42 protein-coding genes and 3 pseudogenes are annotated in these 46,378 nt (G+C 53.8%); 25 read left to right on the top strand and 20 right to left on the bottom strand.

The window, feature by feature from the left end; translation table 11 throughout:
* Positions 1-264: 264 nt before the first annotated feature.
* Positions 265-834, bottom strand: coding sequence for an IS5 family transposase (locus tag JUK32_RS12225; RefSeq protein WP_239112588.1), 570 nt, complete (start codon positions 832-834; stop codon positions 265-267).
* Between the two features lie 166 nt (positions 835-1,000).
* Here JUK32_RS12225 and JUK32_RS12220 point away from each other — a divergent pair.
* The 6 genes and pseudogenes from JUK32_RS12220 (at position 1,001) to JUK32_RS12195 (ending at position 5,868) form a co-directional block, all read left to right on the top strand.
* Positions 1,001-1,344 (top strand): annotated as a pseudogene (locus JUK32_RS12220) (PDDEXK nuclease domain-containing protein).
* Between the two features lie 449 nt (positions 1,345-1,793).
* A complete protein-coding gene (locus JUK32_RS12215; RefSeq protein WP_204139133.1) occupies positions 1,794-3,407 on the top strand; it encodes an amidase family protein in 1,614 nt (537 codons plus the stop codon).
* A 123-nt stretch (positions 3,408-3,530) separates the two neighbouring features.
* A complete protein-coding gene (locus JUK32_RS12210; protein ID WP_239112587.1) occupies positions 3,531-4,709 on the top strand; it encodes an alpha/beta hydrolase in 1,179 nt (392 codons plus the stop codon).
* A gap of 78 nt (positions 4,710-4,787) precedes the next feature.
* Entirely contained in the window at positions 4,788-5,099 is a 312-nt protein-coding gene (locus JUK32_RS12205) for a glutathione S-transferase N-terminal domain-containing protein (RefSeq protein ID WP_204139132.1), read from the top strand.
* Between the two features lie 23 nt (positions 5,100-5,122).
* Positions 5,123-5,422 (top strand): hypothetical protein, encoded by a 300-nt coding sequence (locus tag JUK32_RS12200; protein WP_204139131.1) that lies wholly within the window; start codon positions 5,123-5,125, stop codon positions 5,420-5,422.
* Positions 5,423-5,505: 83 nt separating this feature from the next.
* Positions 5,506-5,868 carry a transposase family protein gene (locus JUK32_RS12195; protein WP_204139130.1) on the top strand — a complete coding sequence of 121 codons (363 nt, stop codon included), beginning with the start codon at positions 5,506-5,508 and terminating at the stop codon, positions 5,866-5,868.
* Positions 5,869-6,063: 195 nt separating this feature from the next.
* Here the strand turns inward: JUK32_RS12195 and JUK32_RS12190 are convergent, their stop codons facing one another.
* Positions 6,064-6,312, bottom strand: coding sequence for a hypothetical protein (locus JUK32_RS12190; RefSeq protein WP_204139129.1), 249 nt, complete (start codon positions 6,310-6,312; stop codon positions 6,064-6,066).
* A gap of 359 nt (positions 6,313-6,671) precedes the next feature.
* Between JUK32_RS12190 and JUK32_RS12185 the strand changes: the two genes are divergently transcribed.
* Both JUK32_RS12185 and JUK32_RS12180 read left to right on the top strand, forming a co-directional pair.
* Entirely contained in the window at positions 6,672-9,146 is a 2,475-nt protein-coding gene (locus tag JUK32_RS12185) for an ATP-dependent Clp protease ATP-binding subunit (RefSeq protein ID WP_204139128.1), read from the top strand.
* Between the two features lie 444 nt (positions 9,147-9,590).
* Positions 9,591-11,075, top strand: coding sequence for a hypothetical protein (locus JUK32_RS12180; protein ID WP_204139127.1), 1,485 nt, complete (start codon positions 9,591-9,593; stop codon positions 11,073-11,075).
* Between the two features lie 192 nt (positions 11,076-11,267).
* Here JUK32_RS12180 and JUK32_RS12175 read toward each other — a convergent pair whose 3' ends face one another.
* Together JUK32_RS12175 and JUK32_RS12170 are read right to left on the bottom strand one after the other, a co-directional pair.
* On the bottom strand, positions 11,268-12,224 hold the full coding sequence (locus JUK32_RS12175; RefSeq protein ID WP_204139126.1) for a DUF3086 domain-containing protein: 957 nt from the start codon (positions 12,222-12,224) through the stop codon (positions 11,268-11,270).
* 70 nt (positions 12,225-12,294) lie between these two features.
* On the bottom strand, positions 12,295-12,708 hold the full coding sequence (locus JUK32_RS12170; RefSeq protein WP_204139125.1) for a DUF3119 family protein: 414 nt from the start codon (positions 12,706-12,708) through the stop codon (positions 12,295-12,297).
* A 220-nt stretch (positions 12,709-12,928) separates the two neighbouring features.
* Between JUK32_RS12170 and JUK32_RS12165 the strand changes: the two genes are divergently transcribed.
* Positions 12,929-14,335 (top strand): DUF2252 domain-containing protein, encoded by a 1,407-nt coding sequence (locus JUK32_RS12165; protein ID WP_204139124.1) that lies wholly within the window; start codon positions 12,929-12,931, stop codon positions 14,333-14,335.
* Between the two features lie 13 nt (positions 14,336-14,348).
* Here JUK32_RS12165 and JUK32_RS12160 read toward each other — a convergent pair whose 3' ends face one another.
* Positions 14,349-16,286, bottom strand: a complete 1,938-nt coding sequence (locus JUK32_RS12160; protein WP_204139136.1) for an AAA family ATPase — start codon at positions 16,284-16,286, stop codon at positions 14,349-14,351.
* Positions 16,287-16,503: 217 nt separating this feature from the next.
* A complete protein-coding gene (locus tag JUK32_RS12155; RefSeq protein ID WP_204139123.1) occupies positions 16,504-17,619 on the bottom strand; it encodes a TPM domain-containing protein in 1,116 nt (371 codons plus the stop codon).
* A 75-nt stretch (positions 17,620-17,694) separates the two neighbouring features.
* Between JUK32_RS12155 and JUK32_RS12150 the strand changes: the two genes are divergently transcribed.
* A complete protein-coding gene (locus tag JUK32_RS12150; RefSeq protein ID WP_204139122.1) occupies positions 17,695-17,871 on the top strand; it encodes a hypothetical protein in 177 nt (58 codons plus the stop codon).
* Here the strand turns inward: JUK32_RS12150 and JUK32_RS12145 are convergent.
* Complete coding sequence (locus JUK32_RS12145; protein ID WP_204139121.1) at positions 17,844-18,908, bottom strand: hypothetical protein; 1,065 nt, start codon at positions 18,906-18,908, stop codon at positions 17,844-17,846. The genes JUK32_RS12150 and JUK32_RS12145 overlap by 28 nt on opposite strands.
* A gap of 143 nt (positions 18,909-19,051) precedes the next feature.
* On the opposite strand from JUK32_RS12145, the gene JUK32_RS12140 reads away from it, so the two are divergent.
* Positions 19,052-19,954, top strand: coding sequence for a D-hexose-6-phosphate mutarotase (locus JUK32_RS12140; protein WP_204139120.1), 903 nt, complete (start codon positions 19,052-19,054; stop codon positions 19,952-19,954).
* Between the two features lie 22 nt (positions 19,955-19,976).
* Here the strand turns inward: JUK32_RS12140 and JUK32_RS12135 are convergent, their stop codons facing one another.
* The 4 genes from JUK32_RS12135 to JUK32_RS12120 all read right to left on the bottom strand — a co-directional run bounded on the left by JUK32_RS12135 (position 19,977) and on the right by JUK32_RS12120 (position 23,611).
* Positions 19,977-20,447, bottom strand: coding sequence for a cupin domain-containing protein (locus JUK32_RS12135; RefSeq protein WP_204139119.1), 471 nt, complete (start codon positions 20,445-20,447; stop codon positions 19,977-19,979).
* A 43-nt stretch (positions 20,448-20,490) separates the two neighbouring features.
* Positions 20,491-21,039, bottom strand: coding sequence for a hypothetical protein (locus JUK32_RS12130; RefSeq protein ID WP_204139118.1), 549 nt, complete (start codon positions 21,037-21,039; stop codon positions 20,491-20,493).
* A 173-nt stretch (positions 21,040-21,212) separates the two neighbouring features.
* Positions 21,213-22,379: a DUF58 domain-containing protein gene (locus JUK32_RS12125; RefSeq protein WP_204139117.1), complete on the bottom strand. Its 1,167-nt coding sequence runs from the start codon at positions 22,377-22,379 to the stop codon at positions 21,213-21,215.
* A gap of 188 nt (positions 22,380-22,567) precedes the next feature.
* Positions 22,568-23,611: a Gfo/Idh/MocA family protein gene (locus JUK32_RS12120; RefSeq protein WP_204139116.1), complete on the bottom strand. Its 1,044-nt coding sequence runs from the start codon at positions 23,609-23,611 to the stop codon at positions 22,568-22,570.
* A gap of 305 nt (positions 23,612-23,916) precedes the next feature.
* On the opposite strand from JUK32_RS12120, the gene glmS reads away from it, so the two are divergent.
* The 8 genes and pseudogenes from glmS (at position 23,917) to JUK32_RS12085 (ending at position 29,250) form a co-directional block, all read left to right on the top strand.
* Positions 23,917-25,815, top strand: coding sequence for a glutamine--fructose-6-phosphate transaminase (isomerizing) (glmS, locus tag JUK32_RS12115; RefSeq protein ID WP_204139115.1), 1,899 nt, complete (start codon positions 23,917-23,919; stop codon positions 25,813-25,815).
* Positions 25,816-25,930: 115 nt separating this feature from the next.
* Entirely contained in the window at positions 25,931-26,224 is a 294-nt protein-coding gene (locus JUK32_RS12110; RefSeq protein ID WP_204139114.1) for a nucleotidyltransferase family protein, read from the top strand.
* Complete coding sequence (locus tag JUK32_RS12105; RefSeq protein ID WP_204139135.1) at positions 26,224-26,565, top strand: DUF86 domain-containing protein; 342 nt, start codon at positions 26,224-26,226, stop codon at positions 26,563-26,565. The genes JUK32_RS12110 and JUK32_RS12105 overlap by 1 nt, the downstream gene beginning before the upstream one ends.
* A 24-nt stretch (positions 26,566-26,589) precedes the next feature.
* Positions 26,590-26,845 (top strand): annotated as a pseudogene (locus JUK32_RS12100) (glutamine--fructose-6-phosphate aminotransferase); the annotation flags it as partial.
* A gap of 30 nt (positions 26,846-26,875) precedes the next feature.
* Positions 26,876-27,445, top strand: a complete 570-nt coding sequence (locus JUK32_RS12095; RefSeq protein WP_204139113.1) for a Uma2 family endonuclease — start codon at positions 26,876-26,878, stop codon at positions 27,443-27,445.
* A 210-nt stretch (positions 27,446-27,655) separates the two neighbouring features.
* Positions 27,656-27,841 (top strand): annotated as a pseudogene (locus tag JUK32_RS28710) (hypothetical protein); the annotation flags it as partial.
* A gap of 62 nt (positions 27,842-27,903) precedes the next feature.
* Positions 27,904-28,437, top strand: a complete 534-nt coding sequence (locus tag JUK32_RS12090; RefSeq protein ID WP_204139112.1) for a toll/interleukin-1 receptor domain-containing protein — start codon at positions 27,904-27,906, stop codon at positions 28,435-28,437.
* Between the two features lie 30 nt (positions 28,438-28,467).
* Complete coding sequence (locus JUK32_RS12085) at positions 28,468-29,250, top strand: formylglycine-generating enzyme family protein (protein ID WP_204139111.1); 783 nt, start codon at positions 28,468-28,470, stop codon at positions 29,248-29,250.
* A gap of 384 nt (positions 29,251-29,634) precedes the next feature.
* On the opposite strand, the gene JUK32_RS12080 is transcribed toward JUK32_RS12085, so the two are convergent.
* Both JUK32_RS12080 and JUK32_RS28455 read right to left on the bottom strand, forming a co-directional pair.
* Positions 29,635-30,213, bottom strand: coding sequence for a Uma2 family endonuclease (locus JUK32_RS12080; protein ID WP_204139110.1), 579 nt, complete (start codon positions 30,211-30,213; stop codon positions 29,635-29,637).
* A 54-nt stretch (positions 30,214-30,267) separates the two neighbouring features.
* Positions 30,268-30,453: a hypothetical protein gene (locus tag JUK32_RS28455; protein ID WP_309224534.1), complete on the bottom strand. Its 186-nt coding sequence runs from the start codon at positions 30,451-30,453 to the stop codon at positions 30,268-30,270.
* Here JUK32_RS28455 and JUK32_RS12075 point away from each other — a divergent pair.
* Positions 30,379-30,765, top strand: coding sequence for a hypothetical protein (locus tag JUK32_RS12075; protein WP_309224535.1), 387 nt, complete (start codon positions 30,379-30,381; stop codon positions 30,763-30,765). The genes JUK32_RS28455 and JUK32_RS12075 overlap by 75 nt on opposite strands.
* Here the strand turns inward: JUK32_RS12075 and JUK32_RS12070 are convergent.
* The 6 genes from JUK32_RS12070 to grpE form a co-directional block, all read right to left on the bottom strand.
* Entirely contained in the window at positions 30,647-31,177 is a 531-nt protein-coding gene (locus JUK32_RS12070) for a hypothetical protein (protein ID WP_204139109.1), read from the bottom strand. The two genes, JUK32_RS12075 and JUK32_RS12070, sit on opposite strands and share 119 nt — an antisense overlap.
* Before the next feature lie 136 nt (positions 31,178-31,313).
* Complete coding sequence (rsgA, locus tag JUK32_RS12065; RefSeq protein WP_204139108.1) at positions 31,314-32,456, bottom strand: small ribosomal subunit biogenesis GTPase RsgA; 1,143 nt, start codon at positions 32,454-32,456, stop codon at positions 31,314-31,316.
* Positions 32,457-32,460: 4 nt separating this feature from the next.
* Positions 32,461-32,721 (bottom strand): sulfurtransferase TusA family protein, encoded by a 261-nt coding sequence (locus JUK32_RS12060; RefSeq protein WP_204139107.1) that lies wholly within the window; start codon positions 32,719-32,721, stop codon positions 32,461-32,463.
* Complete coding sequence (dnaJ, locus tag JUK32_RS12055; protein WP_204139106.1) at positions 32,718-33,848, bottom strand: molecular chaperone DnaJ; 1,131 nt, start codon at positions 33,846-33,848, stop codon at positions 32,718-32,720. Before dnaJ ends, JUK32_RS12060 begins: the two co-directional genes overlap by 4 nt.
* 102 nt (positions 33,849-33,950) lie before the next feature.
* Positions 33,951-35,906, bottom strand: coding sequence for a molecular chaperone DnaK (dnaK, locus tag JUK32_RS12050; RefSeq protein WP_204139105.1), 1,956 nt, complete (start codon positions 35,904-35,906; stop codon positions 33,951-33,953).
* A gap of 319 nt (positions 35,907-36,225) precedes the next feature.
* Complete coding sequence (grpE, locus tag JUK32_RS12045) at positions 36,226-36,963, bottom strand: nucleotide exchange factor GrpE (RefSeq protein WP_204139104.1); 738 nt, start codon at positions 36,961-36,963, stop codon at positions 36,226-36,228.
* Between the two features lie 1,053 nt (positions 36,964-38,016).
* Here grpE and JUK32_RS12040 point away from each other — a divergent pair.
* From JUK32_RS12040 to fusA, 5 genes are all read left to right on the top strand, one after another.
* Positions 38,017-40,020 carry a GspE/PulE family protein gene (locus JUK32_RS12040; RefSeq protein WP_204139103.1) on the top strand — a complete coding sequence of 668 codons (2,004 nt, stop codon included), beginning with the start codon at positions 38,017-38,019 and terminating at the stop codon, positions 40,018-40,020.
* Positions 40,021-40,105: 85 nt separating this feature from the next.
* Complete coding sequence (locus JUK32_RS12035; RefSeq protein ID WP_204139102.1) at positions 40,106-41,221, top strand: type IV pilus twitching motility protein PilT; 1,116 nt, start codon at positions 40,106-40,108, stop codon at positions 41,219-41,221.
* Positions 41,222-41,481: 260 nt separating this feature from the next.
* The gene (locus JUK32_RS12030; RefSeq protein ID WP_204139101.1) at positions 41,482-42,702 is read left to right on the top strand and encodes a type II secretion system F family protein; all 1,221 of its coding nucleotides are present in this window, start codon (positions 41,482-41,484) and stop codon (positions 42,700-42,702) included.
* A gap of 171 nt (positions 42,703-42,873) precedes the next feature.
* The gene (locus JUK32_RS12025; protein ID WP_204139100.1) at positions 42,874-43,362 is read left to right on the top strand and encodes an orange carotenoid protein N-terminal domain-containing protein; all 489 of its coding nucleotides are present in this window, start codon (positions 42,874-42,876) and stop codon (positions 43,360-43,362) included.
* A 515-nt stretch (positions 43,363-43,877) separates the two neighbouring features.
* A complete protein-coding gene (gene fusA, locus JUK32_RS12020; protein WP_204139099.1) occupies positions 43,878-45,965 on the top strand; it encodes an elongation factor G in 2,088 nt (695 codons plus the stop codon).
* A gap of 219 nt (positions 45,966-46,184) precedes the next feature.
* Here the strand turns inward: fusA and JUK32_RS12015 are convergent.
* Positions 46,185-46,378: IS1 family transposase (locus JUK32_RS12015; protein ID WP_255538222.1), on the bottom strand; the 194-nt coding region annotated here is incomplete at its 5' end.

Raw genomic sequence — 46,378 nt, 5'->3', positions numbered from 1 at the left:
CCCCAGACTTTAGCGGACGAGCCAATATCAGAGTTGCTTTAGGCTTAATCCATAGAGTGACAAAGGTCTGCGCCCAGACCGATGGCCCAGTCCTCTTCATCCCCTATTACGCTACGGGCATTGTTGTCGTCTCTACGCGAAAAAGGGACCGGGTGCCTTGGAGCTTATTGACACATATTGCATCGGTGAGTCCCAAGGCACCCGGTCCCTAACCACCTCAAGGCACCTGGTCCCTGGTCAACGCCTCAAAAATCAAGTTCAAAGTTACTCAGACTGTTGAGATTGCAGGCCGCGACAAACTGGCGATAGGCGTTGAATACTGCGGGGTTTGAGAGCTTTGACTCGCGGCAATAGAGTTTTTGCCCCGTCCCGTTCCGGGGTACTCGCTGCCGTGACGAATATAGCCATCACCAGACCCAGGGTCTCGACTGCCAGAAAGCGCTTCCGCCCTTTAATCTGTTTCCCGGCGTCGAAGCCGACGGCGGCGTTCACCCCCGCAGCACGCTTGACACTTTGACTGTCAATGACGGCCTCGGACGGACTCGGTTGCCGACCTTGCTCGATGCGATACCACTCCCGCAATCGGTCATGAATCCGTTGCCAGGTGCCATCTTTACGCCAGTTCCGGAAGTACATGTACACCGTTTGCCACGGGGGAAAGTCACCCGGCAGGGCGCGACAGCGAACCCCTTCGACGAGCACATACAGAATGGCGTTAATCACCGCATAGACATCCACTGTGCGCGGTCGTCCCCCAGGTTTCGCGGGCGGCAGCAAGTCGCTGAATAAGTCGAACTGGTCACGGTTCAGGTTGCTGGGATACTCTTTAACCATCAGCTTTCTCAGGGCTCCGTACATCAATACTTGCAGCCTATACTGAGAAAGCTTTTTTACTCATTGCACGACTTTTAAAACACCCTCTTAGAGCTCGGAGTCGGATTCTCCTTTGTCCGCCAAAACTATCGTATTGAGATCGGTGGAAAAGAATTCCAGCATCGATATGCTCTTCTATCATCTGAAATTACAGTGCTTCATCGTCATTCAACTGGAGATGGGTAGCTTCAGACCCGAACAGTCAGGCTTGATGAACTTCATCTGTCCGCGATCGACGACCAAGAGCGGCAAGCAGAAGATCAACCCACCATTGGTATCATTCTCTGCAAGACCAAGGATAGAACGATCGCCGAATACTCCCTGCGACACCTCAAGAATCCCATTGCCGTTGCCGAGCACCGGTTTCCCAAGGTCTTACCTAGCGCCGAGCAGTTGGAGTCCGAGCTAGAGAATGCGGTCCAAGAACTCGAAGGCGACAGCGACTCTTCAATTGGCCCAATGCAAGCGTAGCTGAAACCAGGTGAAACAAGCTCAAAAGCATTGATGTACAAGGGTTCTGAATTTATTTTTGGTCGACTCTAAAGGCCCTAATTTAGCCGGTTTCTTTTTTTACTCAGGAGCAACAATCAGCGTGGCCTCTGACTACCGTATCTTCGCTACTTTGGGGCTAAGTAGGAGGGAGCAATCATTTGTAAACCCCCGCAACCTCTTCACAAAGCCCAGGACTCATGGCCGGCATGGGTTATCCTCCGTTCACTCATGCTACGTTTAATCCTGCTTTCCTACTTACATAGAAAGTGACCGGCTCCCGCGCAATCCGCACCCCTATAGGTTTCGGCGAGTGGTGTAGGGGCCGGTAGCCTTTGCCACAAAGCAAATCCGAGTCCTGACTTAGGGTGCCAATAACCCAGCTGTTCAAAGTTTGGTTAAGACCGGTTACAAAGTGAGGAATCAGGCTGATGAAATGTTTGGGATTGAGCGCAGGCGGATTGGCGATCGCCGCCACGATTTTTGTCTCCCCAGTTAGAGCCGAAACCTTTGATCTGCAAACTGCCACGATCGCGGACATGCAAGCCGCGATGACGGCCGAAGCCTTGACCTCGGAAGCATTGGTGCAACTTTACCTTGATCGCATCGCGGCCTATGACGACGAAGGACCCGCCATTAACGCGTTAATCACCATTAATCCCAATGCGTTGGCCGAGGCGATCGCGCTCGATGCCGCTCGCGCTCGGGGAGAAAACATGGGTCCCCTCCACGGCATTCCCATTATTCTCAAAGACAACTATGACACCGCTGATATGCCGACGACGGCCGGTTCTGCCGTGCTGGCCGAGGCGATTCCCCCCGATGATGCGTTTGTGGTGAGCCGGTTGCGAGAGGCCGGGGCGATTATCCTCGGCAAAGCCAATATGAGCGAGTTTGCGGCCTCCTATGGTCGCTTGGGCTATAGCTCTCGGGGGGGGCTGACGCTGAATCCTTATAACTTAAGCCGCAATGCTTCCGGGTCTAGCAGTGGTACAGCCGCCGCGATCGCCGCCAACTTTGCGGCACTGGGTACCGGCTCCGACACCGCCGGTTCGATTCGGGGGCCAGCAGCGGTGACGGGTTTGGTCGGCATTAAACCAACCATGGGCTTGGTCAGCCGCGATGGCATTGTGCCGTTGACCCTGTCCTTTGATGTGGGTGGCCCGATCGCCCGCACTGTGACGGATGCCGCGATCGCTCTGGGCGTGATGGCGGGCCCGGACTCGGCTGACCCTCGCACGCTCGAAAGCGAAGCCGATGCAGTTGCAGACTACACCCAGTTTTTAGAAGCGGATGCGCTCGATGGCGCTCGCATTGGCCTGATCACTGATTTTCTCGGGGGCAATGCCGAGGTTGATGCGCTGACGAAACTGGCGGTTGACCAGCTAGAGGCCCAGGGCGCGACGGTGGTGACAGTTGACCTGCCCGCGTCCCTCGAAAATCCCTGGAGCTATATGGGACCCGCTTGGGACAATGAATTTAAGCCCCAAATTGAGGCGTATCTAGCAACTCTACCAGAGCCCTTTCCCAAGTCGTTAGCGGCTCTGGTAGAAGCCAGTATGGCCCCGGCGATCATGGACTCGGCCACCCCAGTCAACCCGGCACGGTTAGAAAGTTTACTCACGATGGTCGCAACGGGCGGCTTAGCCGACACGGGATTGCTATATTCCCTCTCGAATGAAATTCCGACAATACGGGCAACCTTGCTAGACGTCATGGCGGCGGCCGATATTGACGCCCTGATTTACCCGACAATGGCTTGTCCGGCCAGCCCGATTTACACAGTCGAGTCTGATCCAACTTACGTCTGTGAAGCGGGTGACCCCTATAGTGCTGGCTATCTCGCCAATATTGCCGGTTTTCCAGACATCACCCTACCCATGGGCTTTACTGAGGCCGGACTGCCGATTGGCCTGTCGTTTATGGCTGAAGCGTACAGCGAACCGAAGTTGCTTGGGTTTGCCTATGCCTATGAGCAAGCCAGTCAGCTATCTCAACCGCCGCAAACCACTCCGCCTTTGCCCGGCGAGCGCTTTGAATACTGATGCCAAAGCGGCTTCAAGATCCCAAAATAGGGCTAATCAAGAGGATGCCAAGATTCCTGTAAAAATGGGCTACTTCTACAAACTTGGAGTCCTTTTACTGATGCAAATTACTGAGCTGTTTTCTTGACTTTGCCCATCCTACTCCTCAGTTTAGTGGGGCTTTTTCTTAGTCTCTGGATTGTCATCCCCGCGCCCACGGCGTTCCTCTTGCCACTGGGCGTGGGCGCACCAGAAATCAGTCCCTGGCTGATTGGCATCAATGCGATCGCGCTTTTACTCGTTAGCCTGAGCTGGACTGGCAGTCGACTCCATCTCCTCATACTGATCGGTAGCCTGCTGGGGCTCGGGCTCAGTCTACTGCCGCTGGCTCAGTTTCCCGCCGCTAACCGACAGATCGATGCCGAGATGCGCTCCGTGCTAGGTGATGATTTTCTGGCTAACGTCCCAGCAACGACACTGCAGTCCCTGCGCTCCCGGCCTTTGGTGTTAGCGGATAGCTTGCGCGGCATTGCCCTAGAGGAAGTCCACACGGATCGGGGCATCGTCTTTGCTCGGCCCGACGAGATTCCCCTGACGCTGAATGTCTACCGACCGCTCAATCCTGGTCGCTATCCAACCATCGTGACGATCTACGGGGGGGCGTGGCAGCGCGGCAGCCCCGACAACAAAACCAACTTCAACCGCTACCTGGCGGCCCAAGGTTATACCGTCATCGCCATTGACTACCGTCACGCCCCTCAGTATCGCTTTCCAGCGCAGTTGGTGGATGTGAGGACAGCCCTGACTTATATTCAAACCCACGCTGAGGAGTTGTCCGTGGATCTCAATCACCTGGCGATGCTTGGACGATCCGCTGGCGCACAACTCGCGACGATCGCCGCGTATGCATCGGCGATCCCCGTACAGGCGGTCGTCAACTACTATGGGCCGGTGGATCTCGTCGCTGGCTACCGCGACCCACCCGTCCCCGATCCCATTGAGACTCGGGCTGTCTTGAGGGCGTTTTTAGGGGGACCCCCGGAGGCCGCCCCAGAGCTCTATCGGCAGGCGTCGCCAATCAACTACGTGACCACCGATTTACCGCCAACTCTACTGGTGTATGCCGGTCGTGACCACGTTGTGCAGGCCCAGTATGGCCGCCAGCTTTATGAACAGCTCCAAGCCACGGCTAATCAAGCCGTTTGGCTCAAAATTCCCTGGGCGGAACATGCCTTTGACACCGTCTTTAACGGCCTCAGTAACCAGTTGGCACTGTACTATACCGAGCGCTTTCTCGCTTGGGCGCTGCAATCGACCGACTAACCCTGGCCTTGCTCGTCTCGGTGTTACCCTGACGGTGATCGTTATGCGCCGCGATCCGATCACACCAGGGGCTGATTTATGATTACCGCTCATCACCTTGAAAACTCCCGCTCCCAGCGCATGCTCTGGCTGCTAGAAGAACTCGAACTAGACTACGACCTCAAATCCTATGAGCGCAACCCGCCAACCCTGCTGGTGCCGGAAAGCTTGAAGGCCGTGCATCCATTGGGAAAATCTCCCGTGATTACTGACGGCGAGATCACGGTGGCCGAGTCCAGAGCCATCATCGAATATCTGCTTGAGACCTACAGTCAAGGCCAACTGGTGCCGACCGCGCCGGAGAACCGCCGCCACTACCGCACTGGCTGCACTATGCCGAAGGCTCGCTGATGCCATGGCTGGTGATGAAGCTCGTGTTTAACCGCATTCCGAAAAGCCCAGGCATGCCGTTTTGCCTGCGTCCGGTAGCCAAGAAGATTATGACCCAAGTACAAGCTCAGTTTCTCGATCCTCAACTGCAGACGAATTTAGCCTTTATTGAAGCCAGCCTGCAGGACCAAGACTGGTTAGCAAGGGATTTTTCCGCCGCCGATATTCAGATGAGCTTTCCCTTAGAAATCGCCAGCGATCGCACCCGTCCTTGCCAACTAATTTCCCCGATAAGTAGTCTTCTCAATGGCAAACAACTCACAAGTAAAATCGGCTGGTTTTAGCACCTGAATATCAGGGCTATTTCATTCTCCCAGAAGCTTTCATATGCTAGGGTTTCAAACTGTAGCAAGTCTCTGGAAACATGATGAGTCTACCCGTCTCCCCGGCAACGGGTCGGATTGGGATTCTAGAAGCCTTTGCCGAACTCCCGGATGTTCGACAGGCTTCCGGTAAACGACACCAGATGACCTTGTGCTTGGCACTGTTTACGTTGGCCGTTACTGCCGGAAATCAGGGCTTTCTCGCCATTGGCGACTGGCTGAACAGCTACCGTCGGGACTTGCTAGAACTGTTTGACCCGCCGAAGCAGCGTTTACCCTCCTACAGCACGATTCGACGTGTGCTGCTGAAGGTGGATTATCAAGCCGACTCCACCGCCTTGGCGCAATTCTTCGACGTTGCCCCGTTAGGGAGTAGCGTTGAAATAAGTCCCCCAAAGTTCGGTTAGACGATCAGCGACGAGTGGTGCTGATGCTGATGTTGACAGAGCAAATCAAAGCGACATTCAAAGACGCGGCTCGTAAACTGACGGGGCAGAACAAGTCGCCTTGGATTATTTTGAGGGGTCAGTCGGGCTGGTCATTAATTGGTGATCACATTGGCAGCCTAGCAAGCCGATGCCGACAGTCATTCAAACCACGTTCTAAGGGCAACACCGCCACGGCGATGCCTCGACGGCCTCAGTAGCGCCCACCGGCATCGGCTCCAGCGAGTACCCCAAAACCTGCACTCCCTTGCAGTACATCCCCATTCTGACGTGCAACTCGAAGGCTGGGGCATCCGTCTTTCCCCACTCGCCTTCAGTGAACACGAGTGATTTCTCACCTCGCCCCTGCACCACGACAGGCACCTTGCGGGAACGAGAAACTAGCCAGTGAGTCGGTTGGAACATGGAAATCTCGTACATTGAGAATTATGAATCGGTTTTTCGAGGAGTGATTTTATCTCCATTTGTTGCAAAAAGCATCCATTCCGGAGCATAACTTGTTAAATTATGTAAATAACCTCTAAGTTTAGTCTTCTGTCAGAGAGTATTCGCAGAACTTTCACCTTGTTAATTTTCTCTGCCATAACTGGATTTGAGGGTTTTTACGAATTGTATTCGGCTCTCCCTACTGCCGTTTAGTAAAGTTTCTTTGTACAGTTTCTTTACAGAGGTAGTGCAGTCTCCGCAGACGGCAGTCACCTCGTCGCCAGAGCAGCCATTTAGGGAAGTCCGTCTTCCTTGCACACCAGAACCAACACGGGGCTATGTTTGAGCACTTCACCAACACCGCGATCGCCGTCATCATGAAGGCCCAAGAAGAGGCCCGTCGATTGCAGCATAATTTCGTCGGCACCGAGCAATTGCTGCTGGGACTGCTGCGCGAAAATTCCAGCGTGGCCGCGGCAGTTTTGACCGAGTTTGGCGTCAACTTGACCGACGCACGTACGGAAGTCGAAGCCATCATCGGTCGCGGCAGCGGCAATCCCCCTTCGGAGGTGCCGTTTACACCTAAAGTCAAGCAAGTTTTTGAGAGCGCTTTTCAGGAGGCCCGTAAGCTTGACGCCTCCTACATTGAACCCGAGCATCTGCTGCTGAGCTTGACGCAAAGCCGTGAGAGCGTGGCCTACCGAGTCATGGAAAACCTTGGGGTTTCCCCCAGTAAGGTGCGGACTCGCTTGATCAAAGATTTGGGCGAGGCAGCGGCGATTCCGGCAGGGGGGCGCAAATCGCGCACCAGCGATCGCCGTCGCAAGAGCAATGTGCTTGAAGAGTACAGTACTGACCTCACCCTGAAAGCCGCAGAGGGACGACTTGACCCTGTGGTGGGCCGCGCCAAAGAAATCGAGCGTGTCGTGCAAATCCTGGGGCGTCGCACCAAAAATAACCCCGTGCTCGTTGGCGAACCGGGTGTCGGTAAAACCGCTATCGCAGAAGGCTTAGCTCAGCGCATCGTCAATCAAGATGTGCCGGAAACGCTGATCGGCAAAAAGGTTTATGCCATCGACATGGGTTCACTCGTGTCCGGCACCCGCTTCCGAGGTGACTTTGAAGAACGCCTGACCAAGCTGGTGGACGAAGTCCGCAACGATGACGACATCATCTTGGTGATTGACGAAATTCACACGTTGGTTGGGGCCGGTTCCTTAGAAGGTGGAATGGATGCGGCTAACATGCTCAAGCCCGCCCTCGCCCGAGGTGAAATGCAGTGCATTGGTGCCACCACCCTCGACGAATACCGTAAACATATCGAGAAAGACGCAGCGCTGGAGCGGCGCTTTCAACCGATTATGGTGGAACCGCCTTCGGTGCCCGACACAATTGAAATTTTGGCAGGGATCCGTAGCCGCTATGAACAGTTCCACAATGTTCTGATCTCCGATGCCGCACTGAACGCTGCGGCCGAGCTATCGGATCGTTACATCAGCGATCGCCATTTACCGGATAAGGCGATCGACCTGATTGATGAAGCGGGTTCACGCATCAAGTTGCGCTACCAAATCAGCTATCCTTCGCCAGAGGTAAAGCAAGAGTTACGTCAGGTTTCGAGTGACTTGCAAGTTGCGGTGCGGTCTCAGGAATTTGCCCAGGCCCAAGAATTACGCCAACGCAAGCATGAATTGCTGGCCCAGATTCAAGGTCCTCAGCCGGAAGCGGCGGAAGCGCCGCCGATGACCCAGCCCGTCGTCGAAGATGATGACATTGCGGAAATTGTGGCCTCTTGGACAGGGGTACCCGTCACGCGCATGACTGAGTCAGAGGCGATGCAGCTCATGCACTTAGAAGACACCTTGCACGAGCGGGTGATTGGTCAACACGAAGCCGTGGAAGCCTCAGCCCGAGCCATTCGGCGATCGCGAGTGAAACTCGCCAGTCCGGATCGTCCCATCGCTAGCCTGGTCTTTTCAGGCCCGACCGGGGTGGGTAAGACCGAGCTCACCAAAGCGCTTGCTGCCGCGCTGTTTGGCTCCGAAGAGGCAATGATCCGGCTAGATATGTCGGAATTCATGGAGAGTTACACGGTCTCGAAGCTGGTGGGCTCGCCTCCGGGATTCATTGGTTATGACGAAGGGGGACAACTCACCGAAGCGGTGCGGCGTAAGCCCTACTCGGTCATCTTGTTAGATGAGATTGAGAAGGCGCATCCTGATGTGTTCAATATCCTGCTGCAAGTTTTGGACGATGGCCGATTGACGGACGCCAAAGGTCGCTCGGTGAGCTTTAAAAACACCCTGATCATCATGACTTCGAACATCGGTTCACAGGTCATCGAAAAGGGTGGCGGCGGCATGGGCTTTGACACCGCGATCGAGGATGAAGCCACCACTCGGTACAACAACATCCGCAGTTTGGTGCAGGAAGAGATGAAACAGTATTTCCGGCCTGAACTGCTGAATCGTCTCGATGAGATCATCGTCTTCCGTCAGCTCACGAAGCCCGAAGTGAAGGAGATCGCTGATTTAATGCTGGTCGGTGTAAATCAGCGGTTGGCGGAGCGAGGCATTACCGTCAGTGTTACCCCCGAATTTGAAGACAAGCTCATCAACTCCGGGTATGACCAGCGGTACGGAGCCCGCCCCATGCGGCGCGCGATCGCTCGCTTGGTTGAGGATGCTCTAGCTGAGGCCATTCTGGCCGGTTCAGTTCAGGATGGTAATGCGGTGTTGCTAACCATCGATGACGATGGCAACGTTCGAGCCGAGCTACAGCAAGCTCCCGCTTTGGCTGGTATGCAGCGCTAGTGCTGAGCCATGATCGGGCTGTATAGCGGGCTCTGCTTAAGCCGTGAAAAGTGCTGACAAACCCCTTCTAACTGACGGTTGGAAGGGGTTTGTAATTGGGCGGCAAAATGCGATGCACCAAAACTGCCATAAAGAAAACCTGAAGGCATTGACAGCACTAACAGGTCATTTTCTGAGCAAAAGACCAGGGTGGCACTGAGAGCCTTCAGGTTTTCAAAACACACTGATGGTAGGGATAATCACTGATAACAGTGATTCACGTTGCCAACATAACCTGACGAGGAAGGCCCTCGGGAGAGGGTTCGGCCCCCTCATTTGGGATATTTTTTTGACATTGGTGAGTTGACTTTGAGATTTTGTGCTACACCATAGTGATTAGCGCAGCCATCACGCTAGATATGCTGCTGATTCCTGCGATTCACTGTTGAAACTCCCCCGAAGATCATGAGCAAAGGAAACGTGCCGCCCCGTTCTCACGATGCTAATTCGGCTGATTCGTTAGCTGCTGCTCAAGGTCAGTTGCCGTTGCCGTCTGACGGCCAAGCTGGCAATGATGATTGGGAAACGGTTGCCATTGTAGGAATGCCCCCCTTAAGCGCGATGGCCCCAGGCGAGCCCCCATCTAATGTAAAAGCGATGAATACGCCGGACGAAACAGTTGAGTTGCAAAGCCGGATTGGCGACTTGAAACAGTGCAATGAAGCGCTGTTATCGCGAGTGCAGCAGCTAGAAGAAGCGTTGGAGCGATCGCAACAAGCTTTGCAGCAAGAGGTTGAGCGATCGCCGCGGCTCACCGAAGAAGAAAAAGTGGCTGTCGCCCAAACCCGCTCGGTGGCTCAGTTGCTCAGCGAACTGGATGAGGCGAATGCCGCCCTCAAGCGACAAACCCTATTAGCCAACACCCTGAGTGCTCAGCTCAAGACTGCCGAAGACCGGGCGCAGCGCCTCGAACAAGAAGGCAATATTCTGCGGAAACGCAAAACGGAACGGGCCCAGCAACTGCAGGTTGCCGAAGACACTTGCGCGGACCTGCGATCGCGCCTACAACGGCAGCAGCAGTACACCTTGCAATTTAAATCGGCGCTGGAAAAGTGCCTGGATACAACGGCCTTTCAACATGCTTCTCACAGCATTGAGCACGGTGTGAGCCCGGCGAGTGAGTCTGTTGCCGCCCCATCGGGGCCGTCATCTCCCACCATTGGAATGCCTCGTTCTGAGAGCATTCGTCCGTGGTCGGCCCACCCGGCGCAGGCGGCGACTGATCCCCAGCTATATTCATTGCTGCAATCTCCTGGAGCGCGCGCTTCAGACCCCCCAACGACACCCACGACAGCTCGTTCCCACCCTCCTGAGCAGTTAGCGGATTGGACCAGTGACCAACCCGCCGCCGCTGCAGCCCCTGAGGCAGAGCCGCCAGCTGCGATTGATCGAGCTGCTGAACAGCAACTTTGGCAAGACGTCGAGCGCGTGATGGAAAAAACGGTCACGGGCACTGCTCCGGCGGAGTCGGCGGTAGACTCCACTGATCTTTCATCCGCAAGTCCTGAAGTAACGGTCTCTGCCCCCAGTGAACCCACGACAGCGACCACTGAGTTTACTGAGCCGATTCCTTGGGGAGCCCCGGTGAATGCGACTCCCCCAGCGGTGCCCACGCCTGACGAAGAAAATAGCGGTGCGCCCGCCATCAGTGAACCGATCAGTTCGGTGCCCGCATTCGAGACACTAATGACCGAGCCGGAGCCACCAACTAAACCTAAAATTGACCGCCCTGCAACATCAGCGGTGCCAGCGTTAGAGGCCATGCAAGCGGGGCAAAGCTCCCCTTCGCCGCTAGTACATCCGTTACGCCCATCTCAACGGAAACGTAAATCGTTGTCCGCAGTGGAGCTGCCCAACTTTCCACCGTTGCCGAAAGTGCCGACCGAATAACGGGATAGTGCAGCGATGGTCGCCAGTCTGGACGAGGCCCCGAGTAGTTAGGCATAAGGATTGAATCAGTTGGAACAGCCGTCTCGGCTGTCCACTGGCAGGTACAGTATTGCTTTGACCAAAATTGGATTTTATATAATCCTGATCCCTTAGTTGAGATGGCGGGCAAAGAGCCCCTTGTCGAGCGATCGCTTAATAGAATTCGTATGCTTCCGAAGTGGGGTTGTTGGGGTCGGGAGCGATCGCTAACCAGAGAGGGAACTGCAAGATTGACAGAGCCACTTTGCCCTCTGACTCATCAATGATGATGAAGGGCAGATAGTTGTTTTCCAGTAAGCGTTCGGCGCGTTGCGCCATGGGCTCTGACGACTCAAACAGCATGATGCCGCTGCGGGTGCCGAAGTCGGCCCGTGACACCCCCAAACAGTCTTGAAAACCCCGTCGCCAGTCACCTAAGCGCTCCGGGCTCCGAGCGAGCACCAGCACCCGCAGGCGATCGCCATGCATGGTGTGCAACATCGAAATCGCGGCTGAAGCTACCAGCACATTTTGCAAGCGGCTGTTGAGGGTTTTGACGGCTCCGCGCCCCCCTTGATTGAGCATCCAGTTGGCGACCCGATCAGCGTGAATGGGCTCAAAGGTGCGGCGTAATTGCCAGACTGGGCCGTAGTAGTCAGGCCGCAAACGGTATTGGTCTAACAAGCTCTGAATCCGTTCCGCATCTAACAGATGAGGGGAGCGAGTCGCCGGGGGGGATGGAGCCGACGTGGGTTCAGGGGCGGGGGAAGCAGAGGGAGCAGCGGCGGGGCGACTGGGCGGCGGTTCTGGGGGCGATAATGACAGTTGCTCGGCAGAGGTCGCCAAATCTTGCAGGCTACCGACCAGATATTCCTTAAAGCTCTGGACGCGCACCGCCAAATCTTGGGAGGCCCCGGCAAATGAGGTTTTCATCTCGGCGTTGATGCGATCGCGGCGGCGTTCGAGCTTTTCGATTTCGAGCTCTAACGATCGCTTCTGGCGCTCCAAATCGCTGGCCGCCTCCCGTACCATGCGAGCCAAATCAGCTTGCACTCGCGCGTCTGTCCGCGAGGTGCTGCTGTCTCCTGAGGCAGACTGGGCAGACGATAGCGGCGATTCATCAGCAGGCATAAGCAATCTCAAACAATCCAAACAATCAATAAAAACGAAAAGTCAATCGGCAATCGGCAGCGGGTTACCGTTAGCGATCGCTGGCCTGAGGCGGCACATGCTGTTCGAGCTGCGATCGCAACTGGGCGGGGCTAAACAAAATCGGTAGAAAATGAATGCTGTTGACTTCCCGAAAATAAAACAAAATCGGTACAGGCGACCAAAAAATATCCCAAACTTGCCAGTCTTGATAGGGAAACCGGCGAATGCGACTGTCCCCCCGGTAAATATCTAGATCCGTGACGGTAAATACTAGCCGTAAAGTAGCCGCCTGGTAAAGCAAAAAACCGCCTAACAAGGCCACAATGCCCGCGATGATCGCAAATGTCATTCCCCACATCACCCAGGACAAACAGGCCCAACCAAGACCGCCGAAAATCAAGGCGATGGGAAGGTTGTAACTGGGTTGCAAGGTCGTTGTTTTATCTGCTGAAGAAATCGTCACGGTATGCTCAATCCTGACCACATCAACAATAATTACGCCACTCTTGATTAGACAAAGGCGATGGCGATTGCTTTCATTGTAAAGGCTTGGTCTCCCTACCCCTACCAGGGAAATGATGAAAAGGTGAACAGCTCACTCGGGACAAGGTGCGTGAGGATGGCAAAGGGGGTTAAGTCACGCGTTACCATGACCTCACCCTTTGCAACCTATCCTCACCCCTATGGCCACCCTCACGCGAGCTGATAAATATGATCAGGGTAAAGCGCTACGCTCTCAAACTGGTCGCAGCAGCCACGGTAACTGGTCGCCTGTGGCCAATCGCGTTGATCCGTTAGCGCGACTGCAGCAGAGCGATCGCGATCGGCTGACTCACCTGCTCCCGATCAAATATGGCCGCATGGTCGAGTCGCCCTTTGCTTACTTTCGGGGGTCGGCGGGGGTGATGGCTGCCGATTTGGCTTCTACCCCGGTGTCTGGCATTAATGCGATGCTCTGCGGTGATGCCCATTTGTGTAATTTCGGGGTCTTTGCCTCCCCCGAGCGCAACCTGATCTTCGACATCAACGATTTTGATGAAGTGTATCCCGGCCCGTGGGAATGGGATGTGAAACGCCTTGCGGCGAGTGCGGTGCTAGCGGGGCGATCGAACGGTTGCAAAGATTCTGATAATCGTGATCTAGCAGAGACCGTGGGCCGGGCGTATCAAAAGGCGATGCAGTACTTTGACGACCATACGACTTTGGAGATGTGGTACTACCACATTGATGCCGAGTATGTGCTCGATCTGTTCAAAGACGCCTCTTCGAAACGGGGGCACAAAACCGCCCGAGAAATGGTGAAAAAGGCCCGTCAGCGCACCCAAGCCCAAACTCTCGAAAAGCTCACTACACAACAAGACGGGCAGCGGCGGTTCATCAGTGAACCGCCGCTATTAGTGCCTTTAAGCGCTGCCGGTGCCGACGCGGAATTTTTGGGCGATTTTGGCCTCTCTCCAGACGCTCTGCGCGCCGCCATTGAGTCGAACTGGCACGACTATTTAGCAAGTTTGTCAAAAGAACAGCAATTTCTATTGAGTCGCTATCGCATTGTGGATGGCGCGCTGCGGGTAGGGGGGATTGGCAGTGTGGGCACTCGGTGTCTGATTGTACTGCTCGCCGGCCAGAGCGAAGATGACGCGATCGTTCTGCAACTCAAAGAAGCCAGCGCGTCGGTGCTGGAACCTTGTTTGCCCGCGCACACCTACGAAACCCATGCAGAGCGAGTGGTGACGGGCCAAAGCCTAATGCAAGCCGTGAGTGATATCTTTCTCGGCTGGCATCGTAGCCTCCCTACCGGAGTGGATTACTACTGGCGACAACTCAAAGATATGAAGGGTTCTGTAGAGATAGAAGACCTCGATGCAAAAGGCTTAGAAACCTATTTGGAACTCTGTGGCTGGACGTTGGCTCGCGCCCATGCTCGCACGGGTGATGCCGCCACCACCCTGGGCTATATCGGTAAAAATGATAAATTTGCGCAGGCGATCGCGAAATTTGCGATCGCCTATGCCGACCAAACCGAACGTGACTACGAGCAATTAGCCCAAGCGATAAAGTCTGGCAAAATCGCCGCTGAACCAGGTATCTAATCGGTTCAATGGGTTACCCTTTGAGCTGTTTTTGACGCTGTAAGGCCGCGAGGGCAGCGGCGAAATGCTGGGGCTGAATGTGAATTTGGGTGGGATCGTCCGCGCCAGAGGCCCGATATTCGCGAATCGCTTCGAGGGCAGCTTGGTTGCTGAGCAGGGCGAGGTCGGCCCCATTCCAGCCGTCGGTTTGGGCCGCCAGGTCCGCCAGGTCGATGTTTTCGAGGGGGCGATCGCTGTTATGCACTTGCAAGATCGCGAGGCGGCTTTCTACCGTCGGCAAATCCACCTCGATTTGCAGATCTAGCCGTCCCGACCGTAGCAACGCTGGGTCAAGCGCTGTACGACGATTGGTGGCCCCGACTAGCAGGACATCGGTGCTGTCTTGCAGGCCATCCAGTTCGGTGAGCAGTTGCCCCACCACGCGATCGCTGACCCCCGAGTCGCCTTGGTGCTGCCCCCGAGCGGGAGCCAGCGTATCAATTTCGTCAATGAACACCACACAGGGGGCAGCCTGGCGCGCTTTGATGAAAAGCTCTCGAACGGCTTGTTCCGCCGCGCCCACCCAACGGCTCATCAGCTCTGGCCCATTCACGGCGATGAAATTGGCCCGGGCTTGGGCGGCGACGGCTTTGGCAAGTAGGGTTTTGCCGGTGCCCGGTGGCCCCCACAGCAAAATGCCGCGCGGGGCCGTGGCTCCCGTTTGTTGATAGAGCTCGGGATACAGCAGCACGCCTTCCACCGACTCTTGCAGAGTTTGCTTGGCCGCTGCTAACCCACCGATATCATCCCACTCGACTTGGGGCGATTCCACTTCCACCGAGCGCAGCACCGACGGCTTGATTTCCTTCAGTGCCGCCGCAAAGTCCGCTTGGGAGACGTGCAGGTCGGGCGGGATGGGATCGCTGAGGGAAGACACCTGTCGCCGCAGGGCCAGGTAAGCGGCCTTTTGGCAGAGGGCTTTGAGGTCGGCACCGACCATGCCCACCGCCACATCGGCAACGGCATCCAGACTCACGGTGTCATCCACGGGCATCTCGCGGGTTTGAATTTTGAGGATTTCTAACCGCCCATCGCGATCGGGCACCCGGAAATGCACTTCGCGATCAAGTCGACCGGGACGCCGCAGGGCTGGGTCAATATGGTTCGGCTGATTCGTCGCCGCTAGCACGACTACACCCTGGGTTTTGGCAAAGCCATCCATCAGACTCAGGAGTTGCGCCACCAGGCGTTTTTCGACTTCCCCTTCGACCTTGCTGCGATCGGGGGCGAGGCTATCGATTTCGTCAATGAAGATGAGACAGGGAGCGGACTTGGCCGCTTTTTCAAACACCTTGCGCAGGCGGCCTTCGGCCTCGCCATAGTATTTGCCCATGATCTCGGGGCCGACGATCGCGATGTAGCTGACGCCCAACTCCTCGGCCAGCGATCGGGCCGTCAAGGTTTTGCCTGTGCCCGGTGGCCCCACGAGCATCACGCCCCGAGGCGGTTCCAGTCCCAACTTGGTCAGCACATCGGGCCGCTTGAGGGGAATTTCGATTAGCTCTTTGAGTTCTTGAATGACGGCAGCCAGCCCCCCGACATCTTTGAGAGAGGGCATTTCGGGAGCCTTGGGAGCGGCTTGCTGGGGCGGTGTTTGAGCTGATGGCGAGGGTGAGGCATCGGCGGTGGTGGCGTTCTCCGAGGCGACCGTGGCATCCGCGCCCTTGCTGGTATCGGCAGGCGGGGGCGTGATAATCACCTCTTCACTAATGCCGCCGTCGTCATCATCTCCCGCGCCCGGGGTGCGAATGCGCGAAACGCCAATATCCGGCATATTGCCCTGGCGAGGAATGTTGCCCAAGCCCCGCGCGTTGACCCGAATGTCTGTCTTCAGCTCGCCATTTTCGGCTTTTTCTTCTAGCGTTTTTGCCAGTTCTAGCAGTTGCTCAAAGCCTTTGAAGAAGTCATTCATAGCCATACCCAGGGTCTCAACGGCGTTGTCACACGTCCCCAATGCGTTATCAATTCAGCGACATCGCAGGGATCACGTGTTTTCACTATAGCTTTCCCGTTTTGACGACCTTTTGCGGGTATGGCAGCCCATTGTAACGAAGCTGCAATCAAGTGCCTACACAGGCAAGGACAAGGGCGGCTGGTGAAAAAATTGATGCCGCTGGGGGCGACGTGATTTACCAACTCCCAGAGGCCCCACCGCCGGAAGAACTCCCCCCACCGCCCGAACTGCTGCTAGAGCTCGATCTCTGTTTGCGGGGAATGGTGCGGGTAAACACATGGTGGTGGCCGCAGTGCTTGCAGTCTTGCGTGATTTCAGCGGTGCCGGTGCTGCTGTAAGTGGGGCTAACCAGGGTATGACTATTTTCTGACAGCGTTTTGTGGTGGCATTGGGAGCATTTGCGATAACGCGAAAACAGACTGTTGTAAGACAGGGTGGTGTGGTAACCACAAGTCGGGCACAGCCAAACGTCATAATCGACTGACTTCAAGGACTCTTCACGACGTTCACCAGCTTCGAGATATTGGTCATCGTCTTGTTCAGAGAGGCGGCGCATCTCAGTTTGGCAGGTGGGACACTGGCGCGATCGCTGCCGATTCCACCAGCCATAGACCAGCCGCAAAAGCCCCCCTAAGGCACTCAGCGGAATCAACAGAAAGGCAATGATCCGCCCCCAAAAGCTCCCCTGGGTGGCGGTGGCAGCCGATGACGGCTGGGCCGGCTGTGAAGCACCGGGAGCAAAATACTGGATCACGGCATCGACTCCCGACACCGTACCCGCTGCCATTTGCCCGTCGCGAAAGTAGGGCAGCATTTGATTATCGATGATGATTTGAGCGGTCTGGTCGGCCTGGCTATCGTACCCGGCCCCGACTTCGATGCGCATCTGGCGATCGCCCGGTGCTACCAGTACCAAAATGCCATCATTGCGCGTAGCATCACCAATGCCCCAAGTATTGAACAGGTTGGTGGCAAAAGATTCGATCGTACTGTCCCCAGTTTCGTAGCGGCCAAAGGTATCGACCGTCAGCAATACCGCATGTACCCCAGTCTCAGACCGAAACTGTTCCAAACGGCTACCGACATTGGTCTCTTGCTCAGGCGACAGTACGTCGCCGTAATCATTGACATAGGGGTGCTCAAAGGCTGGATAGGTGCCTTGGGCTTGGGCCAAGGCAACGCCGGACGACAGCCACAGCACAGCAGTGGTGCATAACGCCATGAGCCAATAGCGCCAGTGGTGCCCCCTTCTCAGGCTATCCAAATGTTTGATTGACAAGCGTTTCGTCATCTCCTTAGTCTCTCGCTGAATTACCTGAAAGCACGGCACCCGGTGGGGTTTAGTCTGGCTGGCCGCTGACATAGGGTGCCCGCAAACAGACTTCAAACCAATGGGGAGCGATTTCGGGAAGGCAGTTCGCTACAACTGGCATGGTCATCCGGCGATCGCCTCGTTATACGAGCGAGTGCGATCGCCGCTCAGATGTGTGGGGTTGAAGGGGCGATCGCCCACGATTACAACCCCGACGATCGCACCCGATAGGGAATTTCTTCGATCGGTAGGTTGTTGGTATCCCAGTCACCGTAGGACAGCTGCAACCGTTTCTCGCCGCGATAATCCACCAGACGACCGCCGTACTTGTCGGCCTCGGTGCCCAGGCTTTGGATGCGAATTTTGCCATTAAAGACCGTGGCGCGAGCGAGATAAATCACCAGGTCATCCCGCGACGGACGGTTCACGGTGGTGCTGGCAGTCAGGTGGGCCAGGCCGCGCTCGTCTATCTCTTGCGCCACGGCCATCGCCGTGTCGCGAATACCCCGAATGGCGACTAAAGCAGAGGCGATCGCCATGGTGATATCGACCCCGTCTTGCGTCAAAATTTGGTGATTGGACAGGTATTGAAAATTGCGCCCCCGCAGGTCATCGCGAATGCGGCGATGAATCAGATTATTGGGGTCGTAATGGGTCAGCGCACCGACGATCGCCCCGCAGGCCGCGCGGGGTTCGCGCCAGGGCGACTCGCGGGTTTTGCCATAGACTTGTCGCCCATTTTCGCGCAGGCGACCGACATGGGTTTTGAGGTCGATCGCGACCAGCGAAATCGACTGGGCATTGCCGTCATACACTCTTTGCTTCAGGGTTTCATCTAGTTCGTGAGCCACCGTGACATGGGCCAACGTCGCGCCATTATCGGTACCGCCGCCCGCTGGGAAAAACGCTTCCAGCTTGAGTTCGCCAATTTCTGACATGGTGGCAAAGCGGGAAGCAACGACATCACGATAGCGTTTGGTGGCCTCGCCCTGATGCACGCGATCGCCGCAGTTGGTGTAGGCCAGGGTCGTCACCACGCTGGGCAAACTCATGTCGGCCCCGCAGGCTTTCACGTCCGTTTCGCTGGCCGCCGCAAACTGCAATTCGTCGCGCAAGAGCTGCAACCCGTTAATCAGCGCATAGCGATCGCTAACGATCTCGTTCAAATAGTTGTGATAAGCATTGCGCTCCATCCCAAAGCTCGCGCCCAGTTCCCAAAACCGCTGGACTCGGGCTTCGGTGGGGGCAGCATCAAAGGGCTGATACATGGCGTTGGTTTCCTTTACAGAGCAATGTATTGCCACTGAATGCGCCAATTTTAGCGTAGGCGATCGCTGGCGAGAGGTCGGGTTTTTGGCGTCGATTAATCCGACTGCGGTTTAATAGAACGGCAGACATGAGGATGGGCGTGATGGATTTGGCACAACTCAATCAGGACTATGGCCTCGCGGGACAGGTGCAAGTGATCGCTGGCGAAGGCGGCTGGCCGTACATTGAGGTGACCAACGAGCAGGCGACGGCATTGATTTCGCTCTATGGTGGTCAGGTGCTGTCGTTCAAACCTCGCAATGCCACCCACGATCTCCTGTTTGTGAGTGAAAACGCCTACTATCAGCCAGGCAAAGCGATCAAAGGCGGGACGCCAATTTGCTGGCCTTGGTTTGGCCCTGACCCAAAAGGGTTAGGGCGTCCGAATCACGGATTTGCGCGCAATCGCCTCTGGAGCATCCACGAAACTCAGGCGCTGCCGAGTGGGGCGACGCAGGTGATGTTGGGCTTTAGGGATAGCGAGGATACGCGGGCATTGTGGCCTTATGCGTTTACCTTGGAGCTTGAGATCACGGTGGGCAACACTCTGGAGCTGGCCCTGGTGAGTCGTAATTTGAGCGATCGCCCCTTTGAGATCACCCAAGCGCTGCATACCTATTTCACCGTGGGCGACATCACGCAAACCACGGTGCTCGGTCTCGACGGCACGACTTACATCGATAAGGTGGATGCTGGCACCGTGAAGCCGCAAACTGGGCCGATCGCGATCGCGTCAGAAGTGGATCGCATTTATCAGGGTGTGCCTCCCGAGTTAGTGATTGACGACCCCGCATTACAGCGACAAATTCGGATCACCTCATCAGGGAACCAGACTGCTGTGGTGTGGAATCCGTGGATTGATGTCGCCGCACAGTCGGGCGATTTGACCGACGATGCCTACCAACATTTTGTTTGTGTGGAAACGACAAATGCGGCGGATGATGTGGTGACCGTGCCCGCCCAGGGCGAGTTTCGTCTAGCCGTGACCTACGCGATCACGACTTAGGGATGGTGCTCACCAGTTGCCCTTACATGGGTTCGTAGGTGCGGCGATCGCCCAGGCGATACAGGCGGGTGCCCTGGTGGGGATACTCCACCACGTCGTAGTCGAGGTCGTAGCCGCCCAGCAGATACACTAAATCTGCGTCAAAGGGGTTGTGCATGTCGTGGGCCGGGCTGTCGGGGCGAAAGCCCATAAAATCGCCAGCGCCGACTTCAAAGGGTTGGTCATCAATGGTGGCAATGCCCCGCCCGGAAAGGATGTAGAGAAATTCTTCCTCACCGCGATGGCGATGGTATTCCGTTGAGTGTTGTCCAGGTTGTACCCGCACTAGGTAGATGCCCAGGTGCAAGCAGCCCGTTGCCCCGGCGAGCGATCGCGTATGGCGCACGGCGTTGGCATTGAGGGGATGCACAAAGACTTGTTCGGGCAGGGCTGCGATCGCAGCAGCCTTGAGCAGCGGATGAGAATAGTTAGCGGCTTCGTTGGCAGCAGTCATTGAGCCCTCCAGTAAATCACGTCACCAAGTTTGGGTATTCACTTTATTGTGCCGGGTTGTTGGGCCGATGGGGCGGGCCGAATGAGGGGCCGTCGTCAGCCACGGAGGGGGCGATCGGGGGCGGCTGGGCGGTTCCCAGATGGAAGCAGTAGGTGATGTTGCCTGCTGCATCGACTTCAAACGTGGCGTTAAATTCCACGCTGCGATCGCGGAGGTAGGCATTGGCCGCATCGCCGTTTAATTGCGCGGCGATCGCGAACTGGAGTGGGCTCACTTGCCCCCTGTGCGTCTGCACTAAATCGAAAAAAATCTGCCGGAGTCGATGCTCGGCCTGCTGACGGCGCTGACGGCGAACATCCCACAGGAGCCAACTGCCACCCGTGACGGCGGGGAGCCCCAGCAGCAGCCCAGCGGTAATTGTTTCTCGCTGGTCGAGAATATTCGGATTGCGGTTGAGTCTCGTTTCCACCGCTCTACCGAGACACCAAAACCCCAGCAAGAGCAGCAATCCGGCGCTAATTGACTTCACTTTTTGCATGGTGCGATGGGCGACGAATCGTTGGACACATTCCCAGAACGGCTTCGATGGCATCTGGTTGCCCAAACGGTAATCCAAGTTGCCGTTTATGTCACACCCCCCAACGGATCACCTAGAACGCCGGGACAGAAACCCAGTTTCGCTGGTTGTAACAACGCAACCCGTGGACTCGCAAGTGCAGAAGCCGGGGTTCTAGGCGCACTGAACCGCCGCGCTGGGGGTACCCCTTACCGGGACGTGGCTAGTGACCCTTGCAAATCAGCGGCGAGTTGCTCAGCCAGCGGGATTTCTGGATTAATGGTCAACGTGGGAGCGGCGGCAGTCGGAACCAGCAGAGCCGAAGTCGTTGCGGGCCACTGCACCCAGACACTCCCTGGCGGCAACGGAGGCGAGGCAGCCGAACCGAGCCAGATGAGGGGTTGGGCAGGAAGACGCTGGGTTTGGGGCTGTCCAGGCGTGACCTCGGCTAGCGCGGCGAGTACAGTGTGTCGATTTTGCAGCAGGCCGATATGGGGCAGCCACAGGGCGACGGTGAGTTGCTGCCGCAGACTATAGATATATAAACTGGCAGCGGCCACTATGGCGGCCTCGAACGCTTCGGGATGCCAGCGATCGCGGGTATCGAGCCCAATCATGACCTGATTATCGGCGGTTTGCTCTTCCAATTCCCGCACGCGCAGATCCCCATAGCGGGCACTGGTGCGCCAGTGAATCAGTCGCGTGGAGTCGCCCCAGCGATAGGGCCGCATGGCCCGTGTTAATCCCTGGGTCGCTTGCTGAGCCTGCCGAAACGCCTGCCACCGGGAGCCTTCGGCAATGCCCATTTGATCAATTAGGGGACAGTGGGTGAGGGGCAAGATTTGCGGATAAACGGTGGCGTGAGCTACTGTCGAACGCGATCGCTGACACCAAAACAGTCCAAACGGAGCCGCCGTGCGCAAAGTGACCGTCTGCCATTGATAAACGCCGCGTCGGGTCGGCTGTACCGTATACGTCCAGCGGTGGGACTGATGCGGGGCCAGGGTGGCGATCGCCGTTTCCGGCAGCTCTCCCAGGGCGGCCGGTATTTGGTCGCGCACTTGCAGCAATACCTTGGCTTGGGCAGTGGGGTTCTCGATCGCCATCTCAGCAGTTAAAGCTTCCCCCACGCTAATGGGCCGAATTGGTTGGCGATGCACCTGCAAGCCCTGCAAACTGCGTGGGGCAGCCCAAATATTAATCAGCGCGATCGCGATCATCACGCCCCCCATGGCATACAGCCACCCGGCCATACTGTTGACCGCAGCCCCCAAGAGCGCGATCGACAACCCCAGCAACACTCCGCCAGCGTAAGCCGGAGCCACCCACCGGGTTTCCAGCCCCGTCAACCAGTTTTGCCACCATCGCATCATCATGGCTGCGTTCTCCATACTGCTAACAAGATGGCACAGGGAGCAGGGGGATGAGGGGATGAGGTACTGATTTCTAGGTTTTAGGGTTTGAGTGCGAAGGCACTGATGTCTTCAGTGAGCTACCCGCATACCCATCCACCCAGCCACCCTCACACCCTCACACCCAGCCACCCTCACACCCAGCCACTCACCTACTCCACAGCCACCCGCTGCCCCGCCTGGTTCAGCGATCGCGACAGGGCGACCAGCACTTTGACCAAGCCAGTCCCCACTTGACCGGAGGAAATCGGCGAGGGCTGCTGCTGAACTACACAATCGACGAAATGCTCACAGACCTGTTTCAGCGGTTCACCTGGGGGAATCGCGATCGCCTCTTGCGACAGATTGGTGGGAATAAAGTAGATGCCGTCTGGGGTGAATTCGCCGCATTGGATTACCAGGGGCGCATCGGCCTGCATTTCGTCAAAAATCAGCGCCCCGCGATCGCCCACCAGCCCCAAGCGGCGCTGCTTGTCCGGATTGGCCCAACTCACGTGAATGGTCGCCTCAAAACCGCTGGGATAGAACAGGCGTAACCAGGCGACATCCGCCAGTCCAGCCGGGAAGAGTGGCTCGGCGGGGAGATCGCTCTGGAGCCAGGTTTGCCCCTGAGCGGTGACAGCGATCGGCGTTTCACCCAGCCAGTGGTTGAAGATGGCGATGTCATGGATTGATAAATCCCATAGGGCATCGACATCGGGGCGCACGGGGCCGAGATTGGTGCGGGTGGCATAGCCGTAGCGGAGCGTTCCCAGCGGTTGCTCACTCAGGACGGCGGCCCCTTGTCGCACCACCGGATGAAAGAGATAGGTGTGGTCGATGACTAACTGCACATGGTTGTCGGCGGCCAGTTGACACAGCTCCGCGCATTCCGCCACGTCTAGGGTCAGGGGTTTTTCCGCGAGGACGTGTTTGCCATGTTTGAGGGCGGTTTTAATCAAGTTGTAGTGAGTGGCGGCGGGGGTGGCGATCGCCACCGCATCCACCGCTGGGTCTGCCAATACTGCCTCGGCATCCGTAGTTAAGTTAAACGCTGGGGCGAGCTGAAATTTCTCGCGAATCGCCTCATGCTGGTCACGGCGCGGTTCCACGACAGCGACCACATCGACCGCCGCCAAGGCCAAAAAGTTTCTGAGCAGATGGTTGCCCCAGCGCCCCACACCAAATTGAGCCAGTCGGATGCGATCGCGGGTCATAGTGACTCCTTGCTACGGTGCAGTTCAGCTAGCGTTTGGGGCCATGGCTAACCCCGGTCCCGGTCTCAACATGCCCGCTGCCCACGGCGAATTTTGCATCGTGGGTAAAATTCGTCACCGTTCGTTTAGTTGAGCTGCTTTCGGGCCGATTTGCCCCCGACCTCGGCAGATAAGTTGTATCATTCACACCCATACGGAATTCACTCCAGTTCGTACAGTTGGGCAAGGAGGCGATCGCAGTCGTGGCTGGAGTCACTGCGCCATCCTCCCTGCATTGGCGTCATTTTCATGTAAGGAGCACTTCTATGTGTGGCATCGTTGGTTATATCGGCACCCGCCCCGCTAGCGACATCTTGATGGAAGGGCTCCAAAAATTGGAGTATCGCGGCTACGACTCCGCTGGTTTGGCCACCGTGCTCGAAGGTGAGTTGGCCTGTGTGCGGGCCAAGGGCAAGCTCCAGAATTTGGCCGATAAACTGGCGGGGCTGGAGAATCCGGCGCGGCTGGGCATTGGCCACACCCGCTGGGCCACCCACGGCAAGCCCGAAGAACACAACGCCCACCCCCACACCGACACCAATCGTCGCATCGCCGTGGTGCAAAACGGCATTGTCGAGAACTATCGCGAACTGCGGGAAATGTTGAAAGCGAAGGGACATGAGTTTCGCTCCGATACGGATACCGAGGTAATTCCCCACCTGATTGCGGAAAACATGAAGCAGCTTTCGGCGGCGGAATCGATTGAAGAAAATCCGTTTTTTGAAGCGGTGCGCCTCAGTGTCAATCAACTGGACGGAGCCTTCGCCTTGGCGGTCATCAACGCCGACTATCCCGACGACTTGATCGTGGCACGGCAGCAGGCCCCGCTGATTATCGGCTTTGGGCAGGGAGAATTTTTCTGCGCGTCGGATACCCCCGCGATCGTCCCCCATACTCGCGCGGTGTTGCCGTTGGAAAATGGGGAACTCGCATTACTGACGCCGATGGGTGTCGAAGTCTATACCTTCGCGGGCGATCGCCTCAAAAAGCGTCCCTTCTCCCTGAACTGGAACCCCATCATGGTGGAAAAGCAGGGCTTCAAACACTTCATGCTCAAGGAAATCTACGAGCAGCCCGGTGTGGTGCGCACCTGTGTCGAAACCTATTTGGACACAACTTGGTCGAGCGATCGCGCGATGAATCCGGTGACCTTGGGCTTAGCCGACGACCTGTTCAACGACCTAGAGCATGTGCAAATCGTGGCCTGCGGCACCAGTTGGCACGCTAGCCTGGTGGGCAAGTATTTGATCGAGCAGCTCGCGGGTATTCCCACCATGGTGCAATATGCCTCAGAGTTTCGCTATTCGCCCTCGCCCCTGACCCGCAATACCTTGACGATCGGCGTTACCCAGTCCGGCGAAACCGCCGACACCCTCGCCGCCCTGGAGATGGAGCAAAAGCGCCGTCAGGCGGCGGCAGATCCGGCCCTCGCGCCGCGCATGTTAGGCATCACCAATCGGCCCGAAAGCTCCCTATCGCGGTTGGTGCCCCACATCATTGACACCCACGCGGGCATCGAGATTGGCGTCGCCGCCACCAAAACCTTCATCGCCCAGGTCATGGCCTTTTACTTTCTCGCGCTGGATCTGGCCTATCGCCGCCAAACCCTAGCGCCTGAACGCATTGAGCAGATCATCGAAGACTTGCGGCAGATGCCGGGACACATTGAAGCGGTGCTGGAGAGCCAGGAACGCTATATCGAAGAGCTGGCCCACGAATTTAGCGAAACCCAGGATTTCATTTTCTTGGGGCGCGGCATCAACTTCCCCATTGCGCTGGAAGGGGCGCTGAAGCTGAAGGAGATCAGCTACATCCACGCGGAAGGCTATCCCGCTGGGGAAATGAAGCACGGCCCGATCGCGCTGCTGGATGCCAAGGTGCCGGTGGTGGCGATCGCGATGCCCGGTGCCGTCTACGACAAGGTGCTGTCCAATGCCCAGGAAGCCAAGGCCCGCGATGCCCAGCTCATCGGCGTGGTACCGCTGAACGATGAAGAGGCCGAGTTCACCTTTGATTCCCTGCTGCCCGTGCCGCCAGTGGATGAGCTGCTTTCCCCCATTCTCACGGTGATTCCCTTGCAGTTGCTGGCGTATCACATCGCGGCGCGGCGCGGTCTGGATGTGGATCAGCCGCGCAACCTTGCCAAGTCGGTGACGGTAGAATAGCGATTAAGAAGCAGGAGCGATCGCCTATCGACTGAAGCTGCCTGAAAAGCAGGTTGGCTGATGTGAGGCGATCATGGGCTTCCCAATGCTGTTGCCGTTTATCCGGTACCCACCGATGACGACGCTGTTGGAAACCTTGCAAAGCCAGAAGGCCAAGATTCTGGAAATTGCTGAGCAGTATGGGGCTAGCAATATTCGGGTGTTTGGCTCGGTGGCACGGGGGGAGGCAAATGAGGACAGTGATATTGACTTGCTGGTAGACCTGGAACCGGGACGGAGCCTACTAGATCATATTGGCCTGATGCAAGATTTAGCCGATTTGCTGGGGCGATCAGTCGATATCGTAGAAACGGATACCCTGCACGAACTCATACGGGATCAGGTTCTGAAGGATGCAACTGCCCTATGATTCCTGAAGACAAGCTGTATTTGAGCAACATTTATGAAGCCGCTCTTAAAATCGAGAGCTATACCGAGAGTGGGCGAGCGGCTTTTATGAGCACACCAATCATTCAAGATGCGGTAATTCGAAACTTTGAAATCATTGGCGAGGCGACTAAGCGCTTGTCAGATGAGGTTAAGCAGGAGAATTCAGAGCTTGCCTGGCGACAAATGGCTGGCTTTAGAGATGTGTTAATCCACGATTACATGAAGGTAAAGCTTACTCGGGTTTGGGAGGTTATTGAGCAAGATTTACCGGGGTTAAAGCACCGAATCAAAAGTTTGTTAGACAGCTTAGAGGCAGGCTGATGTAAATCAACCTGCCAGGGTCGGTCGGTGTACGACAAGGTGCTCTCGAATGCCCAGGAAGCGAAGGCGCGGGATGCCCAGCTCATTGGCGTAGTGCCGTTGAACGATGGAAGTGGAATTTACCTTTGACTCGCTGTTGCCGGTTCCCCCCGTGGATGAGCTACTGTCACCTATTCTCATGGTGATTCCGCTACAGTTGCTGGCGTATCACATCGCCGTCCGTCGCGGTCTCGACGTCGACCAGCCTCGGAACCTCGCCAAAAGTGTCACGGTAGAATAAGGGCACCGATCGCTTGGGAGATGCCGGAGCATGATCTCCACCAAACTGACGCTTGCCGATTATCTGAGTCTGGAAGATGGCCCGGAAAGTCGCTGTGAATTTGTGGATGGAGAAATCGTTGAGCTGCCACCGGAAAGCCCACAAAACAATTTGATCTCGCTCTTTTTGCTTAGTCAGCTTTTGCAACAAGTATCATTGCGGTGGTTGCGGCGGATGGATACGCAGTTAGTCGTCACGGGGCGGGTGCGACTGCCTGACCTGATGGTGCTGGGTGAGCCATTAGCGGAGGCGTTAGAGAATGCAGGCCGCAGCACGATCGCGGAGGAGATGCCTGCGCCGCTGTTGGTGGTGGAGGTGGTGTCGCCGGGAAAGGTGAATGAGGATCGCGATTATCGCTACCAGCGATCGGAGTATGCGGCGCGGGGGATTGGGGAGTATTGGATTCTTGACCCCAGCCGAGATCGGGTGACGGTGTTGACGCTGGTGGATGGCCTATACGAGGCACAGGAACTCACGGGCAGCGACACACTCACTTCACCCCGGTTTCCTGAGTTTTCAATGACTGTTGCCCAACTTCTGAATCCTTGCGGGAGTGCTTGAAAGATGACTATCTCCGTCTCCATAGTTGTGCATAACAAAGTGGTGGCCGCCTGCAAACTGCGCAATTACCTTCTGAAGCGATCGTGGCGTCGTAGTGATTACGCTGAAGGATGAAGCATATCTTCATCCTGCTTAGTTTGATTGCAATTTCCTCTGTCGTTTACTGAAGAGCTGAGAAGCTTAAAGATTTAATATCTTCCAGATACGGATACGCTATCGATCCGGTTGAATGACACACCAGTAATGAGTCGGAGGAGATTGCGTCTAGATGCGGTGGTGGATTCTGATGAGGATGGAGGCGTCGTGGGTTCTGAGATTGACCTGGCCTCATCGAAGGTCAATTTGAAGAGATTGGATTCGAAAGGGTTGCTGACTCCGGAATTACTCTCAAAATAGATATAGGCATGCAATGCCTTTCTGATTTGTCATTGAGCAAGGTTAACAGGAGCAATTGATAGATGTCGAAAACGCAGCAATTTGACGTTTTCCTGTGCCATAACAGTGAAGATAAAGCTGTTGTCGAGCAAATGGCTCTAAAACTTCAGAAAAACGGAATAAAACCTTGGCTTGATATATGGAATCTAAGACCAGGTGTTCTTTGGCAAGATGAACTGCAAACGCAAATCACGAACATTGCTGCTGCCGCAGTCTTTATCGGTCAAAAAGGTCTTGGCTCCTGGCAAAGTGAAGAAGTTTCTGCCTTTCTAGAGGAATGTAGAATACGTCAATGCCCGGTAATCCCTGTAATATTAAATAATGCTCCAGAGAGACTTGAATTACCCATTTTCTTGAGAAATCGCCATTGGGTAGATTTTCGAAGACCAGTACCGGACCCATTGCAACAATTAGTCTGGGGCATCACAGGAATAAAAGAAAAGGCTAATTTTCCGGCTTCTAAATTCCAAAATCTTCCTTCACCTCAAACAAAGCAACTTCAAATAGGAAAGAGCGAATTTCCTTCGAGTGCTCAGCTTAAAAGATTTAAATTCTAATACACTGAATTCAAGGAAATACGAAATAGGTTGCTACCCTTTGGCTCAAAAATAGAATCTCTCTGTAGATTACAGCAGGCACAACTTTTTACTGAAGAGCTTGGTGGCGGAATTGAGTTAGAGATGGTTGTCATTCCTGCTCAAGAAAAGTCAAAAACTTACATCCCTGAGAGATCCATGCCAGGCCGAGATTTTCATTCGCCAGAGTCTAAGATTCTTGTCGGCAAATATCCAATTACTCAAGCTCAATGGAAAGCAGTTTCTTGCCTCCCCAAATTTGATCGAGTCCTACCAAAGTCTCCATCTAAATTCAAGGGAAAAGATTTGCCTGTAGAGAATATTTCTCTATATGATGCAATCGAATTTTGCAAAAGATTATCAACTGAGTTCAAACGAAATTATCGCTTGCCTACAGAGTCTGAATGGGAATATGCCTGCCAAGCAGGTGCTACAACTAAATTCAACTTTGGGGACACTATAAGTCCTGAATATGCAAATTTTCTTGATGGAAAATTAGGCTCTAAATCAAAGTCTACGACACCAGTCGGACATTTCCCCTATCCTAACCTCTTTGGTCTATATGATATGCATGGTAATGTTTATGAATGGTGTCTCGAGCAAAGTGTAGATTGGCTGAAAATCCATGAAGCTGATATTACTCTACCCGCAGAAGATCGGCAAAGACTTATAGGCGTTATTCGAGGAGGTTCATGGAGAGATTTATCTGTCGGGTGTAATTCCTCTCATTTCAGACGTAGAGAGCCTGAAGAAAAGTCTGACTTTATTGGATTCAGAGTAGTCTGCTCTGCGTGAGTGTGTGTTTATACGATTGAATAATTTATAAATACCATGGAATTACTTTTCATTATTTTAGCGATATTGGGCGCTCTTTTCGTCTATAGCGCAACCCAAAAAGAGCTTAGAAGACTAAAAAGAAAATTCAAGAGTTTTTTCCGAGGTGGCAAAAAAACTTATGTTTCACCTCATAAAAGAACTGTTACGGTTAAAGGACACTATAGAAACAAGGGCAGGAGAAAAAGGAAGAAACGATAAAGTTGTTGATACATCTCAGCGTTGAAGCCGATCATTTATTTTCATTCCTGATCTCACACCTTATCGGTATCCTCCCAACCACTTCAGAAGATTCACAAGCAATCTAATAGATTATTTAGAAGAGAAAGCCGCTGGAGGATAGACCTAATTCGGCAAAGACCAAATCAGCTCAAACTCCGGTAAAATCGCTTCCCCAGACAACCGAGCCGGGAAGGCAACTTTTTCAACAACGGCTGTCGGTCGGTAAATCTCAACTTCTTGTCCCTGGGGATTAATCAACCAGCCCAAACGCAGACCACTGGCTAAATACTCCGCCATTTTTTCCTGTAGCGGCGGCAACGCATCCGTCTTAGACCGCAGCTCAATGACAAAATCAGGACAGATCGGGGGAAATCCGGCCTTCTCTTCTGGCGATAATGCCTCCCACCGAGAGCTTTCTATCCAAGCTGCATCTGGCGAGCGATCGCCCCCGCCCGGTAGTTTGAACAAAGCTGAGGAGCTGAATACTTTACCTATCTTTGCTTGCCGATTCCATGTCCACAACAAACTAATGAGGTCTGCTTCCCGCTCTCCTCCCTCTCCCCCAACTGGCGACATGATAATCAGCGCTCCTGAAGCCGATCTTTCCAATGGCGTATCTGGATTAGCTTCACACAATCGGTAGAACTGCTCATCAGTCAATTCCACCTGATCCAGACTCAAAACCATGGGAAGACCAGACATGCCAGTAACCTTGTTCGACGATCCGCTAGCCCAATTCTAATCGCTAAAATTTGTTCACTGATCAACCGATTTACTGCCTCGCAGGCCCTGCCCCTGCCCGGCGATCGCCTCAAATGCTTCCAAGCCAATAGAGACCTGCTCATCAAACTCAATCGCGTCACTACCATCCCCACCTGGAAGTTGCTTTGCCGCTGGGCACTCTGCTGCGCTCTGGCCGAGCCCGCCGTCCCCCTGCTTCACAGGGCGATCCACAATCCTCAAATCACCCGCTGCGCCTCACCGCGAGCAATCTTCATGCCTTATAAGTACAGGCAAAAAGTCGCCGTCGAAATCAAGCAAATTCGATCAGCACTGGCAGAACAGGGCGATCGCTCAAACCCCACAGCTACCTCAAATGCGGTCTTCGGGCCGAACGTAACCGCTCAAACTAGCATTACTGCAAATCAAAAGAATCCAGGAAAGACGAAGACTCTTCAAGGGTTTCGGCTCCCTCGGGTGACACAACGAGCACTTGATAAAGCCGATTCTCCACCAGATAAATGCGGGAATTGATCGTCGCCGTCTGTTCTTGATTCGCATTGGCACTAATGACGAGCGATCGCCCCGGATTGCCTGCCAGGTCGATCACCTCTTCACTGACCAATGTGCCGCCCAAATTGTTGACCGCGCCATCACGACTGCTATCCAGCAAAGCTTGCGGATCGGTCTGTTCGATAATCTCAGCGGGATAGTCAGAGTAGGCGACCACGTAAGCCGTATTTTCGGTCTCCGCCGTAAAGGTATAAATTTCGACTGGCCCCACCGGAGTCTCAACGGATTGTTGAGTCTCCTCAAAAGGAGCCGGAGCAGCAATCTCAAACTGCCCAGAATCGGAGATAAAAACCTCAGAGGGCGGTGGCGTGCTGTTGCAGGCCGTGAGCAATAAAAAGCCCACAAGTAAACATTGACTGAGTCGAGATTTCATCATGTTATCGGGGTTGCAAAGGTGAACGCGATCATCGTCAATCAGAGCTGTGACTTCCAGGTCTCAAGCGATTCCAGCAGCCAGCTTGAATACTTTTCAGGGATAGCCAAGAGCCAGTATCGGCAGCACTACAGCATCATTCATACTCAGAAAAGGCATCCATATCTTCCCAGGCGTCAAGCTGATCGAGATTGCCATCCAGCTCATACCGCAAGTCCTCAAGTGACTGCTTGCGGCTCCGGCGAGACACGCGCCGATACTTTTTCGCCTGTAGCCGTGGTTCCTGCTGTACCTGCCCATCATCCGCAATCTTAAGCTTAAATGCCGCGTCCGGTGTAGCCGAATCATGGGCGGCCTGGGCCTGTGTCTCGCATTCCTCTAGGAGCTGTCGATAATCGGTGTACCGCTCCCAATCTTGAGCAACGGCGCAGCCCGGTTCGCCGCGATGTAGACAATCCGCAAACTGACATCGGTGTTCGGCTAACTGCGCTCGAATTTCGGGAAAGCAGGTGGCGAGCGTTGTGGGGGCGCAACCGATATCCGGCTGGTTGAATCCCGGCGTATCGGCCAATAAGCCCCCCTGTGGCAGGTCAAACAATTCGACGTGGCGGGTGGTGTGGCGACCGCGGCCCAACTTGCCAGACACCGCATTCACCCGTAGCTGAGCAGCGGGAATCAAGGTGTTGATCAAACTCGATTTACCCACGCCCGAAGGGCCAGAAACCACAGTAATGCGGTCTTGAAGCCGAGGTTTCAGGGCCTCTAAACCCAGGTTTGCCTGTACGCTGATGAACTGTGGCTGATAGCCCCATTGGATGAGTCGTTGCTGCCATTCAGTTTGGGCGGTGGCGGTGACTAAATCGCATTTGTTCAAGCAGAGGCAGATGGTTAGTCCGGTGAGCTCAGCTTTGACCAAAAATCGGGTGAGTTGATGGCAGTCTAGGCCTGGCTCAGCGATCGCAAACACCAGCAGGATCTGATTCGCATTGGCTACCGGGGGGCGATCCAGTTGGGTAGACCGAGGATGCACGGCGGCGATCGCCCCCCGCTGTCCCGCCCAGTCAGGTTCCTCAACCGCCACGCGATCGCCCACCATCACTTGCTGACCCACCTTTTTGAGTCGCGCCCGCCGCGTACACAGCAGTTCACCCACTGGGTACGGTGCTTGTTCAGTGGTCGTCTGTAGTTGGACGAGGTAATAATTGGCTTGCACCGCAACCACCGTACCCAGCAGTGCGGGACTGGTCAGTTTCGGGGAGTCAGCCGCCGATGATGCCATAAAGTTACGACCGCGTATTGCGTACCTGTAAGGCATAGTAACGGTCTTTTTCGATCAGCTGCTCAATGACATAGCCATCCATCTTGAGGCTATGGGGCACTTGCACAACGGGCTCACCGCCGTCAATCCACACCTCTAGCAAGTCGCCATCGGGCATTTGCTGAAGCTGTAGCTTTGTCCGGACAAAGTTGATCGGGCAAGGGGTGCCTCGAAGATCGAGCTGACGGTCTGGTCTCGCGACAGGCTTGGTAGGACGGTCACTCATCCGCGAAACAAGCCCCCTAAGAAGCCTTCAATGCCCCCGCCCTTGCTCACGCGATCGCCCCGCATTTCCGCCAATTTTTCAATCAGCTCGCGCTCTTCTGGCTTCAGGCGCGTCGGAATTTGGACTTGCACGGTAATCAAATGCGCCCCCCGACTGACAGGATTGCCCAACTTCGGCACGCCACGATTGTCCAGCGTCAACACCGTATTCGGCTGAGTCCCCGCTGGCACCTCTAAGTCAACCTTGCCATCCACCGTGTCCACCTCGATCTTGGCTCCCAAGATGGCTTGCAAATAAGTAATTTTCAAATCAGAGAGGATATTGATGCCGTCACGGCGAAAATGGCTGTCCTCTTCGACAAAGAGATAGACGTATAGGTCACCTGCCGTGCCGCCTTTTTGGCCTGCATCCCCTTCGCCCGAAACCCGCAAGCGAGTCCCATTATCGACCCCAGCGGGAATGGTGATTTTCAGCTTCTTACTTTCCTGTCGCTGGCCGCTACCGCCACAAGTCTCACAGCGTTCTTCGACCATTTCACCCGTACCACTACAGGTCGGGCACGCCGACACTTGCGCAAAGCTCCCAAACGGCGTGCGGGTCGTGCGCCGCACTTGGCCGTTACCGCTACAGGTACTGCAGGTGACTGGACGCGTGCCTGGCTTCGCGCCTGATCCGTTGCAGGTGTTGCAGGTCTCTAAGTGACCAATTTTGATTTCCTTTTCACCCCCAAACACTGCTTCCTTGAAGCTGAGTTTCAGGTCTAAGCGTAAATCGTCTCCGCGTTTTGGCCCACGACGACGCCCAGTTCCCGCTGCGGGTCCGCCAAAGCCGCCAAAAAAGCTCTCGAAGATATCGGCAAAACCGCCCATATCTCCCATATCTTGAAAGCCACCACCAGCAGCGGCTCCGCCGACCCCAGCTTCACCAAACCGATCATATCGGGCTCTGACGTCAGGCTCTGATAGCACCTCATAGGCCCGGTTGACCTCTTTGAAGAGTTCTTCCGCACCGTCTTCTTTATTGACGTCAGGATGATATTTGCGCGCGAGGCGACGATAGGCTCGCTTTATTTCTTCTTGGTCGGCGCTGCGAGCAACACCAAGGACTTCATAGTAATCACGCGCCATGGACGTTTATTGCCAATGCTGAGTCAACATTAAGATACATTCATCTATTTTACGGGAGGTCGTCTGCATTACAGTCCCGACTTTTCCCAACCGATAACGGGACTAATCAATCGCCTCGTAATCAGCAGTAATGGTTGCATCTAAGTCGATACTATCATCTGTCTCTTGGGGCTCGGCTGGTTGAGCCATGGTTTCCGATGTTTCTGAGACATCGACGTTGAAATCGACCGAGTCGCTATCGGGCTCTTCGCTCTGCTGATATAAGGTGGCCCCAATATCAAATAACGCCTGCTGCAAGCCATCCATCGCACTGCGCAACTCTTCGGGGGCAATCCCTTTATCCTGCATCGCCACGCGCAACTCAGTGGCTTTTTCTTCGGCAGAAGCTTTTAACGCCGGCTTCATGAGTTCGCTGTTGTCGCGCATGGTCGCTTCGTAGCTGTAGAACAGGCTGTCGGCCTGATTGATGAGGTCGGCCACCTGGCGACGGCGCTCGTCTTCATCAGCAAAGCTTTCGGCTTCTAGCCGCATTTTTTCGACTTCGTCTTTACTGAGGCCGCCAGTATTTGTAATGCGAATGCTCTGAGCGCGGCCAGTGCCTTTATCTCGGGCAGAGACCTGCAAAATACCGTCGGCGTCAATTTCAAACGCCACTTCAATTTGCGGCACGCCTCGGGGGGCCGGGGGAATGCCCGTGAGCTGGAATTTACCCAGGCTCTTATTGTCTTTAGCCATGGCGCGTTCGCCTTGTAAGGCGTGCACCTCAACCGAGGTCTGACCGTCAGTGGCGGTTGAAAAGATTTGAGATTTGCTGGTGGGAATGGTGGTGTTGCGCTCAATGACTTTTGTGAAGACTTCGCCCAAGGTCTCAATGCCTAAGGAAAGTGGCGTAACGTCGAGCAGGAGTAGGTCTTTGACCTCGCCCCCCAACACTCCGGCTTGAATGGAGGCTCCGAGAGCGACGGCTTCATCGGGGTTGACTGAGCGATCGGGGGCTTGTCCTCCGAAAAACTCTGAAATAGCTGACTGTACTGAGGGAATCCGAGTCGAACCACCGACCAGCAAAATTCGATTAATTTCTTCAGGACCGAGGTCGGCATCTTTCAGCGCTTGTTTGACGGGCTCTAAGGTGCCATCGATGAGGTCTTTCGCCTGTTGTTCAAATTGCGCCCGACTTAAGCTCATTTCTAAATGCTTGGGGCCGGTTTCGTCCGCAGTAATGAAAGGCAAGTTGATCGAAGTGGTTTGCATCGCAGACAGCTCGATCTTGGCTTTTTCGGCCGCTTCCCGAATTCGTTGGAGGGCCATGCGATCGGCGGACAAGTCAATGCCGTCAGTTTCGCGAAAGGCGGCAATCATCCATTGCGCGATCGCGTTATCAAAGTCATCGCCGCCTAGGTGGTTATTGCCCGAAGTGGCTCTCACTTCAAAGACGCCGTCTCCCAATTGCAAGATCGAGACATCAAATGTGCCGCCCCCCAAGTCAAACACCAAAATGGTTTGATCTTGGTCTTGCTTGTCGAGTCCGTAGGCCAAGGCCGCTGCAGTCGGCTCGTTAATAATCCGCAGCACTTCTAAGCCCGCGATCGTGCCGGCATCTTTAGTGGCTTGGCGTTGCGCATCAGTGAAATAGGCTGGCACGGTGATGACAGCTTGGGTGACGCCTTCACCCAGATAAGCTTCGGCATCTTGCTTCAGCTTTTGCAAGATCATCGCCGAGACTTCTTGGGGAGTATAAGTTGTCCCCCGAATTTCGACATCAACCGTGTTGTCGCGACCGGAAACGCACACATAAGGCACCCGCGATCGCTCCGTCTCGGTGTCATCCCATCGACGCCCGATAAAGCGCTTAATGCTATAGACGGTGTTTTCTGCATTGGTCACAGCTTGCCGCTTAGCGAGCTGTCCAACTAACCGTTCACCGCTTTTACCAAAACCAACAATGCTGGGAGTAGTCCTGCCCCCCTCAACATTGGTAATCACAAAAGGTTGTCCACCTTCTAAAACGGCAACACAGCTGTTGGTAGTTCCCAGGTCGATTCCGATGACTTTGCCCATAACTCGCAGCTTCTTACGATTCAGATGAATGTGCAGGAGCGCCTTCGCCACTCAACGTTAGCTCATCTTCCAAGAAATCACCGAATAAACCGGCTCTTCCCCTGAATTTGCCTCCCTGCTGTTCAGCATTCCCAACATTGCCTCTAAGCCATAAGTTTTGTTCAAAAAACCTTAAAAAAAGCTAGTCAGCCCAATGTTTAGAAATGGTCGCCATGTGGGCAAACCGCAAACTCAGCCACCTGTCCATAACCGATCGCGTCTCGAATGGCCATGATTTTGACCAATGCCATCAAGCAATCCGCTCGCTAACCGACTACCCTTAGCTCTCTGCCGTTGCTTCATTGCTAGCGTCGTCGTTGGTGGGTTCAGGCTCGGCCGCCACCTTGACCATCGCATGCCGTAAGACGCGATCGCCAATCATGTAGCCTCTCACCAATTCTTCCATGACGGTGCCTTCTGCATGCTCTGCTGTGGGCTGCCGCATGACGGCTTCGTGCAGATTGGGATCAAATTCTTGTCCTTCTGCCCGCATCGCCGACACACCCAATCGCTTCAAGCAATCGACCAGCTGCTTGTAAACACTCTGATAGCTCTTATGAATCGTCATTTCAGCTTCAGTTTGTGGCTTGATCTGAGCCCGTGCTCGCTCAAAGTTATCAATTACAGGCAGCAACTCGGTGATGGTGGTGCGCTTGATCTGCACTTCTTGCTCATCCCGCTCTTTGCTATTGCGGCGGCGGTAATTCTCAAAATCAGCCGCAATCCGCATATATTGGCTGGTGCGATCCTCTAATTGAGCTTTGAGGGCATTCACTTCAGACTGCAAACTTGCCATGCCAGCATCATTAGCAGCGGGTTCGGAACTGCTGGTTGCTTCAGGAGAACCGTCGGTCTCTTGGGTTAATTCTTCAACCGTGCTTTCCATGAATGCACTTTCGACATCAATATCCACAGCACCATCCTCCACACGCAACTCTTCGACCTCATCCACTGGCTTTTCTTCCGCCATATTGATGTTCTCCGGAGAAGTTTCTGTGGGTCGAGATTCGTCAACCATGTTGCTCATAACCTAAACAGTTCTACACAGGGAGCGCGACGTTCAACCCTCAAGCATGCTCAAGAGCGATCGCGCCAATGCCAATCTAAGGACTTATTAGCAAAAATATCAATTTATTGCGCCAACAGACCACTAATGTTAGCGGCTAATCGTTATGCAGCCTAGTGCTATTTAGTCAGCGTCCCCCTAACCAGGCGATGCTCCCCATGAATCAAGTTGCCCAGTGAGCTACATTTTGTGTCATTAAAAGGGACAAGCCTTTCATGAAATCTCTGTGAATTGGCAAAGCGGATTGTATGAGTCGGTTTTGGCAAGGTTGACCGATCTTTGGCGGCGCTATGACGGCGAACAGAGGCTTGAGCGGCCCATAACTGAGCCGCCGTCAAAGCGATGCGTGAATCAAGCGGCAGTCGTAGCGATCGCCCGCCCCCAATTCAAAGATTTGGCCCCAGCTTCACCACAATGAGAGCCACGCTTCCAATATTCAGCTATTCAGCGATCAGTCATTGAACTGCTGCATTGAACTGCGGCCCTTCAACAGCACGAGTGGTTATAGCAATCCGCTGTCAAGTTTGCGCGCCTTAAAATGTTAAGAGCCTTGTAATCAGAGGGTTTCACCTTTGAACCTTGAGCTTTGCCTTTTGAATTTTGCTCGACAGTTGCCGCCGCTCCCTGGCTGATAGTTGCGCCCCTGACGCACGAGATTGCGTTAACACGCCCCTGCCCTCAATTCGGCTTCACCGGGCAACGCTATCCACCTACAACGTCCTCATCGCTCGCCTTCAGCCCATCAAAGTTGACATCCCTTAACAAAGTTGACCGACTAACATACAGACTGGTGATGAGAAAGCTATCATCGAGCCATCTCAATTACCATTCCATTGGCATGAGGTATTTCCCGACTCACATCAGCCTCAGTGACATCCTTGCAGCTTATTCATGGCAGGCTCGATATGATGACATCTCAGGACTTTGAGGGCACACTAATGCCGTGCATCATGCCAAACGCTTTCGGTCCTGCCGATTTACTCACTTAGACCCCTTGCATCCGCTATGACGAATTCCTCACAGCGCCGCGCTCTTGTTCTACAACGCAGTTTTTCTCCCTTTGGCAACAAGCTCATTCAATCAGGCTTGGTCGATGGGGAGCAGATGCAGCAGGCTTTGGCGGAAAGTCGGCGCTCGGGCCGAGCCCTCACCGACGTTCTGGAATCTTTGACTGGACAACAGCTTTCTCCAGAGCTAGTTCGTCAATACAAGAAGCAGCAGCTATTCGAGCTCAAAATTCTCTACGGGATTGAATCGGTTGACCCCGAACTTGATGCCTTGTCATCAAATCAGGTTGGACAGTTCATTGATACGCTGATCCCGGTTGATATCTGCCGTCGGCATCAACTCGTCCCCCTATCTCGTGAGGAAGGTGAGGATCCTTCGGTTTTGGTGGCGATGGTCGATCCTGAAAACTTGGAGGCCCAAGATGACTTGAACCGGATCTTGCGGCCGCAAGGACTCCGGCTGCGGCGGATGGTCATCACGGTAGAAGACTACCAGCGCTTAATTTCTGGCTATTTAGATGAAAAAGTAGCCAAAGAAAAGCAGCGGGATATGGAACAGGCCGTAGACGTACAGTCTGATCTGGAAGATTTAGATTTTGATGCGTCGGCGCTCGAAGACGTTAATGAAGAAGAAGCTGACCTCAACGATGCCCTGCAAGATGCCGGCGCAGCCCCCGTCATCGCATTGGTCAATAAAGTTTTGGTGAAAGCCCTGCAAGAGGGCGTTTCCGACATTCACATTGAGCCCCAAGAAGAATTTCTGCGGATTCGTTTCCGTAAAGATGGCGTGTTGCGTGAGTCGTTTCCCAAATTTCCCAAGAAGATTATTCCTGCGGTCACAGCTCGCTTCAAGATTATTTCCGAACTGGATATTGCTGAACGACGGATGCCCCAGGACGGTCGGATTCGGCGGATGTTTCAAGGTCGCAAGATCGACTTTCGCGTCAGCACACTACCTAGTCGATATGGCGAGAAAGTGGTACTCCGCATCTTGGACAACTCATCGACGCAGTTGGGGATCGACAAGCTGATCTCAGATGAAGAATCTCTCAAGATCGTTCGGGAAATGGCATCTCGACCATATGGCTTAATTTTAGTGACCGGGCCAACGGGATCCGGTAAAACCACAACCTTGTATTCTCTACTGTCTGAACGCAACGATCCCGGTATTAATATCAGTACCGCTGAAGATCCAATTGAATATGCTTTGCCGGGTATTACCCAGGTACAAGTCATCCGCGAAAAAGGCATGAATTTCGCCTCGATTTTGCGCGCCTTTTTGCGACAAGACCCGGATGTCATTCTGGTCGGTGAGACTCGTGACCCTGAAACAGCCAAGACCGCGATCGAAGCAGCCCTGACTGGACACCTTGTCCTAACGACCCTACACACCAACGATGCGGCAGGAGCGATCTCCCGCCTCGAAGAAATGGGCATGGAAGGCTTCCAGGTATCCAGCTCCCTCATCGGTGTCCTTGCCCAACGCCTGATGCGAAAAGTGTGCGATGAATGCTGCATTGCTTACACTCCCAGCGCCGAAGAACTCGCACGATTTGGTCTGACGACAGCCGGTGATTCGGAACTCACCATCTATAAAGCCAATGTTTTATCCCTTGAACAAATTAACGAGGCCAAAACATCAGGCAACTTCTGTGAAAAATGCCAAGGCATTGGCTACAAAGGGCGAGTCGGCGTTTATGAAGTCATGCAAATGACCGAAACCCTTCAAAAACTAGTATCCGACGGTGTCCCCACTGAGCAACTCAAAGAAGTTGCAGTGGAAGAAGGCATGAAAACTCTCCTCGCCTACAGTCTCAATCTAGTGCGCCAGGGATACACGACCCTCGATGAGGTCGAGCGGGTCACGTTTACAGATACGGGGCTAGAAGCCGAACTTAAAGCCCGACGTAAGAGTTCTCTAACGTGTGAAACCTGTCACGCAGAACTGCAACAAGATTGGCTGGATTGTCCCTACTGTTTAACACCGAGATTTAAGTCCTAGTGTTAAGCCCACAGTCAGTTTAGTCGGTGAGCCAGCGGCTTCCCCGAGAATTCCTTAATCACAGTAACCAACAAGAGGTAATGCTATGGAAATGATGATTGAAGATCTGATGGAAGAAGTGATTGAACGCGGGGGGTCAGATCTTCACCTCTCAGCGGGACTCCCTCCCTACATTCGGATCAGCGGCAAGCTCACGCCGACCGAGCACGAGCCTATGAGCCCAGAAGCTTGCCAACGGCTGATCTTCAGTATGTTAAATAATAGCCAACGGAAAGCTCTAGAGCAGACCTGGGAACTCGATTGTTCTTATGGTGTAAAAGGCCTGGCGCGTTTTCGGGTCAATGTCTATAAAGATCGAGGCACGTATGCTGCTTGTTTACGGGCGCTAAGCTCAAAGATTCCCAGCATGGATGTTCTGGGCTTGCCCCCTATCGTCCGCGAACTGTCTGAAAAGCCTCGTGGCCTGATTTTGGTCACTGGGCCAACGGGATCCGGCAAATCCACCACTCTAGCCTCCATGATCAACGAAATCAACTTGACTCGGCCAGAGCATATTTTGACCGTTGAAGACCCTATCGAATTTGTCTACGAACCGATCAAAAGCCTGATTCACCAACGCCAAATTGGTGAAGATAGCAAGAGCTTTGGCAATGCCCTAAGAGCAGCTTTACGGGAAGACCCAGACGTTATTCTAGTGGGCGAAATGCGGGATTTAGAGACCATTTCTCTTGCCATCTCAGCCGCTGAAACAGGGCACTTAGTATTCGGGACATTGCACACTAGTTCAGCCTCCCAAACTGTTGACCGGATGATTGACGTCTTTCCCCCAGAACAACAAACTCAGGTTCGCGTACAGTTATCAAACTCGCTGGTCGCCGTCCTCAGCCAGTGTCTGGTTTCCAAAGCCAATCCAAAACCTGGTGAATTTGGGCGGATCATGGCTCAAGAAATCATGGTAGTTACGCCAGCAATTTCTAACCTTATTCGCGAAGGTAAGTCGGCCCAGATTTATGGGGCTATTCAAACTGGCGGCAAATTATCCATGCAAACCTTGGAAAAAGTCCTGGCTGACCTGTATAAAGCCGGCACAATTTCCTTCGAAGCTGCCATGTCTAAAACATCACGTCCTGATGAATTGCAGCGACTATTAGAGTCTGCTGGTGCTGGTAAACAGCAGGCAGTGGCTGGCCGACGTCGATAATTGGTTGGGCACCATCACAAAATCACCAAATTACTACTGTTACCTGGGTTGCCCGTCCAGCACATAGCCAGGTAACAGGTCGCTGCTCAACCCGATATACATACGTTCAGCGCGAAGAATTTACACCGTTGTGAACCACTCGAAATACTGTGTGCTAACGTATCGGTATCAAATTCACCACTCGGTTGCGAGTTAATCTACGGGCTTCTCACAAAGGTGTCAGTTGACACCGCGTCGTTTCTTACTGATGTCTGAAAATTATGCCTACTTATGTTGCTACTGGGCGAGATAGTTCAGGTCGCGAGCGCAAAGAGAAAGTCGCGGCATCAAATCCGAGTGAAGCTCGCAATCTGTTAAAAGAACAAGGGCTGTTCATCCAGGATTTGAAAGAAGAGAAAGGCTTTAGCTTCTCGATGGATTCCATCAGCATGGCCCTCACTTCTGTCTCGGTTAAAGATAAGGCGGTTTTTTCGCGTCAGTTTGCGGCCTTGGTAAATGCTGGCGTAGCCCTTGTCCGGGGTTTAGGGGTTTTGTCTGAAGAGTGCCCTAATCCAAAGCTCAAGCGAGCATTAGAAGATATTAATGGTGATGTCCAGCAAGGCACCAGTCTTTCTGAGGCGATGGCCAAGCATCCCGGTTGCTTTGACAAGCTGTATGTCAGTCTTGTGCAAGCGGGGGAAGTCGGTGGTGTTTTGGATGAGGTACTAAACCGTTTAGCCAAGCTCCTGGAAGACTTAAACCGATTGCAGAATCAGATCAAGTCGGCCATGGCTTATCCTGTGACGGTGTCTCTGCTTGCCATCATTATTTTTGTGGCAATGACCGTCTTTTTGCTGCCAACTTTTGCCGAGATTTTTGAAGAACTCGGGGCTCAATTGCCTCTCTTTACCCGCATCATGCTGGGCATTAGTGCCTTCCTCCGCAACCTTGTGAATTGGGTAATTATTGCTGGAGTCGTATTCGGGGTTTCATTCGCATATAAGCGCTACTACGCGACTGATAGTGGCGAGCGCACAATGGACGGTCTGTTTTTGAAACTGCCTTTATTTGGTGATTTGGTTCAGAAGACAGCAACAGCTCGTTTCTGTCGAACTTTTGGTTCCCTATCGCGCTCTGGCGTACCGATTTTGACGTCTTTGGAAATTGTGCGCGACACTGCTGGCAACCGCGTAATTGCCGATGCTATTGACGACGCGAGAGACGAAATCCAGACAGGTGGCATGATCAGTCTGGCATTGCAGAAGCATCGGGTCTTTCCAGCAATGGCAATTCAGATGATTAGTATTGGCGAGGAAACAGGTGAACTGGATTCCATGCTCATGAAGGTGGCTGACTTTTATGAAGACGAAGTTGAGCAAGCGGTGAAAGCGCTCACTAGCATCATGGAGCCTTTCATGATTGTGATTTTGGGCGGGATGGTCGGTTCGATTCTGGTCTCGATGTACTTGCCCATGTTTAAGATTATGGAAGTTGTTGGGTAATGATCTCTCTCGGACGAAGGAGAGAGTTTATCTAGCGACTGTAGGATGTCGAAGTCTTGTTATTTAAGTGATCCTTGACATAAGGACGGGTACTTCGCTTGCTGATCAAAATTTTTTGGATCAGTGATGTTTGGCTTGTGCTTGTCTATGGAACAACAGAGGATTTTTTGAATGACGACCTTTACCAATGCCGTCAATGATCTTGAACAAGCTCGTAAGTTTTTTCACAGATTAAGCGTTGACGACCAATTAGCTTGGTTGTGGTTCGTGTATGAGAAAGTAGGTGAAACGATCACGCCTGCTGCTCCTGGAGCAGCAGCGGCGAAAATTGCTGAAGGATTGTATGCGCAGGTCAAGCATCAATCTAAGCAAGATCAACTAGAGACGATGAGAGCGATCGCTCAGCAAGATGCTGATAACCTCATTAGTCGTGAATATGGTTCTTTGAGTGCAAATACCAAATTGGCTTTCTGGTATGCCTTAGCCATTGGTATGGATCGTGGTGAAATCATTGCGATGCCTGATCACTATGAATTAAGTCAGCAGGGACACGAATTGCTGGCGGCGATCGAGACGCTAGATTTTGAAGCTCAGATTACATTATTGCGAAACGCCGTGGAACCGATGGGGGCTGCCCCTAAAGCTGACGCTATTATCTAGCTCGGCAATTTGCTGGTGAGCGATCGCTGACCAATCTGCGGTCGTGTTTAGATGGTGTTGATCATCAAAAGAATCCTAGGTGGTTGCTTAGGGTTCTTTTCAACAATTAGCCTTCAGGCAAGTTTCTCTGATACTGGGTCGGCATTTGCTTGCTCAGTGCCCACGGACTTTATGAACGTAGCAGTTAGTTGGTAAACCCGCTTTGGGTCTGGCGTTGGAGCCGCCAAGAAGGCTCAGGCTGCTGACATCGCAGGGCAACGCGATCGCTCGCAACTGCGTTTTCTCAACGCAAGTGGTTAGGTCTGAGCGGCACAACCTACAGCCAAGGCTTACATATTTCGGTCGTAACACTTTACAATTAGCAATGCTGCCATTTTTTGAAGTTAGCGCGAGTTTATTCTGACAGCCAGAGTGCAAACGCTCCACCATGGAGGCAGCAAAAATACCTTGCCGACGACTATCATCGTAAATAGTCGTCGTAAATAGTTTGTCGCACAGAAATCTAGAGAGCAGTTATGAAAAAGGACCTTACGCGATATCGCAACATTGGCATTTTTGCCCACGTGGATGCTGGTAAAACTACCACAACCGAGCGGATTTTGAAGCTCACGGGCAAAATCCACAAGATTGGTGAGGTGCATGAAGGTGCGGCAACTACAGACTTCATGGAGCAGGAGCAAGAGCGCGGCATTACCATTCAGTCGGCTGCGACTTCCTGCTTTTGGAACGATCACCAGCTCAATATTATTGACACGCCGGGACACGTTGACTTCACCATTGAAGTCTATCGTTCCTTGAAGGTGTTGGATGGCGGCGTGGGCGTCTTTTGCGGGTCTGGTGGGGTAGAACCACAATCCGAAACGAATTGGCGCTACGCAAACGACTCTAAGGTGGCGCGGTTAATCTATGTCAATAAGTTGGACAGAACTGGTGCTGACTTTTATCGAGTTGTCAAACAAGTTGAGGAAGTCTTAGCGGCAACGCCACTAGTAATGGTGCTGCCGATTGGTACCGAAATTGACTTTGCGGGGGTCGTCGATCTCCTGACTCGCAAAGCTTGGGTTTGGGATGACACTGGCTTGCCTGAAAATTACGAAATCACCGATATTCCTGAAGATATGAAGGAACAGGTAGAAGAGTATCGTGAAGCGATGGTTGAGCTGGCAGTCGAGCAAGACGAAGAGATCTTGGTGAAGTATCTCGAAGGTGAAGAAGTCACCATCGAAGAAATTAAACAGTGCATCCGCAAGGGAACCCGCAATTTGGCGTTTTTCCCAACGTTCTGTGGGTCTTCTTTCAAGAATAAAGGGGTACAAAACGTACTGGATGCGGTGGTTGATTATCTGCCAGCTCCCAACGAAGTGCCGCCACAACCGGAAGTTGACCTGGAAGGCAATGAGACCGGTAAGTTTGCTTACGTTGATCCAGAGAAGCCGTTCCGCTCGCTCGCCTTCAAAATCATGGACGATCGGTTTGGCTCCCTAACCTTTACTCGGATTTACTCCGGTGTCATCAATAAAGGTGACATGGTGCTGGATACGGCAACGGGCAAAACTGAGCGGGTTGGTCGTATTGTCGAAATGCACGCGAATTCCCGCGAAGAGATTGAGTCGGCGCAAGCAGGGGACATTGTGGCGCTCGTGGGTTTGAAAAATATTCAGACTGGCCATACACTCTGTGATCCGAAAGATCCTGCCACTTTGGAACCAATGGTATTCCCCGAACCGGTGATTTCCGTAGCGGTAGAACCGAAGAAGAAAGGCGACAACGAAAAAATGGGCATGGCCCTGAGCAAAATGGTTCAGGAAGATCCCTCGTTTCATGTTGAAACCGATCAGGAAAGCGGTGAAATCATCATGAAAGGGATGGGAGAGCTGCACCTGGATATTAAGGTGGACATTCTGAAGCGTACCCACGGCGTGGAAGTAGAAGTGGGTAAGCCCCAGGTTGCCTACCGTGAAGCGATTACTAAGGTGTTCAACGATAGCTATACCCACAAGAAGCAGTCTGGTGGTTCTGGTCAGTTTGCTAAGATTGACTACACCATTGAACCGGCAGAAACCGGTGCAGGCTTTGAGTTTGAGTCGAAGGTGACTGGCGGCAACGTACCTCGGGAATTTTGGCCAGCAGTGCAAAAAGGGTTCGAGACTAGCGTTGACAAAGGACCTTTAGCTGGTTTCCCCGTCGTTGATTTAAAGGTGACTCTGAAGGATGGTGGCTTCCACCCGGTTGACTCTTCGGCGATCGCCTTTGAGATTGCGGCTAAAGCAGCTTATAGACAGTCCTTGCCGAAGGCGGGTCTGCAATTGCTCGAACCGATTATGAAGGTCGATGTCTTTACTCCAGATGACTACATGGGTGATGTGATTGGTGACCTTAACCGTCGCCGGGGCATGATCTTAGGTCAAGATACTGGCCCGACGGGGGTGCGCATTAAGGCCGAGGCACCTTTGAGCGAGATGTTTGGCTATATTGGCGACTTGCGGACGATGACCTCCGGTCGTGGCCAATTTTCCATGACCTTCTCGCACTACTCACCTTGCCCTAGCAATGTGGCTGAAGTTGTCATTAAAGAAGCGAAGGAACGTGCTGAAGCATCCTAATCACTCTGGATATTTCACCGTTCCCGTTTAATTGAAAAAACAGCGAGGCGCGATCGCGCCTCGCTGTTTTTTTTGGGGTTCATAAAGACAAACACTGAGCAGAGTCGCAGCCGGGACAAACGCATCAGTCGCTTTGAGCATCTACTTTCTAGTACTTTGATGCGCTTAGATGCCCTTGCAAATTCCGAACATGAATAGGCAATACAATTTAAGGTAGTCCTAAAGCTGTAAGGATGCATTGTAGAGGTGGATGAAATACCAGATTGCGCCAATGTGATTTTCAAGCTTTTTTGAAAAGGATAAGGTTTTGCGCACTAACCTGGAAACCCGTTGCCACAGCGTGCAGTTGAACCGCTCAATATGATTAGTTTGACCACTGTCTTTACCAACTGCCCGATGTCGCTGGCTGGGCA

This window comes from Halomicronema sp. CCY15110, assembly GCF_016888165.1.
Taxonomy (GTDB): domain Bacteria; phylum Cyanobacteriota; class Cyanobacteriia; order Phormidesmidales; family Phormidesmidaceae; genus Halomicronema.
Note: the sequence above shows the minus strand (reverse complement) of the source record. Positions and strands in the feature narration are given on the sequence as shown.

What these genes read in the sequence shown, in the direction of transcription:
- JUK32_RS12225 (WP_239112588.1), bottom strand. Translation starts at nt 834, where the DNA reads ATGGTTAAAGAGTATCCCAGCAACCTGAACCGTGACCAGTTCGACTTA.
- JUK32_RS12215 (WP_204139133.1), top strand. Translation starts at nt 1,794, where the DNA reads ATGAAATGTTTGGGATTGAGCGCAGGCGGATTGGCGATCGCCGCCACG.
- JUK32_RS12205 (WP_204139132.1), top strand. Translation starts at nt 4,788, where the DNA reads ATGATTACCGCTCATCACCTTGAAAACTCCCGCTCCCAGCGCATGCTC.
- JUK32_RS12195 (WP_204139130.1), top strand. Translation starts at nt 5,506, where the DNA reads ATGAGTCTACCCGTCTCCCCGGCAACGGGTCGGATTGGGATTCTAGAA.
- JUK32_RS12190 (WP_204139129.1), bottom strand. Translation starts at nt 6,312, where the DNA reads ATGTTCCAACCGACTCACTGGCTAGTTTCTCGTTCCCGCAAGGTGCCT.
- JUK32_RS12185 (WP_204139128.1), top strand. Translation starts at nt 6,672, where the DNA reads ATGTTTGAGCACTTCACCAACACCGCGATCGCCGTCATCATGAAGGCC.
- JUK32_RS12180 (WP_204139127.1), top strand. Translation starts at nt 9,591, where the DNA reads ATGAGCAAAGGAAACGTGCCGCCCCGTTCTCACGATGCTAATTCGGCT.
- JUK32_RS12175 (WP_204139126.1), bottom strand. Translation starts at nt 12,224, where the DNA reads ATGCCTGCTGATGAATCGCCGCTATCGTCTGCCCAGTCTGCCTCAGGA.
- JUK32_RS12165 (WP_204139124.1), top strand. Translation starts at nt 12,929, where the DNA reads ATGGCCACCCTCACGCGAGCTGATAAATATGATCAGGGTAAAGCGCTA.
- JUK32_RS12160 (WP_204139136.1), bottom strand. Translation starts at nt 16,286, where the DNA reads ATGAATGACTTCTTCAAAGGCTTTGAGCAACTGCTAGAACTGGCAAAA.
- JUK32_RS12155 (WP_204139123.1), bottom strand. Translation starts at nt 17,619, where the DNA reads ATGACGAAACGCTTGTCAATCAAACATTTGGATAGCCTGAGAAGGGGG.
- JUK32_RS12145 (WP_204139121.1), bottom strand. Translation starts at nt 18,908, where the DNA reads ATGTATCAGCCCTTTGATGCTGCCCCCACCGAAGCCCGAGTCCAGCGG.
- JUK32_RS12140 (WP_204139120.1), top strand. Translation starts at nt 19,052, where the DNA reads ATGGATTTGGCACAACTCAATCAGGACTATGGCCTCGCGGGACAGGTG.
- JUK32_RS12135 (WP_204139119.1), bottom strand. Translation starts at nt 20,447, where the DNA reads ATGACTGCTGCCAACGAAGCCGCTAACTATTCTCATCCGCTGCTCAAG.
- JUK32_RS12130 (WP_204139118.1), bottom strand. Translation starts at nt 21,039, where the DNA reads ATGCCATCGAAGCCGTTCTGGGAATGTGTCCAACGATTCGTCGCCCAT.
- JUK32_RS12125 (WP_204139117.1), bottom strand. Translation starts at nt 22,379, where the DNA reads ATGATGATGCGATGGTGGCAAAACTGGTTGACGGGGCTGGAAACCCGG.
- JUK32_RS12120 (WP_204139116.1), bottom strand. Translation starts at nt 23,611, where the DNA reads ATGACCCGCGATCGCATCCGACTGGCTCAATTTGGTGTGGGGCGCTGG.
- glmS (WP_204139115.1), top strand. Translation starts at nt 23,917, where the DNA reads ATGTGTGGCATCGTTGGTTATATCGGCACCCGCCCCGCTAGCGACATC.
- JUK32_RS12110 (WP_204139114.1), top strand. Translation starts at nt 25,931, where the DNA reads ATGACGACGCTGTTGGAAACCTTGCAAAGCCAGAAGGCCAAGATTCTG.
- JUK32_RS12095 (WP_204139113.1), top strand. Translation starts at nt 26,876, where the DNA reads ATGATCTCCACCAAACTGACGCTTGCCGATTATCTGAGTCTGGAAGAT.
- JUK32_RS12090 (WP_204139112.1), top strand. Translation starts at nt 27,904, where the DNA reads ATGTCGAAAACGCAGCAATTTGACGTTTTCCTGTGCCATAACAGTGAA.
- JUK32_RS12080 (WP_204139110.1), bottom strand. Translation starts at nt 30,213, where the DNA reads ATGTCTGGTCTTCCCATGGTTTTGAGTCTGGATCAGGTGGAATTGACT.
- JUK32_RS12070 (WP_204139109.1), bottom strand. Translation starts at nt 31,177, where the DNA reads ATGAAATCTCGACTCAGTCAATGTTTACTTGTGGGCTTTTTATTGCTC.
- rsgA (WP_204139108.1), bottom strand. Translation starts at nt 32,456, where the DNA reads ATGGCATCATCGGCGGCTGACTCCCCGAAACTGACCAGTCCCGCACTG.
- JUK32_RS12060 (WP_204139107.1), bottom strand. Translation starts at nt 32,721, where the DNA reads ATGAGTGACCGTCCTACCAAGCCTGTCGCGAGACCAGACCGTCAGCTC.
- dnaJ (WP_204139106.1), bottom strand. Translation starts at nt 33,848, where the DNA reads ATGGCGCGTGATTACTATGAAGTCCTTGGTGTTGCTCGCAGCGCCGAC.
- dnaK (WP_204139105.1), bottom strand. Translation starts at nt 35,906, where the DNA reads ATGGGCAAAGTCATCGGAATCGACCTGGGAACTACCAACAGCTGTGTT.
- grpE (WP_204139104.1), bottom strand. Translation starts at nt 36,963, where the DNA reads ATGGTTGACGAATCTCGACCCACAGAAACTTCTCCGGAGAACATCAAT.
- JUK32_RS12040 (WP_204139103.1), top strand. Translation starts at nt 38,017, where the DNA reads ATGACGAATTCCTCACAGCGCCGCGCTCTTGTTCTACAACGCAGTTTT.
- JUK32_RS12035 (WP_204139102.1), top strand. Translation starts at nt 40,106, where the DNA reads ATGGAAATGATGATTGAAGATCTGATGGAAGAAGTGATTGAACGCGGG.
- JUK32_RS12030 (WP_204139101.1), top strand. Translation starts at nt 41,482, where the DNA reads ATGCCTACTTATGTTGCTACTGGGCGAGATAGTTCAGGTCGCGAGCGC.
- JUK32_RS12025 (WP_204139100.1), top strand. Translation starts at nt 42,874, where the DNA reads ATGACGACCTTTACCAATGCCGTCAATGATCTTGAACAAGCTCGTAAG.
- fusA (WP_204139099.1), top strand. Translation starts at nt 43,878, where the DNA reads ATGAAAAAGGACCTTACGCGATATCGCAACATTGGCATTTTTGCCCAC.